Genomic DNA, 55,059 nt, shown 5'->3' with positions numbered 1-55,059 from the left:
TCGGTGGACACGGCGTAGCCGTTCTTCGCCATGACCAGGCCGGCGGTGCTCGCGACGGCCTTGTCGGTGCGCGGGTCCTCCTTCGAGGCGCCGCCGTAGACCTGGGAGTCCTGGGTGTCGTTGTACGTGTCGCCGCGCTTGGCGCCCTCGGCGAGCGCGTAGGACCGGGCGGCGATGGCCTGGGCGCGCAGGGCCTCGTAGCCGCCCTGATCCGCCCACTCGACCTTGCTCTCGACCGGGACCACACCGCGCAGGTAGTCCTCGATGTTGACGACGTTGAAGACCTTGCCGTCCTTCGCGGCGACCGCGCCGCGGTAGGTGGCGTTGGTGCCGCAGAACTTCAGGAGCTCGGCCGTCGGGCGGTTCGCGGCCGCGTTCAACGGGTTGATCGTGGCGTCCCCGGCCGGGACGGTCTTGACGACGGGGCCGCCGCAGCCGGTCGTGATGACGGCCTTGTCGCCGTCGATGCGCACGGCCTGGCCGGGCGCGACCTGCTGATCGCCGATCTTGGCGCCTGCCGGGGCGAGGACGTTCGCGGTCTTCTGCGTGGTGAGCTGCACGCGCACGGGCAGGTTCGTGTCCGCACGGGAGAGCTGGGAGCCGCCGTAGTAGTGCGCGACGATCTGCTCGGCCGTCCATCCGGACTTCGCGTAGCCGAAGGCGCCCCACTGGCCGAGTCCCCGGCCGTGGCCGTTGCCCTGACCGGTGAAGGTGACCTCGCTCCCCGCCGTGAGCTGCGGGTCGCGGACGATGTTCGTGGTGCTGAGCAGTGCCGCCGCGCCGCCCACGGCCAGTGCCGGGAGCATCGCCAGGGCGACGGTACGCCGTACGCGGCGGCGACGCGGGCCACCGTCGATCCATACGGGCATGGTTTCTCCTTAGCTCGACGCAGGTGAGCCGTGCCCGGACGGGACAAAGCTCAACGTGAGGTCGAGACTAACACCATCAACAACATTCGTCACGTAAGCAACATAAGTCACACAAGTCACACCAGGAGAGCAGACGGCTGGGGCGAATCGGGTGCGGGAGCCGATTGCTAGCGGTTTCGGCGGAAGGATCGCACGTCGCGATCACAGAAACGACTAGCAATCATCGGCGGCCGCGCCGGCGCCCCCAACCGGCCCGGCCGGACTTCGCACCGTCGGACTCCTTAGAACCAGCGCTCCAGGACCCGGGCCACCCCGTCGTCGAGGTTGGTGGCGGTGACGAGGTTCGCGGCGTCGAGGGCGACGGGGTGCGCGTTCGCCATCGCGACGCCGACCCCGGCCCAGCGGAGCATCTCCGAGTCGTTCGGCATGTCGCCGAAAGCGGCGGTGCGGACGTCGGCGGCGAGACCGAGGTGCTCCATCGCGGCGCGGATGCCCGTGGCCTTGGTGACCCCCGGCACGTGGAACTCGATGAGGCCGTTGTTGGTGGCGTAGGTGACATCGGCGACACCGTCGAGGTGCGGGACGATCCGGGCGGACATCTCGTCGGAGGTCATCCCCGGCTGCCGGACCAGGAGCTTCACGGCCGGGTGCGCGAGCACCTCCGCGTCGGCCGCGGCGACCGTGTCCGGCTCGAGCCAGGCGTGCTGGTACCCGGTGGACGCCGCGAACCGCGGGGTCGCGGAGTCGTGCTCGCCGCGGGCCACACGCTCGGCGGCGAAACCCGCGCCGGGGAGGTAGCGGCGGATCAGCTCTGCGACGGTGTCCAGCAGCTCCGGCGACATCAGCGACGCCGAGACGACCTGCGAGGTCGCGGTGTCGTAGAGCACCGCACCGTTCGCGCACACCGCGAGCGGCGCGAAGTCGAGCTGCGCGGCGATCGGGTCGACGGCGCGCGGCGGCCGCCCGGTGGCCAGCACGAAGTGCCCGCCCGACGCCTGCACGGCGTTCAGTGCGACGTGCGTGCGCAGGCTGATCCGCTCGTCGTCGTCGACCAGGGTCCCGTCGACGTCGCTCGCGACCAGAAGCGGGGCCGGGCCGAGGACGTCCAGCCCCGGCGCCTCGGGCACGGGCACGCCCGGCACCGTCGGGCGGACCGTCGAATCCCGGACGCCGAACTCGCTCCGGGCGCCGTCAGGCACCGTCGGCCTGCCGGTCCTCCCGGAGACGGCGACGCTCGTCGAGGTCGGCGGCGTCCATCGCGTCGGCCTCCTCCAACGTCGGCGCGGTGCCGCCGAGGCGCGCGGGCACCCAGGGCTCACCCTGCGGATGCGGGCCGTACAGGTCCTGCAACTGCAGCAGCATGGCCTGCATCGACTCCTTGAGCCGCGCGGTCAGCTCCTCGGGCGGCCCGACGGGGTCGAGCGGATCGCACACGCCGATGACGATGCGGAACTTGTTGCGACCGAGCTTCTTGGGCAGGCCCTTGGTCCAGATCTGCTGGGCTCCCCAGACCACGACGGGGATGACCGGCACGCCGGCCTCGATCGCCATCCGGGCCGCGCCGGACTTGAAGCCCTTGAGCTCGAAGCTGCGACTGTGGGTGGCCTCGGGGTACACGCCGACGAGCTCGCCGGACTTCAGCGCCGCGACCGCCGCGGCGTACGCGTCGGCACCGGCCTCGCGGTCGACGGGGATGTGGCGCAGCGCCCGCATGATCGGCCCCGACGTGGAGTTGTCGAAGACCTCCTTCTTCGCCATGAACCGCACCTTGCGCCGGCCGGCGGCGTAGGCGGGCTTCCCGGCGAAGGGGAAGTCGAGGTAGCCGGTGTGATTGATGGCGACCACAGCCCCGCCCGTGCGGGGGAACTTATGGAAGTCCACCTCGGTGAACTTGATGCCTTGGAAGGCCCACATACCGCGGGCAACTTCGAGAATCGTTCCGTAGACGGGTTCCACACGGCAAGAGTAACCGTGGCCACGTCTGCGCGGTGCCGCAGCCGAGGAGTCGGCGCTCCCATTACGCTGTACTGGTCAGTGAAACAGGCGAAAGGCTTCACCGTGCAGGTCACCAGCGTCGGGCACGCGGGTTTCCACATCTCCACCGCCGCAGGCACCATCCTGTGTGACCCGTGGGTGAACCCCGCGTACTTCGGGTCGTGGTTCCCGTTCCCGGACAACACGCAGCTGGACTGGAAGACACTCGGCGACGTCGACTACCTCTACGTCTCCCACCTGCACCGCGACCACTTCGACGCGAAGAACCTGGCCGAGAACGTCAGCAAGGACGCCACCGTCCTGCTACCGGACTACCCCGTGCCGGACCTGCGGCGCGAGCTGGAGAAGCTGGGCTTCACGAAGTTCTTCGAGACGCAGGACTCGGTGAAGCACACGATCAGCGGGCCCAAGGGCGACCTGGACGTGATGATCATCGCGCTGCGAGCACCCGCGGACGGCCCCATCGGCGACTCCGGCCTCGTCGTCTCCGACGGCGAGACGGTGCTGTTCAACATGAACGACGCCCGCCCCGTCGACATGGAGGTGCTCGACGAGTTCGGCGGCATCGACGTGCACCTGCTGCAGTACTCGGGTGCCATCTGGTACCCGATGGTCTACGACATGCCCAAGGGCTCCAAGCGCCGCTTCGCCGAGCAGAAGCGCCAGCGCGGCATGGACCGCGCCCGCAGCTACGTCGACCAGGTGGCCGGCACCTGGGTCGTGCCCTCGGCCGGCCCGCCCGCCTTCCTCGACCCGGAGCTGCGCTACCTCAACGACGAGGGCCGGGTGGACCGCGAGAGCATCGGCGGCGACCCGTCGAACATCTTCCCGGACCAGATCACCTTCCTCGAGCAGATGAAGAGCAACGGGAACGATGGCGGACTGCTGTTCATCCCCGGTACCGTCGGCGAGTTCCGCGGCAAGGAACTCGTTGCACTGACCCACCCGGTCTCCGAGGCCGAGGTGATGGACATCTTCGAGAACAAGACGGCCTACCTCGACGCCTTCGCGGCGCGCCAGGCCCCGGTCCTGGAGGCCGAGAAGGCCACCTGGGCACCCGACGACGGGGTGCCGCTGCTGGGCGCGCTCAAAGCCAAGTTCGAGCCGATCATGCAGGCGTCGGCGCTGATCAGCGACGGGATCGGCTACGCGGTCGGGCTGGAGATGGCCTCGCCCGACGGTGCCGTTGAGACCGTGGTGCTCGACTTCCCGACGCGCACCGTCCGGGCCCCGCAGGAGGGCGACGGCAAGTACCGCTACGGCTTCCGCATCGCCGCCGAGCTGGTGCGCACCGTGCTCCGCGACGACGAGCCGGACTGGGTGAACACGATCTTCCTGTCGACGCGGTTCACCACGTGGCGCATCGGCGGCTACAACGAGTTCCTCTACACCTTCTTCAAGTGCCTCACCGACGAGCGGATCGCCTACGCCGACGGCTGGTTCTCCGAGGCGCACGACGACACCGCGTCGACCGAGCTGGACGGCTGGGAGGTGCAGCGCCGCTGCCCGCACCTCAAAGCGGACCTGTCGACCTTCGGTGTGGTCGACGGCGGCAAGCTCACCTGCAACCTGCACGGCTGGCAGTGGGACCTCGAGTCGGGCCGCTGCCTGACCTCCAGCGGCCACGAGATCCGCGCGAAGAAGCTGACATGAGCGGGCAGAATCCGAACCGGCGGCCGCCGAGCAACCGGCAGCGCGTCGAGGACTACTACGGCGTCCACGACACGGGCATGGGCTCGCGCCCGGCACCCCCTCCCGCTCCGAGTGGCCCGACGGTCCCGCCCACTCCCCCGACGGTGCCGCCCCGCCCGTCCGGCACACCCCCGCAGGGCCAGGTCCCGCCGGCGCCGCGGCGTCCGCGGGTGATCCCGCCGCCGGAGGTCCAGGTCGCCGCGCAGGAGGCTGCGCGCGCCGCGGCGGGCGCACCGCCGCAGGCACCGGGTTCGCCGTCGGTCCCGCCCACGGGGGCGCCGTCGGCCCCGCAGCCCGGCGGTCAGGCGCCCGAGGCGAGAGCCGGCAAGCCCGACCCACTGACGGACCCGCTGACCTCCGAAACCTTCCAGGGCGTGCAGCAGGCGTCGGACACCTTCGACACGGGTGTCGTGGGCGGCTTCGGCTACAGCGCCACCACCGGCCCGCAGACGGCGTCGAACACCTCCGCGACCGCCTTCGACGGGGGCTTCGATCAGTTCGCGCCGCCCCGGTTCGAGCCGCGCGCCGAGGGCCGCACGGAGGACCTCTGGGCCGAGCCCGTCGCGTCCTCGCCCGACGGTGCCGACCAGACCTTCGAGGCCACGTTCGCCCCGCACGACGAGCCTGTGGCCGAGACTCTCGACGAGCCGGACGATTCGTACATCGACGTCGAGGTGGTCGACGTGGAAGTGCACGCGCACGAGGCGCCGGAATCTGCTGCGGATGTGGCGGCGGACGTACCTGCGGATGCTGCGGCTGATCTCGACGAGGACGCCGTGGCCGACATCGACGAGGAGCCGGTCCCGGCGTACGAGTCGGAGATCCGGGACGGCGAGGTGCCCGAAGCGGAGGTGCAGCACGCGGAGTTCGTGGATCATGAGCACGACGCGGACGAGTCCGACGCGGACGACACGGGGGACGCGGACGCCGACGAGGAGTCCGTCGCGGCCGAGGCTGCGGCTGCGGCTGAGGAGGCTGCAACTGCCGAGGAGCCGGCGCAGCCGGTGTTCCGCGAGCCGCTCGCGATCGATCCGTTCCCGTACACCCAGATCGATGAGACCTACGTCGACGCCGAAACCCTGCACACGCTGCAGGCCCAGCACGAGCCGAAGGAACCCGGTGACATGACCGAATTCAACGAGTCCCTGACCGAAGCGATGAACATCGACGGCGCGCTGGGCGTCGCGCTGGTCGACGCGCAGAGCGGCATGGCGCTGGCCACGGCGGGCGAACCGTCGAGTTTCAATCTCGAGGTGGCTGCTGCGGGCAACTCCGCGCTGGTCCAGGCCATGGGTCGCACGCTCGGCGACATGGACCTCGACGATCACATCGAGGACATCCTCATCACGCTCGGCACGCAGTACCAGATCGTTCGCCCTATCAACCAGGGCTCCGACGACCTGTTCCTCTACCTGGTGCTGGACCGCTCGCGCGCGAACCTCGCGATGGCCCGCTTCCGCCTGACCAAGCTCGCGGAGCAGATCGAGGTCTGATCCGGCGCGGCCCGTCGGTCCGTGGGTCGGGCGCGGCCCCCAAGGGCCTGCCGGTCAGGCCGCGCGGGCGTCGTCGAGGCGGGTCGTGCCGAGCGGGTTACGCCCCAGCGCCACCCGTGCCCGCAGGTCGACGAGGTAGGCGCGGTAGAGCAGGCTGCCCGGGAACACCCGATCCGCCACGCCGACGAGGCGCATGAGCCGCTCGAGTCGGCGCTGCTCGGCGTCGCTCCACGACCAGCCCATCGCCTCCCGGATGCGGGGGTGGACGGTGCCGCGGGTGAAGAAGTTGTACGGCCGGCCGAGCAGCGCGGCGAGCGCGACGCCGATCGGGCCCCACGGCTCGCGGACGAACCGCAGCGTGGCGAGGTCGTCGAGGTAGTCGCGGACCTCGGGGGCGATCTCGACGTCGTCGAGCGACTTCTCCCAGTAGGCGGTGAAATCCACCCAGGTCTGCGGCCACTCCTCGGCGGTCACGTTCACGCCCGTCGCGAGCACGGAGGCCTCGACGGTGAGCCGGTCCAACACGGGCTCGTCGAGCGGGCCGTGCACCAGCTCGTACTGGTCGACGTAGTAGTAGAACAGGCACGCCGCGACCCAGAGCTGCAGTTTCCGGGAGTTGCCGCTGTAGCGGACGGGGCTGTCGTCCGTGGAGTAGACGTGCGAATGCACCTCCGCGATGGCCCGGCGATACACCGACCGATCCCGCTCCGAGCCGTACAGCGCGACGGCCAGGTACTGCGTCGTCGTCCGGGCCCGCTTGAGCGGCCGGTCGACCACCCGGCCCGACGCCACTCGACTCTCCTCGACCCCGTGCCCGACTCCCGGGATCGCGAGCTGCATCACGACATTGGCCGCGTTGTTCGACAGCCCCGCCAGGGTCACGAGATCGTCCAGGGTCTCCGGCGTCCGCCGCCGCATGCGATAGATCTTCGTCATGAACCTATCGTGAACCACATCACACGCGATAGCAAGAGTTTGAGAACATTCATTTATATCAAGGTGATCGGGATGACCCAGCGTCGCTTGTCATCAACCCTTTCCAGCGACACTCGGATCCTGTCCACAATGGACACCACGTCCGAATCGGACAGGAATCGAGAGTCGACAGCGCGAGCCGACCCACATGACGCGCCGGCATTCGCGATCTAACATTCAAGAGTGACGTACACGTACAACGCCCTGCCGCACCCGGATCTCCCGCCCGCGTCGCCGATACCCCCGGCGCCACCGGCCTCCATCGTCCGCCACCGGCTGTGGGGTCTTGATCTGGCGATCGCGATCGCGACGATCGTGGGTCAGATCGCGATCTGGGTACCACTACTCACTGCGCAGGACATGAACCGACTGTCGATGAGCGCCGGACTGTTCATGACGGTCGGCCTCGCGCTGGGCGGTTCGACGTTCGGCGCGTGGCTCGTCCGCTGCGTCGTGCTCCTCGCCCAACGGACTGTGAGCGTCTGGTACGTCGTCGCCCCGACCGTGGTCGTCGTCCTCGGCGTGCTCGCGATGGCAGTCGGAGTGGCACAGCAGATCTAGCCACCCACGAAGGCACTACGGGCGCAGCACGTCCGTCCCGATGAACGGCTGCAGCGCTGCGGGGACGCGCACCGAACCGTCGGGCTGCTGGTGGTTCTCCCAGATCGCGACGAGCCAGCGCGTGGTGGCCAGAGTGCCGTTCAACGTGGCCGCGATCTGCGGCCTACCGTCGGAATCGCGGTACCGAATGCCCAGGCGACGGGCCTGGAAGGTGGTGCAGTTCGACGTCGACGTGAGCTCGCGGTAGCGGCCCTGCGACGGCACCCAGGCCTCGCTGTCGAACTTCCGCGCCGCCGACGAGCCCAGGTCGCCCGCGGCCACGTCGATCACCCGGTAGGGCACCTCGACGGCCGCGAGCATCTCCTTCTCCCAGTTCAGCAGGCGCTGGTGCTCGGCCTCCGCGTCCTCCGGCTTGCAATAGACGAACATCTCGATCTTGTCGAACTGGTGCACACGGATGATGCCGCGCGTGTCCTTGCCGTACGAGCCGGCCTCGCGCCGGAAGCAGCTCGACTGCGCGGCGTAGCGGACGGGACCGTCGGACAGGTCGAGGATCTCGTCCATGTGGTACCCGGCCAGGGGCACCTCCGAGGTGCCGACCAGGTACAGGTCGTCGGCCTCGAGGCGGTAGATCTCGTCGGCGTGCGCGCCGAGGAAGCCGGTGCCGGCCATGACCTCGGGCTTGACCAGCACGGGCGGGATCATCAGCGTGAAGCCGTTCGCCACGGCCTTCTGCACCGCGAGCTGCAGCAGCGCCATCTGGAACAGCGCGCCGTGGCCCTTCATGAAGTAGAACCGTGAGCCCGAGACCTTGGCGCCGCGCTCCATGTCGAGCAGGCCCAGCCCCTCGGCGAGCTCGAGGTGGTCCTTCGGGTTCTCGATCTCCGGGATCTCGCCCACGTGCTCGAGCACCACGAAGTCGTCCTCGCCGCCGGCGGGCACGCCGTCGATGATGATGTTGCCGATCTTGCGCGCAACCTCGTCGAAGGCCTCGTCCGCGCGGGTCTGCTCGGCCTCGGCCTCCTTGACGCGCGCGGCGAGCTCGCCGGCCGCGGCGACGAGGGCCTTGCGATCCTCGGGGGCCGCCTTGCCGATCGATTTCGACGAGGCCTTGTGCTCGGCCCGCAGGGTGTCGGCCGCCAGCACCGCGGCCCGACGGTCCGCGTCCGCGGACAGCAGGGCGTCGACCAGCGCCGGATCCTCTCCACGGGCGCGCTGCGAGGCGCGTACACGGTCGGGGTTCTCGCGTACCAGCTTGACGTCGATCACGAGGGCCAGCCTATTACGGCACCGTCGCCCCACCCCAATTGATATCCGCGCGCCCGGCCCGGCCCGGGCCAGGCATGATGGGAGGTGATGGCCGACGACACCGATCCCCAGCCCGAGACCGCCCCTGCGCAGAAGAGCCGTGCGGGCGCGTGGACCGTGCGCGCCGTTCTGGCCGCGCTGATCGTGGGCGCCGTCGCGATCGGCGGCGTGCTGTTCCTCACCGGCGCATTCGAACCGAAGAACGAGGAGAAGGCGCCGCGGCTCGCGGCGAGCGGTACGGTCCTCGCCCGGTCGAAGCCGGGTACGTGCCTGACCTGGGACAAGGACCCGACGACGATGGCGCCCGTCGACTGCCTCGAGTCGCACAAGTTCGAGGTCGCGGGTGAGCCCGCGCGCACGCTGCCCGAGAATGCGCCGTATCCCACGGAATCGGCGATTGCGGCGCAGCGCGACCAGCTCTGCCCGCCCGTGGTCACCGAGTACCTGGGCAAGCGGCTCGACCCGATGGGCCGGTTCCAGACGAATCTGCTCACCGCCGGCCAGAAGGCGTGGGAGTCGGGCGATCGCACGATGCGCTGCGGCATCCAGGTGGCCGACGGTGCCGGTAACGCGCTCGAGACCAAGGGCAAGGTGGTCAACCAGGACCAGTCGCTGACCTGGCCGCCCGGCACGTGCATCGGCCTGAGCGATCGCGGAAAGCCGACCGGCCCCGTCGAGTGCACGAAGCCGCACGCCCTCGAGGTCACGTCCGTGATCGACCTGCGGCAGGCCTTCCCGGACGCGTCGTGGCCCACGAAGCAGCAGCAGGAGGACTACCTGGGCCGGATCTGCCCGTCGCGCACGACGGGGTGGTTCGGGTCGCAGGACGGGCTGCGCAAGTCCGGGCTGCAGCTGGCGTGGAACACGCTGTCGCAGCCGTCGTGGACCGCGGGTTCCCGCTCGGTGATCTGCTTCCTGGCGTCGTCGAAGGACACCGTGACGTACACGCCGATCACCGGCTCGGCGAAGTCCCCCGGCCTGCTCATCGACGGCAAGCCGCCCGTCATGCCGACCTTCCCCGGCGCGAAGCCGGCCGAGCCCTCGACCGGACCGAGGTAGCCGTGCACGTCTCGCGCCGTGCGTTCCAGGAGTGGGTGTCCGACGCCCTCGACGACGTTCCGCCCGAGCTCGCGACGGCGATGGACAACGTGGTGGTGCTGGTCCGCGACCGCAACGAGGACGAGCCGACGCTGCTCGGCCTGTACGAGGGCATCGCGCTCACCGAGCGGGACTGGAATTACGTCGGCACCCTGCCGGACACCATCACGATCTACCGTGAGGCACTGATGGACATCTGCGACACCGAGGAGCAGCTCCGGCGCGAGATCCGCGTGACGGTACTGCACGAGATCGGCCATCATTTCGGTATCGACGACCACCGACTCCACGAGCTGGGCTGGGCCTGACATGCCGACCCCGCACAACTCCGCCGCCCCGGGCGACTACGCCTCCGCCGTCCTCATGCCCGGCGACCCGCGCCGCGCCCGCCGGATCGCGGAGACCCTCTTCGACGACGCCCGCCTCGTCAACGAGGTCCGCGGTATGGAGGCCTACACGGGAACCGTGGGCGGGCGGCCGATCTCGGTGATGGGCTCGGGCATGGGCCTGCCCACCATGACGATCTACGCGACGGAGTTGTACCGCGAGTACGGCGTGCGGCGCATCATCCGGGTGGGAACCTCCGGCGGCTACCAGGACGACATATCGCTCGGCGACGTGATCATCGCGACTGCTGCGCACACGGATTCGGCGATCAACGACCCTCGCATCCCCGGCGTGCGCTTCGCGCCCGCGGCGTCGTACCCGCTGCTCCGCGCCGCCGCGGACGCCGCCGAACGCGCCGGCACGACGGTGCGCGTGGGCCCGGTCTACTCCTCGGACCACTTCTACCTGGCTCGCCCGGGCCTGCATGAGGGCCTGCGCGATCACGGTGTGCTCGGCGTCGACATGGAGACGGCCGCGTTGTACGCCGTCGCCGCCGCGGAGGGCCGCGAGGCGCTGACCGTCCTGACGGTGACCGATCACATGTTCCGCGACGAGGCGCTGCCGCCCGAGGACCGCGAGAACGGCTTCGCCGCCGCAGCAGCCATCGCGATCGAGGCCGCGTTCAGCTGATGGGCTCTAGCCCATCGGGTCCAGATGCGACGGTGCGTCGGCCCAGCTGACGAGCTCCCAAGCGCCGTCGTCGACCGGCCGGAGCACGATCTCGCCGGTGTTCGGCAGGTGGTGCTTGTGCGCGTAGGCACCGTCGACCCCGGACAGGCGGAAGCCGACGAGCCGGATGGCGGCGCCGTGGCTGACCAGGTAGGCGTCGCCGTGCGGAAGATGCTCGGTGCGGATGGCGTCCACGGCGGGCAGGTAGCGGGCGAGCAGATCGTCGGCGGACTCGCCGCCGGGCATCGCCGCCGTGGATTCGCCCGTGTACCAGCGCTTCACGACGTCCTGGAAGACCGCGATCGAGTCCTCGTCGTTGAACCCCTCCAGGTCGCCGGCCTGCACCTCGTGCACCCCGTCGACCACTGCCGTCGGCACGCCCCACGCCTCGGCGATGTGCCCGGCGGTCTGCTGCGCGCGCCGTGCGACGGAGCTCAGCAGAACGGGCCGCGCGCCTGTGCCGCGCGCGCTCGGCCGCGCGGCGCCGAACGCCCGCGCCTGGTCCACACCCTCGGGCGTCAGCGGGGCGCCCGGCGGGCGGGTGTCGAGGATCCGTGCCACGTTCGCGGTGGTCTGGCCGTGCCGGACCAGGTGCAACAACCCCGTCATCGCTCACCCCTGCGCAGCCCGTCGAACCAGACCTCGGAGTCGCCCGGGTCGACGGGGGCCGTCCCCGGCCCGCCCGGCCGGGGCCAGGACCCCAGGAATCGGAGCTCGTCGCACACCCGGTGCAGGGCGCGCAGCGCCTCCCCCACCGCGGGGTCGTCGATGTGGCCGACGCAGTCGAAGTGGAAGACGTAGCTACCGAACACGGTCCGCTTCGGTCTCGACTCGATGCGGGTGAGATCGACACCGCGCAGGGCGAACTCGGCCATCGCGAGCGCGAGCGAACCGGGCCTGCTGGGCACGTCGATCACCACGGCCGTGCAGTCGCTCCCGGTGCGCGCCGGCGCCGGACCGGGCTTGCCGCACAACACGAACCGGGTGCGGGCGTCCGCCACGTCCGCCACGCCCGTCGCGACCTCGGGTACGTCGTACATCCGCGCGGCGAGCGCGGTGGTCACGCCCGCGTCGACGCGATCCTCGGCGACGTCGAGAGCGGCGGCGGCGTTGGAGGCGGCCGGAACCACCTGCGCCTGCGGCATGTTCACCGCCAGCCAGGCCCGGACCTGCGCGGCGGCCACGGGGTAGGCGCCCACCGTGCGCGCCTGCGCGAGCGGCACCCGCGAGGCGATCGAGAAGGCGACCGCGAGGTCGGTCTCGGCGAAGATCTGTAGCGGCGCACCGAAGCCCAGCGCGTCCAGCGTGGGCGTCACGGGTCCCTCGACGGACGACTCGATGGGCACGCAGGCGAGGTCGGCGGCACCGTCGGAAACCATCTGGAGGGCGGCCACCTGACTGGGGGCACTGATCCGCTCGGCCCCCACGAGATCGAACCCGGGCACCGACATCGCCCCCCGCGCTGCGAGGTCCTGGCACTGGAGCAGCGCCATCTCGGTGAAGGTTCCCTCGGGTCCGAAGTAGGCGATGCGGGTCACGCCACGAGCCTAGCCGAGAGCGTCCACCGTCCGCGGTGGTCGACCCGTCCACGATTCAGTATAGTCATTCCGTTCTTGCAGAAATGGGGGCGAGATGTCGCACGACGAGAACCCGCTGGACCGGATCAGTTCCGGGCCGGCGCCGACGGGACCGAGCCCGTGGCGGTCGAACCGGCTGCCGACCGGGAGCCCGTACGCGAACGGGCTGTACGGCACGGGCGAGGTCCGGAGCCCGCGGCGCCTCGGCCGTTCCGGGTGGATCACCCTCATCGTCGCGGTCGCTCTCATCGCCGGCGCCGTGGCCTGGGCCGCCGTGTCGAAGCCGGACCGGTCTGATTTCGCCTCGCCGATCGGCACGGCGACGTCCCCACCCCGGCCCCCGAGCGTCGGCCAGGTGACCGGTAGCGCCGTTTTCACGACCGCGCTCGTCTCGCCGCCCGGGTGCGCGCTCCCGCCGCTCGCCGCGACCCGCGAGTCGGTGGAGGCGTTCGCGCGGTCCGGCACCGTCTGCCTCGAGGCGGTGTGGGGCCTGCGGGCCGCGACGGTCCGCCCGTTCAGCTCCCCCGACGATGTACCGCCCGGCCCCGGCTGCTTCGCCGGCGAGCCGATCACCACCTTCGGGACCTGCAACGACGACATCTACCTCAACGTCGATGCCGCGATCGAGGGCGCCGGCAACCAGGCGCCGCACCTGCTGCAGTGGCTCTCCATGGCCGTCGCCGACCGCGCCGAGAACCGGGCCGGAGCCGCGGCCGACGCCGCCGCGCTGATCCGCTCCGTGGACGGCGCGAGCCCGCTCGGCATCGAGTACCGCAAGCGCAGCCACGCGCAGACACTGTGCCTCGCCGGCGCGACGATGCAGCGCCTGGTGGACCACGGCATCACCCGGGCGGACATCGGCCAGGCATCGGCCCAGTCCCGGACCTGGACCCTGCTCGGCGACGGCACGGGCGGCCCGAAGGTCCAGGCCGCGACCGCGCAGCAGTGGTTCGACCGCGGCAGCCTGTCGCCGACGCAGGAGGTCTGCCGGACCGCGTGGACGGTCCCCGTCGACCAGATCTCCTAGCGCAACCCCAGCCCGTGCAGGCGGTCGGTCACGGCCTGCGAGTCGGGCGCGACGATGTGCCGCAGCCGCTCGCGGACGGCGTCCTGCGCCATCGGGTTGAGGGCGGCCAGTCGCGCCTCGTCCGGAGTGGTCGCGGCGGCCTCGATGTCGGCACCCGTCAGCGCCGCGACCGTGGCGCACAGCACCGCGATCGCCTGCTCCGCGTCGGCCACGGCGATCTCGAATCCCGGCCCGTCGTCGTGCACGCCCCACACCAGGAACTCCGCGAGCGCAGTGGGGTCCTCGGGCACGTAGGCGCAGCTCTGCAGGCCCGACGGTGCCGCCACGGCCAGCCCGTCGACCAGGGACATCGGCTCGCGCGGGGGCGCCAGCAACTCCAGTTCGATTGCCATCTCCTCGACCCTAACCCTTGCCCGGGGTTGCTCCACGCATTAGGTTAGGGTTACCTTCATGGACACCACCGAGCGAGAGGAGCCGTCATGAGTGCCCCCACCATCATCGAGCCGACCCCGGCTGAGCGCGTCCGCACCGTCGCGGCCGTCCCCCACGCCGCCGTCCTCGTCGCCGACGGCTACGAGCCGATCACGCTGGCCCTGCACCACGTGCTCGGCGATCGGCTCGTCGTGTCCGTCCCCGACGACGCGCCCTGGCTCGAGGGCGCCCGCGCCATGGTCGAGATCAACGACATCTCGCCGCTGGCGCTGCGCGAGCGCACCCGCTCCCTCGTCTGGCTCTCCGGCCGGCTGTCCGAGGTGGCCGACGGCGCCGCCCTCGCCGCGCGGGTCGCTGTCGAGAACCCGCTCGAGGCACTGCTCGACGTGGGCAACGGCGCCCGCCTACTGGTCATGCCGATCGAGTCGGCCGTACTCGCCGACACGGCCGGCGCGGCGTCCGTGTCGGGCTCGGAACTGGCGGAGGCGCAGCCGGATCCGTTCGCGGGCTACGAGTCCGCGTGGCTGGCGCACGTCGAGTCCGGGCACCCCGAGATGGTCGGGCAGCTCGCGCGCCGACTGCCTGGCAAGCTCCGCAACCACCGGGTCCGCCTGCTCGGTATCGACCGGTTCGGCATCCGCTTGCGCGCCGAGCACCACGAGCTCTCCGATGTGGACGTGCGCCTGAACTTCCAGCAGCCCGCCGGCGACATGGCCGCGTTGCAGCGCGGCATCCGCATCCTGCTCGGCTGCCCGTTCCTCAACGGCCTGCGCGCCGGCTGACTTCTCCTCACAATGTGGAGTTCCGCGGCATCGTGAGCGTTCTCAGGTACCTGACAGTGCCGCAGAACTCGATTCTGTGAACAACCGCGGGCAGCGAAAGTTTCATACGCTTACTGGGGATGAACCTCCTCCGCTCCGGGGCAGGCCTCGGCGCCTACGGTCACGCTGAGCGACATGGACCTCGTGACGCTGATCGCCGAGAACGCCGACGCCGGCGTCATCTCCCGGGCGCGGCTCATCGCGCTCGGAGCGGAACCGCGCGAGATCAGCAAGCTCCGCCACGCCGGAGTCCTGCTCGTGATCCGCCGCGGGTGGTACGCGATCGCCGGTGCGGATCCTGCGGTGATCACTGCCGTCCGCGCAGGCGGAACGGTGACCTGCGTGTCGGCGCTCGCCTTCCACCCCGAGGTGTGGGTCCCGCCCGGAGTGCAGCGCACTCACATTCGTTGGCCGGTGCATCGCGCCGAGCTGAGGGGCTCCGGCAAAGTCGCCCAGCAGCGGACTGCGCGCGCGGCCATGGCCGCGCGGCGCCAGCGGGACGGCGGGCGGAACCCACGGCGTGCCGGCACGGACGACATCGGCTGCGCAGACGGGGCACGTCGCGCGAGACGGACACGGGACGGGCCGTGGTCGAAGATGCGCGCGTGGTCGAAGAGTTCTCCTGGCTCGACGGCCCTCTCCGCCTATTGTCACTCGCACCGACCGCCGAGTACGTCCGACCGCGCCGTGGACCCGCTACCGATCGCCCTGCAGTGCGCGGCGAACCGCCTCTCGCCCGACTACCTGGTCGCGGTCTTGGATTCGACGCTGCGAAGGCAGCCGGCCTACACGCAGGAGGATCTGCGCGTGATCTTCGCCGGCGCGCCGCATCGGGTGCTGCGTCTGCTCGATCGCCTCGATGCGGAGGCCGGCTCCGGCACCGAATCCGTGGCGCGGTTCCGACTCCAGAACGCGCGCTTCGCGGTGCGCAGTCAGGTCGAGATCGAGGACGTCGGACATGTCGACCTGCTGGTCGGCGAACGGTTGATCGTCGAGTGCGACAGCAGGGCTCACCACAACGACGAACAGCGCAGGGAGGACAACCGCCGAGACCGCCGGGCCACCGTCAGCGGCTACAGCGTGCTCCGTATCGAGTACGAGGACGTGATGTTCTCGTGGAACACCGTGCTCGCGGACGTCGTCGCGATCATCCGTGGACGGCCCCGCGTGCCCGGGCGGCACTAGTTCACGTATTCGAGTTCTGCGGCACCGAAGGTCATCTCGTGACGTCTCCAGTGCCGCCGAACTCGAATTCCTGAAGCGACCGTCGTCAGTGCGCCTGCACCGTGATGTCGGTGCCCTTCGGGGTCAGTACGTATGCGCCGACCGCGACGGCGAGCAGGATCACCCCGCCGACCAGGCCCGTGGTCTGCAGTGACGCGGTGAATCCCTCCGCCGCGTGCCGCGCGATCTCGGGGTTGCCGACCTGCTCCGCGATGGCCATCGCGGCGCCGAGGGATTCACCCGCGGCGTCGGCCGTCGCCCCGTCGACACCGGGGATCGCTCCGAAGGCGGCGTCGGCGGTGTAGAGCATCGCGGCGACACTGCCGAGGATCGCGACGCCCAACACGTTGCCCAGGTCGTACGAGGTCTCCTCGAGCGCGGCTGCGTTGCCCGCTTTGTCCTCCGGCGTCCCCGACATGATCATCGCCGAGGCCACCGTCATCGCGCCCATCCCGACGCCGACCAGGATCAGCGGGGCCACCAGTCGCGCGTAGTCCAGGTGTGCGGGAGCCGCGAGGAGAACCATGCCGACCGATGCCGCCACCAGGCCACCGGCCAGGACGACGCGGGCGCCCAGGACGTTCGCGAGCCACGGGGCAGCGAGCGAGGCCACCACCGCGGCGACGGCGACGGGGAGCAGCCGGACACCGGTCTCGATCGGCCCGTAGCCCGCCACCAGCTGCATCCACTGCGCGAGCAGCAGCAGCGCGGCGGCCATGGCGAACATGACACCCAGCGCCGCGATGATCCCGGCCGAGAACTGGCGCCGACCGAAGAGCCGCACGTCGAGCAGCGGGTACTCGCGACCCAGCGAGCGCCGGACGAACGAGCCGAGCACCACCACGGCGATCAGCAGCGCGACGAGCGCCGGCCCCGACAGCAGCGTGTGGTCCTTCGCGAACCGCTTGATCGACCAGACCAGAGCCACCATGCCGGTGATCGACATGAGCGCACCGAGCCAATCCCAGGCGCCGCGGGCGGGCACTGTCGACTCGGGCAGCAGGAAGAACCCGATGACGAGCACGATCGCCATCACCGGGACGTTCACCATGAACGCCGCGCGCCACGAGAAGTTCTCCAGCAGAACACCGCCCACGATCGGCCCGATCGCCGCGCCCACGCCGGACACCGCGGCCCACAGGCCGAGGGCCTTCGCCCGCTCCGCGGGGTCGGTGAAGATCACGCGCAGCATGGTCAGCGTGGTGGGCATGATCATCGCGCCGCCCACGCCGAGCGCCGCCCGCAGGGCGATCACCTGGCCGGGAGTCTCCGCCCACAGGACGAGCGCCGAGGCGACGCCGAAGACGACGTAGCCGAGGAGCAGCATGCGCTTGCGGCCGAACCGGTCCCCCAGAGAGCTGGTGGAGACCAGGAGCCCGGCCAGCACGAGCGAGTAGACGTCGATGATCCAGAGTTGTTGCGCGGCACTGGGTCGCAGGTCGGCCGCCAGGTCCGGGACGGCGATGTTGAGGATCGTCATGTCCACGGTGATCACGAGCAGGCTCGCCGAGAGCAGCAGGGCCGCGGCCCAGCGCCGCGTCGCGGACATCGCGGGCGCGGTCGAGAGGTCGGTCATGGCGTCGTCTCCTGTCGAGGGGTCCAGAGCGCAGCGATCGCGCGGTCGAGGAGCGTTCGCTCCGAGGGTTTTTCGGAGAGCGCCGTCTGCATGATCGCGCCGTCCGTGAGCATCGACACGGCCGCCGCGCTCTCGGTGGTGATGTAGCGCTCCAGCATCGTGAGGAAGTCCGCTTCCCACCGGACGGCGAGCATCCGGAGGTCCGGATGCAGGGGCGCCGAACAGGTCACGGCGAAGTCGGCACCGACGAGACGCGTGTCCTCGAGGTAGCGGTGCAGCGACGCCGTGTAGGCGGCGGGCGATGCCCCCTCCCGGACGAACTCGGCCTCCAACTCGCCGAGCCAGCGCTCCGCGTCCACCACCAGCGACGTCAGGGCGGCCGCGCGCAGGTCGTCGAGCGTGGCGAAGTACTGCGTGGTCGAGCCGAGGGGTACGCCCGCCCGGGCCGCGACCTTCCGGTGGGTCAGCGCGTCGGGCCCGTCTTCGAGGACGATCTCCGCGGCGGCGGCGATGATCTCGCGGCGGCGGCGCTCGGGGTCGCGGCGACGGGGGATGTCGGTCATTGCTTCAGCTCCTCATGTACGTCTGTACATGTACAAATGTACATCAGATGGAACGGGACGAAAGGGACTAGATTGTGATCATGACGACACCCGAACCCGTACCGGCGTCCGCGGAGAAGAAGCCGGTCGGCGAACGCGCAGGTGAGATGGCTAAGAAGGGCGCGCAGCAGGTCGCGATCTGGGTCGGCGTCGCCGTCGTCGCGGTGATCGTCTATTCGATCGCCGCAGCGGTCATCCCGCGGTGGTGGGCCCAGCGGGTCGGCGAATGGGTGAACAAGAGCATGCTCACCGGCACCGGACTCGGCCTCACGTTCGGCATCCTCTGCACCCTGATCCCGCTCCTGCTGCTCGTGTTCGCGGTCAAGCGGATCCGCCGGTCACCGAAACTGGCGACGGCGGCCGCCGTCCTCGCGGTGGTCGTCGCCGTTCCGAACCTCATGACGGCGAGCATCGCCGCCGGCATCAGCAACGCCGCGAAGGCCGGGCGGGACGTGATGAACGTGGACGCACCGATGTTCCGTGGCGCCACGTTGTGGGGCGCGATCATCGGCCTGGTACTCGCGATCGCCATCCCGATCGCCGTCAGGATCTACGGGAAGCGTCGGGAGGCGCGCAAGCTCCAGAAGGCGGCCGACAAGGCCGCGGTGAAGCAGGCCAAGATCGCCGCCAAGGAAGAGGCACGGGCCGAGAAGGCCGCCGCGCGGACCGATCACGAGTCCGGCGACCTCTGACTCTCCGCCGCGTGACGGTGCCCGATCCGGCGCCGTCCGCTACGCCGGCGTCGTCCCGCCCACCAGGGCGGCGATCCGGTCCGCACTCGCGATCAACCTCTCGCGCGGGTAGCGATCGTCCTCCGCGAGCAGCAACCTGCCCGACTCGACGATCACCGCGAACACCATCCGCGCCGCCAGCGACGGATCTTCGACGTCCGCATCCGGATGCTCGGTCAGCATGCGCTCGATCCGCCCCGCCGCCGCGGCGCGGCCGCGTTCGAGCCGAGCCCGAAACACCGTCGTCGTGCTGTCGGAGAGCTCGAACACGGCGCGCCACAGGTCGGGCGATCGCTCGAAGGTGAGCAGCAGGCCCGCGTAGAGCTCCGCGACCAGCTCGGGGAGCGCACGCCCGGCGGCGGCCGACGGGAACGCTGCGAGGTACTGCTCCGTCGCCCTGCGCTCCTCCCGCACGAGGGATGCGCGCAATAGGGCGTTCGAGTCGTCGAACAGCTTGTAGACGACGGGCCGGGTGACGCCCGCCTCCTTGGCGACGGCGTCGATCGACACCTTGCCGACGCCGCGCGTCGCGATCACCCGGAGCACAGCGTCCAGGAGCTGTTCCCGACGGTCCGCGGGCGTCATACGGGCGGCGTAGGGACGTTTGGCGGGGCGGCGGCGGCCCGTAGCCTCCGCCGTCACATCGTCGATCACCGTCTTGACTCTCCCAGCCATATCGGGAATGTTACATCGACTGAAGCTACAGTGGATGTAACAATTGAGGAGGCGCCATGATCGACGACCACCGTGGGCGCGTGTGCGTCATCGGTGCGGGCTACGCCGGAATCGGGCTCGCGCGGGCACTGCGGGGCGCCGGCATCCCCTACGACCACCTGGAGGCCACCGATCGGATCGGGGGCAACTGGTCGCACGGCGTCTACGACTCCACGCATCTCATCAGCTCCAAGAAGTCCACGCAGTACGCGGACTTCCCGATGCCGGAGCACTACCCCACGTTCCCGAGCGCCGCGCAGATGCTCGAGTACCTCCAGTCGTACGTCGACCGTTCCGGCCTCGCGGAGAACCTCGAGTTCGACACGGAGGTCCGTTCGGTCCGGCCCGTCGACGCGAACGGCACCGCCGGATGGCTCGTCGAGCTCGCCTCCGGCGAGGTCCGCCACTACCGCGCAGTGGTCGTCGCGAACGGTCACTACTGGGAGCGCAACCTCCCGTGGTACCCCGGTGAGTTCACCGGCACCCAACTGCATTCCAAGGACTACAAGAATCCGGCGGACCTCTCCGGCCGCCGGGTCCTCGTCGTGGGCGCGGGCAACTCCGCGAGCGACATCGCGGTCGAGGCCTCGGCCGCGGTCGGCACGGCGGACGTCTCGATGCGCCGCGGCTACTGGTTCATCCCCAAGACCCTGTTCGGCGTCCCGTCCTCCGAATGGGACCGGATCTGGTGGCCGATACCGTTGCAGCGCACCGTCTTCAAACAGGCGCTTCGACTGAGCTACGGCGACTACCGCCGATACGGCTTGCAGCGACCCGACCACCGGCTCTTCACCCGCGATGTCACGGTCAACACGTCCCTCATGTACGCGCTCCAACACGGCAAGGTCTCCGTCCGACCCGAGATCGAGCGGTTCGACGGTGCCCGGGTCCGTTTCACGGACGGCACGAGCGCCGAGTACGACACGATCGTCTGGGCCACCGGGTTCCACACCCGGTTCCCCATGCTCGACGAGTCGATGTTCGTCTGGGAGAACGGCGATCCGCTCCTCGTCGAGCACGTCCTGGTGCCGAGGTACGCGAACCTCTACCTGTGGGGACTCGTCGCGCCGCGGTCCGGCGCCGGACGCATCATCTCCTTCGGCGCCGACTTCCTCGCCGAGGCCATCCCGGCCCAGGACGGGGTCACCGAACCGCTGTCGGACATGCTGGCCCGACGGTTCCCCGCACGATCCTCGATGCTCGCGGGATCCGCCGAGATCCTCTGCCGGATCAGGTTGCTGCGCAGCGCACTCCGCCTCCAGCGCGCCCGCGCCGTCCTCCGCCCCCGGAACAACCTCTCGAAGGAGCCGATCGGATCATGAGTATCCCGTCCCCCACCCCCGATGCCCGTGTCCTCATCACGGGCGCCTCCAGCGGCATCGGCGCCGCCCTCGCCGAATCCTTCGCGCGCCGCGGACATTCGCTGATCCTCGTCGCTCGGCGGGAGGATCGGCTGCACACGCTCGCGGCCCGGCTACGTGCCGACCACGTCGTCGATGCCGATGTCCTCGCCTGCGATCTCGCCGACGGCGCCGCCCGGGCGCAGCTGCTGACGCGTCTCGAGACGGTCGAGCTCGCCGCGGTGGGCCTCAACGCCGGCTTCGCGACCTACGGCTCCGTGCTGGAACTGGACCCGGCACGGGAACGGGAGCAGGTCGTGCTCAACGCCGTCGCGGTCCACGACCTCGCCCTCGCACTCCTGCCGTCGATGGTCGCCCGCGGACGGGGCGGCGTTCTCATCACCGGTTCCACCGCGGGAAACCAGCCCAGCCCCAACAACGCGACCTACGCGGCCACCAAGGCCTTCGCGAACACGCTCGCCGAGTCGCTGCACGGCGAGCTCGCCGGCACCGGGGTCACGTGCACGCTGCTCGCGCCGGGACCCGTTCGCACCGAGTTCGCGTCCGTGTCGGACCTCGGCGCGATCGAGCACCGCCTCCCCGGCATCGCCTGGGTCACTGCGGAACGCGCCGCCGAGGCCGCCGTCCGCGGACTCGTGACCGGCCGGCGGCGCGTCGTGCCCGGCCCGATCGCCAAGCTCCAGGGCTTCGGCGGAATGCACACGCCGCGGAGCATCCTCAACCCCGTCCTGCGCCGCGTCTACGGGGACCTGCGATGAGTGAGTACGGACTCCTCGGCGGGATCCGCGAGACACTGCGGCTCGCACCGCCGCGCGGCCTGCTCTACTGCGACGCCCACTACTTCACCGCGACCGTCGAACTCGATCCGGCCGCGATGCGGCCGTGGCTGCCCACCGGCGTCCGGCTCGCGCAGCCGTACCGCGCCGAGGTCTTCACAGCATGGTTCCCGCACTGCACGTACGGATCGGTCTACCACGAGGCCGGGATCTTCGTGCACATCAGAACCCTCGGCGGGCGCACCGGGATCCACTGCCCGTGGATGATCCTCGACGACGACACCGCGCTCATCCTCGGCCGCGAGCTCCTCGGCTACCCGAAGAAGATGGGCGAGATCGGCTGGAACCTCGACGGAACCGCGATCAGCGCGAGCGCCTCCCGCCGCGGCCACGACCTCATCGCGATGCGCGGGGAGCTCGGTGCGACGGTGCCCGACGCACCTCCGATCCTCGGCCGCCCGCACCGCAACGTGACCGGCACGCTCGGCCTCGCGCTGCCCCGGATCATCGGCTTCACCCCGGGCGAGCATCCCATCGAGACCCGACGGGTGCACCTCGACGAGTTCACGGTGTCGGGTTCCGAGCGGGATCCACTCCACCTCATGGGAATCGGGCGCGTCGTCGACGCCCGTCTGCACCGCGTGAACCTGTCCGCCGGCAGCCCGCCGATCCCGCTGCGCCCACTCACCCCCCTCCATTCGATCGCCCACCTCCGACCGAGAGTGCTCTGACATGACCGCCACCCTCCTGTCCGAACCGTTCCGCCTGCCGTGCGGCAGTGTCCTGTCGAACCGGATCGCCAAGGCCGCGATGAGTGAACAGCTCGCGCACCGCGACGGCGTACCCGGCGACGGCCTCCGCCGGCTGTACGCCGTGTGGGCCCGGGGCGGCGCGGGACTCCTGTTGTCCGGCAACATCATGATCGACCGTGCCGCGCTCACCGAGCCGGGCAACGTGATCCTCGACGACAGCCGCTGCCTCGACGCCGTCCGCAGTTGGACCGACGCGACCGGGGGACCGACGCGGCGATCTGGGCCCAGATCAACCACCCCGGCAGAGTCGCGGTCTCGCCCTTCAACCGGCGGCCGGTGGCACCGTCGGCGTCCCGGAGCACCGTTCCCGGATACAACTTGCGCCGGCCCCATACGCTCTCGAACGCCGAGATCCACACGGTGATCGCGCGATTCGCCCGCACCGCACAGCTCGCCGTGGCCGGCGGCTTCCACGGCGTCCAGGTGCACGCCGCGCACGGCTACCTGCTCTCCCAGTTCCTCTCGCCCCTGGCGAACACCCGCACCGACGAGTGGGGTGGAGACCCCAGGTGCCGGAGCCGGATCCTTCTCGAGACCGTCGCCGCCGTGCGCGCGGCGGTGGGCGAGTCGATCCCCGTCTCGGTGAAGCTCAACTCCGCCGACTTCGTGCACGGCGGCTTCACCGGCGAGGAGGCGCTCGCCGTGGCGGTCGCGCTGGGCGAGGCCGGAATCGACCTGCTGGAGATCAGTGGGGGCGGGTACGAGCAGCCGGCGATGACGGGCGTCGCAGCGGGCCAGGAGACGAGCGGAGAGGGCTACTTCGTCGACTTCGCCCGCCGGATCCGCGCGGCCTCCACCGTTCCCATCATGCTGACCGGCGGCCTCCGCGACACCTCCGCGATGGAATCACTGATCGGCGACGGTGTCGTCGACGTCGTCGGACTCGGACGGCCGCTCGCCTTCGTCCCCGACTACCCCCGCCGAATCCTCGCCGGTGACACCCCCACGCTCCCGCCGGGCGCCCCGCGGCTCGGCTATCGACCGGCCGACGGCTACCTCGAACTGGCCTGGCACAACGACCAGTTGCACCGCATCGCGGCCGGCAGGACCCCGCAGAAGCATCCGGGAGCGCTCACTCTCGCGCGGGCGATCGGCCGGATCGCCGGCGGCGCCGCGAAACAGGCGGTGATCCCCCGCTAGACCGACCGCACCGTCGAACAGCGTTCCGGGAGATCAGATCCCGAACAGGGTCTCGATCGGCGTCTTCGCGAAGTACAGCAGGAACAGTGCGGCCACGATCCACAGCAGCGGGTGGATCGTCCGCCACTTGCCGCGTGCCACGGCCATGATCACCCAGGTGATGAAGCCGATGCCGATGCCGTTCGCGATGGAGTAGGTGAAGGGCATCGAGACCACGGTGAGGAACACCGGCAGGGCGATGTCGAACCGCGACCAGTCGATGTCGCGCAGCTGGCCGATCATCATGGCGCCCACGATCACCAGCGCCGGCGCGGCGGCCTCGGACGGCACCACCTCGTAGAGCGGGGTGAAGAACATGGCGAGCAGGAACAGCACGCCGGTCACGATGTTCGCCAGGCCCGTCCGCGCGCCCTCGGCGATGCCGGACGCCGACTCCACGAACACGGTGTTCGACGACGCCGAGGCCCCACCACCGACGATCGCGCCCGCGCCCTCGACCGCCAGGGCCTTGCCGATGTTCGGGACGGATCCGTCGTCCTTCATCAGCCCGGCCTCCTTGGTCAGGCCGGTGATGGTGCCCATGGCGTCGAAGAAGTTCGACAGCACCAGCGCGAACACCAGCACCGACGCCGCGAGCACGCCGATCCGGGTGAACGCACCGAACAGGTCCACCTCGCCGACCAGTGACAGGTCCGGCGCGCCGCCCAACGAGGACGGGAGCTCGGGGATGTTCAGGCTCCAGCCGTGCGGGTCCTTGAACGACGGTCCCAGGCCCGCCACCTTCTGCACGATCAGGGCGACGATCGTGGTGACGACGATGCCCAGCAGGATCGCGCCCGGCACCTTGCGGACCACGAGGATCCCGATGAGCAGGACGCCGAAGACGAACACGGCCGTCGGCCACGCGGCCACGGAGTTGCCGATGCCGAGGCCGACGGGCACCGTCGTCCCGGCGGCGTCGGGGATGCGCCGGACGAACCCTGCGTCGACCAGGCCGATGAACGCGATGAAGCAGCCGATGCCGGCGGCGATGGCCGCCTTGAGCTCGGCGGGAATGGCGCGGAACACCGCGGTGCGGAAGCCCGTGACACCGAGGATGACGATGATGACGCCGTCGATCACCACCAGGCCCATCGCCTCGGGCCAGGTGACCTGCGGCGCGATGGTCACCGCGAGCAGGCTGTTGACGCCCAGGCCCGCGGCGATGCCGAAGGGGTAGTTGACGATCAGGCCGAAGGCGATGCTCATGACGCCCGCGGCGAGGGCGGTCACGGCGGCGACCTGCGCGGTCGGCAGCACGTGGCCGAGCACGTCGACGTTCTTCGTCTGCCCGACGACGCCGCCGATGATGATCGGGTTGAGCACCACGATGTAGGCCATCGTGAAGAACGTGACGAGGCCGCCGCGGAGCTCGCGGGGCACCGTCGAACCGCGCTCGGAGATGCGGAAGAACCGGTCGAGCGGTCCCAGGCGGGACTCGGTGGGAGCGGACACGCGTGTTCCCCTTCGGGCGGTGGGCTTCGATCGCGCGAATCGTACAACGCCCCCGCTAGGGTGGCCCCGTGACCGTCCCCGAAGCCGCGCCGCGCGAGCGCCGCCTGCTGCGCGCCGAGGTCGCGATCGTCCTGACGGTGACCTTCGCCTGGTCGGGGCTGTATTCGCTGGTCCGGTTGATCGGTTACCAGCTCGGGGCCGGGGTCGGATCGACGACGGTGACCCTCAACCCCGTCCGCAGCCCGCACGCGGTCATCGACTTCCTCCTGCAGGTCCTGGGCGCGGTCCAGTTGTTCGGATGGGCCGCACTGGCGCTCTACCTGCTGATCCGGTCGGGCATCGGGTTCGCGGACATCGGCCTCGCGCTGCGCGGCCCGCGCGCCGCGCTCATGCGCAACATCGGGTTGGGCACGGGCCTGGCCGCGCTCATCGGGATCCCCGGCCTGGCGCTCTACGCCGCCGGGCGGGCGTTGAGCGTGACCGCGAGCGTGGTGCCCGCGTCGGGCGACGTGCAGTGGTGGCGGATCCTCACCTACGTCCTGCTCGCGGCCGGCAACGCCGTGGCCGAGGAGGTCGTGGTGGTGGGCTACCTCATGACGCGGCTGCGGCAGCTCGGGATGGGTCGCGCGGGCACCCTCGCGTCGTCCGCGGTGCTCCGCGGCAGCTACCACCTCTACCAGGGCTTCGGCGCCGGCCTCGGGAACCTGGTGATGGGCCTGGTCTTCGGCGCCGCCTACGACCGCTGGCGCAGGCTGTGGCCGCTGGTCATCGCGCACTTCCTGCTCGATGTGGTCGCCTTCGTCGGGTACGCGCTCCTGCGGCCGCACCTCGGCTTCCTACGCTGAATTCTCAGTCACGGCCCGTACAGTCGGACGACGTGAACGACGAACGACCGCGCGGCCGGGACCGGCACCAGCCGAACCTCGCCTGGTCGCAGGTGCCCGAGGGCGACCCGCGCTCCCGCGCGCCCCGGCACCCCCAGGGCATCCCCCGCCCACCGCAGGGCGGACGGCCCGTACCGCCGCCGCAACAGGGTCAGCAGCCGCACAGTCGCCCCGGGCAGGGCGCACCGTCGGCCCAACCCCGCGCCACCCGCGTCGAGCGACCGGCTCCGCAGCCCCGACAGGACTGGGCGCCCCGCCAGGCCCCCGAGCCGCTCCCCGCGGACGAGGTCCAGCGCACCGTCGGGGCCCGGGGCAGCAGTGGCGGACGCGTCCCGCCGCCCCCGCGCCCACCCCGCAACAAGGACCGGGGCCGACGGTCCGCCGCCGCCCCCGAACCGCAGGCACCGGCGCCCAAGAAGGTGCGCCGCAAGCGCAAGCTGCACCCCTTCCGCTGGCTCGTGGTGATCGTCGTGCTCCTCCTCGTCGGCACGGTCGCGGGCACGTTCTACTTCGACGGCAAGCTCAAGCGGATCGACGCGCTCGCCGCCTACTCCGGGCGGATCGCCGACACACCGGGCACCAACTGGCTGCTCGTCGGCACCGATGCGCGCGAGGGGCTCACGCCCGCGCAGCAGAAGGCGCTGGCCACGGGCGGCGACCTCGGCGGCGCGCGCACCGACACGATCATGCTGGTGCACATCCCGGAGTCGGGCGATGCGACGCTGATCTCGATCCCCCGCGACCTGTACGTGCAGATCCCCGGCCAGGGCGGCCACAAGATCAACGCCGCGTACTTCCTCGGGAGCACGTCCGGTGCGGGCGATGCGGGCGGCGCGCAGCTGCTGGTCCAGACCTTCGAGAAGGCCGCCGGCGTCCACATCGACCACTACGCGGAGATCGGCTTCGGCGGCTTCGCGAACATGGTCGACGCGGTCGGCGGCGTCGAGATGTGCCCGAAGTACCCGATCAACGACCCGAAGGCCGGGATCCGGCTCAAGGCGGGCTGCCAGGAGCTCGACGGCGCGCAGGCGCTCGGCTACGTCCGCACCCGCGCGACCCCCAACGCCGACCTCGACCGGGTGGTGCACCAGCGCGAGTTCATGTCAGCGCTGTTCAAGGAGACGACCTCGCCCACCACGCTGCTCAACCAGTTCGAGCTGTGGGGCCTGTCGAACGCGGTCGCCGACGCGCTCACCGTCGACTCCGATACGCACCTGTGGGACCTGGGCCGACTCGCGTGGGCACTGCGCGGCGGCACCGTCACGACGACCACCCCGACCGCCGGCAGCGAGTACACCAGCGACGGCGACTCGCTCGCGTGGGGGAAGAACACCACCGAGTTCTTCGGCCTGATCGCCGCCGACCAGCCCATTCCCGCACGTCTCCTCAGTGGGACCCCCGGAACCGGATAAGGTGACGTCATGACTGAACGCGGCCGCATCGGCCGTCCGCCGAAGGTGAATCGCGAGCAGGTGGTGGCCGCTGCCGCGGACATCCTCACCAACGACGGGCCGCTGAAGTTCTCGATGCGGACCCTCGCCGCGCGCCTCGACATCAGCGCGATGGGCATCTACCACTACTTCGACTCGAAGAACGACCTCCTGGGCGCCGTCCTCGAGCACCAGTCGTGGAACACGCCGATCCCCGACCTGTCCGACGACCCGCGCGAGCGCCTGATCCAACTGCCGCTCGCGGTCATCGAGCACCTCACCCAGCACCCGTGGGTGATCGACGTCCTCGCCGGCGACGAGATCATCGACGCCTACTCGGCGTGGTCCTTCGACGAGTTCCTGCAGACCACCGACCGCCTCGACATCCCCGAGGACGAGTCACTGCACCTGCTGCTGGGCCTGTGGCGCATCGTGATCGGCGAGGTGACCGTCCGGACGAACCACGCGCTGCGGGACGCCCGCCCGACGTCCAGCGCCTGGTACGAGCGCGAGATCCCGCAGCACGTGATCGACCGGCCGCGGCTCGCCCGCACGCTCGGCGCCCTCGATCCGAGCACGGCGACCTACGACATCCGCGGCACGATCACCGCGTACCTCCACGGCGCCCTCGGCGACCGCTTCCCGGGCTGAGCCCTACAGCGACACCTGACGGCCGCGCAGGCCGTCGCGGGAGCGCCGCTGCGCGGCGGTGAGCTCGCTGTCGTCGGCCAGGGCCTCGGCCAGCCGCTTGGCCAGTTCGACGGTGCCCGGCACCCACTCGTCGGGGTGCGACTCGCGGTCGAGGTCGAAGACGGGGACCAGCAGGCCGTCGGACCGGAACGAGCCGGCGAACCGGGAGCCCTCGCCCACTGTCAGGCCGCCGGCGGCGTGCACGCGGGCCAGCGCGGCCATGAGCTCGTCCTCGGGCGCGGGGTGCACCCAGCGCAGGTGCGCCTTCGACCCCGTGTCGGCCCACCACGGCGCACCGATCCCGTCGGCGCCCAGGTCCAGGCGGGCGGCGGGCGTGATCAGGGAGTTGGCGTGCTCGACGAGCTGCTGGGTCTGCGCGTCCGTTCCGGCGGTCCCCGCGAGCCACCAGTCGAAGTCCTTGTGCACGGTGATCTCGAGCGGCGCGGCTGCGTCGAGGACCTCGAGCAGCGCACCGTCGGGCGTCTCGGACAGCGCCTCGCCGACGGACGCGTCCGCGGCGAACCGGGCGGCACCCGCGAGCGCGGCGCCGGGCGCCTCGGGGCGGGTGGCGGTCTGCAGCGCGGCGTAGCCGACGACACCGTCGGCCTCCTCGCGGACCAGCGCGTACGCGGCGCCCGGGAGCACCGTCGCGAGGCGGACCTCGCGGTTCGCGCCCGCGACCTTCAGTGGCGCCGTGGCGCTGGGGACGAACTGGCGCAGCGCGACGATGTCGCACTCGGCGGCCAGGCCCTCGAACGGGCGGGCCGTGACGGCCTCGGCGGCCTCGGTGCGGGCGCGCTGCGCGGCCAGCTTCTCGGCACGGTTGGATCCCTCGCGGGGAGTGGCATTGCGTTCGCGTCTACCCATGCGGGAAGCCTATCCGCGCAGCCAGGAGCGCGTACGCGCCGGGTGGTTGGTCGCGATCCACTCGACGCCGAGTCCGTTGCACAGCGCGACGTCGACCTCGGAGTCCACGGTCCAGCAGTAGGTGAAGCGGCCGGCGGCCCGTGCCTTGGCGACGGTGTCCGGACGCTCGCGCAGGGATTCCACCGACGGGCCGATGCCCTGCGCCCGGACCGCTGTGGCCGCGCCGCCGCCCAGCAGCCGCGAGGCCTCGCCGAGCAGAACCGCGGGCACCCCGGGGGCGTTGCGCCGCACGCGCCAGACCGCGGAGCCGGAGAACGAGATGACGGTGACCGGCGCGTCCCGCAGGTCGGCGGGCTTGGCCAATCCGTGCCGCTGCAGTGCGGCGACGAGCTTCTGCTCGACCATGCCGCCGAACCGCACGGGGTGCTTGGTCTCCACGAACAGCTTCCGCTCGGACGTGCGGGCCAGCTCGATCAACTCGTCGAGGGTGACGACGGGCTCGGGGTGCCCGGGCCGCTTCCAGGAGCCGAAGTCCATGGCCTTGAGGTCGGCCAGGTCGAGCTCGGAGACGGCGCCCGTGCCGTCGGAGGTGCGCTCGACGGTGCGGTCGTGCAGGCAGACGAGGTGCTGGTCCTTGGTGAGCCGCACGTCGCACTCGATGGCGTCGGCGCCCTCGGCGACGGCCGCCTCGAACGCGCTCATCGTGTGCTCGGGGTACTCGCCGCTCGCTCCCCGGTGCGCCACGACCCCCGCTACGCCGCCAGCCATCGCGTCTCCTCCCGTTCGCGGGCCGTCGGCCCCCCGTCGATCATGCGCACCGATCGCACCGTCACCAGCAGGAACGCGCCGGACAGCAGATAGGTCAGCGCGGTGTACACCATCGCGTCGGCGCCGTGCTGCAGGCCGCCTGCCGCGAACGAGTACGCCATGCACGCCACGGTGACGATAGTCAGCGCGATCCACGCAGCCCACCAGCGCCGGATGAACATCGCGCGACGATCCGTCCGCGCGCCGTCCGCGCGCCGCTGCGCGTCGACCAGCTCGAGGACCAGCACCGGCGCCGCCACCAGGTTCACCACCGGGACGAGGCAGTACACCCAGAGCTGCCAGACGGGCCGTGGCTCACGGGTGCCCAGCTCGGCGAAGGCGCGGGCGCGGGCCGCCTGCAGCCACAGCGCGAGCACCGCGATCAGCGCGAGTACCGCGAGCACGGCGAGCCATCCCGTCGCGAACACGGCGACCGTCGCCACGATCGCGAGCCAGCCGGGCACCGGGCCCGCCCGGTTGATCACCAGCAGCAGGTAGGCCAGCGCCTCGGCCGCGGCGGCGACGAAGACGATCACCGTGGTCAGGCGGAGCACGAAGGGCGTCACGTCCGCCGCGGCCTCCGCCGCGCTCAGCGGCGCGGCCGGCACGGGCGTGAAGTCCTGCCGCAGCCCCCAGCGCGGGACGGCCGGGTAGCGCGGGGTCGGCTTCGGGCCCGACGGTGCCCGCCTCGGCACCGGGAGCGTCTCGGGCGGGCGGCGCGCCAGCCAGCGGATGCGCCGGCGCGGGGCCTCGGTGCGCGCCGAGGTCGGGTGCATCAGACGGCCCCCGGGGTGCCGTCCGGGCGCACGACGGGCCGTTCGGACGACGCCCACGCGATCATCCCGCCGTCCACGACCACCGCCTCGACACCCACGGTCTCGAGATAGCGCACGGCCTGCTCCGAGCGGCCACCGCCGCGGCAGATCACCAGTACCTCGGAGTCGAGGTCGAGCTCCTCGAACCGGACCGGCAGCTCGGCCAGCGGGATGTGCAGCGCGCCGGGCGCGTGGCCCAAGTCCCATTCGTCCTGCTCACGGACGTCGAGCAGGGTGATCGCCGCGGCGGCCGCCACATCGGCCGGCAGCGCGTCGACGGGGATCGGGCCGTCGCCGGAGTAGTCCGTCATAGCACCAGTCTTCCACGCGCGGGGGTGGATTCCCCGGAGATATCAGCGCGAAGGCGATGCCTCCGAGCGGCTTCATCCACAGTTTCCACAGGCTCATCCACAGGTTGAGGGTTGTGTTGTGCACGCTTCACCAGCGCGGATCCTTCGCCCTGTGGATCGATCACGTCAGGATCCGTAATTCGCCCACAGGCCGCGGCGCTGGAGACCGGACAGCGCACCGTCGAGCACCCCGGCGGTGAGCGACGCGGCGAGCCCGGCACCGTCGATCGCGGTGCTGCCGCCGAGCAGCCGGGCGAGCAGCGGCTTCGGAGTGTGCATCGCCTCGATCTCCGCGTCGGGGAAGCGGTCGGCGAGGACGCCGCGCAGGGTGCCGATGCCGTCGGCGAGGCCCAGGTCGACGGCCTTGCGGCCGATCCACACCTCGCCCGTGAACAGGGCGGGATCCTCGCCCAGGCGATCGCCGCGGCGGGACCGGACCCACTCGCGGAAGGCGGTGTGGATGTCGCCCTGAATGCCGTGCAGCCACTCGAGATCGCCCTCGCGGACGTCCTCGAACATGTCGAGGCGATGCTTGGCGTCCCCCTCGGTGAACACGCGCCGCTCGAGGCCGATCTTGCCGATGAGCTCCTTCGCGCCGAAGCTCGCGGAGATGACGCCGATCGATCCGACGATGGACGTGCTGGTCACGAAGATCTCGTCGGCGGCGCAGGCCAGCCAGTAGCCACCCGACGCGGCGACGTCCTCGCAGAACGCCAGCACCGGCAGGTCGTGCTTCTCCGCGAGCTGCCGGATGCGGGTGCCGATGAGCTCGGACTGGGCGGGCGAGCCGCCGGGACTGTTCAGCGCGAGCGCGACGGCGACGGCGTCGTCGGTCTCGAAGGCGCGGCGCAGCACCGGCTCGACACCGGCCAGGTTGAGCGCGCCGCGGCCGAGCCCGCCGGACATCGCGGGCGCGGCGATCGGGCCCTCCAGGCGGACGACGGGGACGACTCCGCCGGCCTGGCCCAGGGCGGCGCGTACGCGGTGGCTCGCGGCCTTGGCCGCGTCCTGCAGATCGGTCACGAGAGGACTCATGGCCCCGACGGTAGCGGGCCACCCCGACATCTCGGCGTCGGCGCAGGTCAGGGCGCCAGTGGTGAGCCCGGGAGGTTGCGGGCGACGGTCCACACCGCGATCAGGACGCCGACGGTGACCCACAGGTAGGTGTTCGTCGGTAGGGACGGGACCCGGAAGCCGACCTTCCTGCCGAGCCAGCCGATCCACAGCCACACCACGATCGCCGCGGCGGGGTAGACGAGCGCGTTCGACCCGAGAGCGGCGCCGAACGAACCGTTGGTGATGTCGTTGATCGCGCGGAGGCCGCCACAGCCCGGGCAGTACAGGCCGGTCACCGCGTACAGCGGGCAGACGCCCCAGCTGCCCTGTTGGTGTGGGTCGCGCAGGTGCAGGGCGAGAGCGGTCGCGCCCACCGCCGCCGCCGTGGCGAGGGGACCGGCCGCGGCGCGCAGGCTCCACCGGGCGGGTGAGGTGGTGGCCGTCATGGGGTCCAGGCTAGCGTCCCGCGGTCGACGAGGCCCGGGCCGATCAGGCTGCGGCGATCCAGGCCAGGCCGCCGAACAGGCAACCCACCGAGACGAGCGCGTCCAGCGCCGCGTAGCCCCAGGCGTTGCGGCGGTTGAGCAGGTTGAGCACCGCGTGGGCGCCGAAGGTGGTGCCGAGCAGCATCGAGGTCAGGAACGTGATCGCCAGGACGTCGAGGTCGCCGCCGTAGCTGCAGGCCATCGCCGCGCAGTCGCGGAACGAGGGCAGCGCGCGCACCGCGAGCACGAGGTTCGCGATGGTCGCGGTGAACGAGGCGACGAGCAGTGTCATCGACACGACGATGTCGGCGCGGGTCTGGCGGCCGCCGACGAGGGTGCGAATGCGGCCGGCCCGACCAGCGTGCGGGTGCTGGGTGCGCACCCCGATGCTGAATCCGGTCATGACAACCATGATCCGTCCGCGCACGGCGGATTCCAAGCGTTTGCGATAGGAACTGCGACCGATTCTATCGACCGCGTCGGTCGCGACGCAGGTGAGCGCCGTAAAGCAATCCGGCGGTCTAATAGGTCACATTCACTCGCGTGAACAACAAACATCGGACAATCCGGCGACGCGGACTTCGGGTGCGGATTATCGGGGCGCGATATCAGATCCGATTTCCTACGTCCGTGTAGGTCGGCTATGGTGGTCCACACCACAGCTGTGACAGAATTCACAGTTGCAATCACGGGAGGGCGCGATGGCGGTCAAGCACACTCGATCCATCGCGACGGGCGCCGATGCGGCGGCCCGCAGCTCGTGCACCGTGCACTTCTCGCGTTCGCTGACCCGCACCGGCCTGACCGTCGCCGCGCTCGCGCTCGCACTCGTGCTCATCATCGCCCTGGGCTGAAGCCCCGGCGGGCGGCTGAAGCCCCGCACGAACCTCAACAGCACTTCATGCGCATTCGGCCGTCCTTATTGCGGAACCATTCCAGATAAGAAAAGCTGGACGAGTACGTAGGACCAATCAGAGGACGATCGTCCTCGCAATCGAAGGGAAAGACGTGGCCGTCTACACTCTGCCGGACCTCGACTACGACTACAGCGCTCTCGAGCCCTACATCTCGGCCGAGATCATGGAGCTGCACCACAGCAAGCACCACGCCGCGTACGTCGCCGGCGCCAACCAGGCCCTCGAGCAGCTCGCCGAGGCCCGCGAGGACGGCTCGATCGCCACCAAGGCGCCGCTGCTCTCGAAGAACCTCGCCTTCCACCTGGGTGGCCACACCAACCACTCCATCTTCTGGAAGAACATGTCGCCCAACGGCGGCGACAAGCCGGTCGGCGACCTGGCCGCGGCCATCGACGACCAGTTCGGCGGCTTCGACAAGTTCCAGGCGCACTTCAACGCCGTCGCGATGACGCTGCAGGGCTCCGGCTGGTCCGTGCTCGCGTACGACCACATCGGGCAGCGCCTCGTCATCCAGCAGTTGACCGACCAGCAGGGCAACATCTCGGAGGCCCTCACCCCGCTGCTGCAGCTCGACATGTGGGAGCACGCCTTCTACCTGCAGTACAAGAACGTCAAGGGCGATTACGTGAAGGCCTGGTGGAACGTCGTGAACTGGGACGACGTCGCCGCGCGCTACGCCGCCGCCACCGCCTGAGTCCTCATCCCCTCAGCCTCGGAACCCCGTCCAGCGCACTGCGCCGGCGGGGTTTCGTCGTCGGGGCACCTCCCGCGCGACAGGAGTACCGTTTTTCGTTATCGTGATTACGGTATTCACGTCATCGGAAGGATCTCCATGATCTCGCGCGGCTCCGCAGCAGTGCTCATGTCCACCGTCCCCCTCGCCGCCCTCGGCCCCGCCGTCGCACACGCCGCGCCGGCCCCCGGCGACGAGGCCACTGCCCGTCGGATCGCCTGCGAGCAGTACGCGGTCGGCGCCGCCACCGTCGACTACCGCGAGTTCGGCCAGTGGCGCGCGAGGCTGACCCGAGGCACCACACCCGAACTCGCCCGGACACTGACCGACGCCTCCGTCGGTATGGAGTCCCTCTACCGGGATCTCCAGTGGGTCTCGACCGCCGGCCTCGCGGGTGCGGAGATCACGTCGCTGGGCAATGACACGTGGCGCGCGACGTGCTTCGTACGGATCCGCACGACCTCTGTGAAGGCGCCGGCCGGGGCGTCCACGGTCTCGGTCTACAACGTCACCCTCGACAAGAAGCGCAACTGGCAGATCACGGACATCGAGGGGGATCCCGCCGCGCGCTGAGATGTCGGTGCCCCGTGCCACAGTGATCGCATGACGCAGCCGGGGTACGACGCGATGGCCGATCTCTACGCGGAGACCTTTCCGGACCCGTACGAGTTCCCGATCGAGGCGCACGCCGCTGCTGCGTTCGCGGAGGCGGCCGCGGGTCGGCCCGGTCGCACCGTGGACGTCGGGTGCGGTGTCGGGCACGTCGCCGCCGATCTGACCGCGCGGGGCCTCGACGTGATCGGTGTCGATCCGAGCCCCGGCATGCTCGCCCACGCCCGCAGGCTGCACCTCCACGTTCCCTTCGTCGACGGTGACGCCTCCCTCAGCGCCCTGCCCGACGGCCCGATCGCCGCGATCCTCGCCCGGTTCAGCCTGATTCACGTGGAACCGTCCAAGGTCCGCCGGGCGTTGGGGGCTTGGGCCGCGCTCCTGTCCCCCGGCTCGCCGGTGCTCGTCGCGTTCCAAGCGGCCGACGAGCCGGGCCCGCCGATCCCCTTCGATCACGCCGTCGCGCCGGCCTGGCGATGGCACCCGGACGGGTTCGGCGAGGTCCTCGCCGAGGCAGGTTTCGACGAGGCCTGGCGGATCGTGTACCGCGACAAGGGCTACCGCTTCCCGATGGCGCAGTTGCTGGCCCACCGGCGTTGAACGGGGCACCGGCACCGTCGGATACGGGGAGCCGAAACCCTCGCACAGGACGCCTGAAGAACTGCGACCGGTCGTTAAAACTCTTGCGTTACTTGCGATTCCGCTGAGGCGTGACTACGCTGGACTATGCACGAAGGGGAGTAGCCCCCAATCGCGCGGTCGACACACTGGCACCCCGATGGCGCCCGGCCCCGCGAACCGCACGTCGCGGTGGGCGAGACCTTTGTGCCACTTGCGCGGTCTGCGAACGCGGATCCGTGTGGCACAGGTCTTTTCGGAGGTTCCACCGTGTTCAACGCCTTGATCGTCGGCTTCCTGGTCGTCTTCCTCGCCGAGCTGGGGGACAAGTCCCAGCTGATGGCGCTCACGTTCGCCATGAAGCACCACTGGGCCACCGTCCTCGCCGGCATCACCGTGGCCACCGTCGCGATCCAGGCCGCATCGGTGGTCATCGGGGCGACGGTCGGCGCGGCACTCCCGACGCACGTCCTGGCGGTCGGCGCGGCGCTCACGATGCTCGCGTTCGCGTTCTGGACCTGGCGTGGCGAGGGCCCCGACGACGAGGAGCAGCCCGACACCGCGGCGTCCGCGCGCTCCAACTGGGCGGTGTTCCTGGCCGTGACCTCGGCGTTCGTCCTCGCCGAGCTCGGCGACCGCACCATGCTCGCCACGATCACCCTCTCCACCGGCCACAACGCGCTGGGTATCTGGATCGGCTCGACGATCGGCATGATCCTGGCCGGCGGCATGGCGATCGCGGTCGGCGCACTGTTCGGGCACCGCATCCCCGAGCGCGCGGTGCACGTCATCGCGACGGTGCTGTTCTTCGGCTTCGCCGGGTGGATGCTCGTCGACGCGATCGTCGGGCTGACCAGCGGTACCGCGGTGGCCGTGACCCTCGCGCTGACGACGGCCGTCACCGCCCTGGGCCTGTACGCGGTCCGGCGCGCGCATGTGGCCCGACGGTCCGCCCTCGCCCCGGCCGATGAGCTGTCCGGCACCCCCGCGCCCTGAAGAACGGCCGCTCACTACTGTGAGACGGGTCGCCCCGCCCACCGGCGAGGGCGCATGTCACCACAGAAGGGAAACAGCCATGGACGTGTCCGGCTCCTCCGTCATCGTCACCGGCGCCGCCTCCGGCCTCGGCGCCGCCACCGCCAAGCGCTTCGCCGAGGCGGGCGCCACCGTCTTCGGGCTCGACCTGCAGCCGTCGATCGACAAGGCCACCCCCGTCGAGAACGTGCACCTCATCGCCACCGATGTGACCAAGGAGGACGAGGTCCTCGCCGCGATCGCCGAGGCCGTCAAGGCCGGCCCGCTGCACGTGGCCGTCAACTGCGCCGGCGTCGGCTGGGCCGGCCGCATCCTCTCCAAGAACGGCCCGCACGCCCTGGACCTGTTCCAGACCGTCATCAACATCAACCTGGTCGGCACGTTCAACGTCATGCGCCTGGCCGCCGACCAGATGAGCAAGCAGGAGACGGCCGACGCGCAGGGCTCCCGCGGCCTCATCGTCAACACCGCGTCCGTCGCCGCCTTCGAGGGCCAGATCGGCCAGATCGCCTACACCGCCTCCAAGGGCGGCGTGCACGCGATGACCATCACCGCGGCGCGCGACCTGGCGCAGTTCGGCATCCGCGTCAACACCATCGCCCCCGGCATCATCAACACCCCGATGCTCGCCGGCGTGACCCCCGAGTTCAAGCAGACCCTCGAGGCGGGCGTGCCCTTCCCGCAGCGCCTCGGCGAGCCGTCCGAGTACGCGGACCTCGCGTACTTCATGTCGCAGCACGACTACCTCAACGGCGAGACGGTGCGCATGGATGGGGCCATTCGGATGGCTCCGCGCTAGATCTGCAGTTCCTCCGCCGGCGTCGCCCCGACCGCGTCCGACAGGACGAGGAGCGGGGCGGCGTCGTCGTCTATCGAGGTGCCCTCGGGCGGCAGCACCATGCTCGACGGTGCCGGGGCCGCCCCGGCCTCGTTGCGCAGGTCGATCGCGACGAGCAGGTTGTGCACGTTCTCCTCGGGAACCCCGTCGCCGAAGTCGTCCGGCAGGTAGGGGCTGAGCTGGACCAGTACGTCCCGGATCTCGACGACACGTCGCTGGAACCGCAGGTGCGGGTCCTTGCCGGCCGATTTCGCGTCGAGCACGACCTCGGGCACCGCGGTGGTCAGGAGCTGCCACAGCGGCTCCAGCCGCTTGTAGTCCCGGCGGTGCCGCTTGCGGTAGTCGAGCTGCACGAAGAAGCCCCGCGCACCGGGGTAGCTGAGCCCGATGACGAACAGCACGATCCCCACCGCGGTACACCCGCGCGAGACCGTGAGCAGGACCGGCCAGGACACGGCGTGCACGATGCTGGTGAGCACGAAGACGACCTGCGTGAGGGAGCCGATCGCCGTCAGCGCGAGGCCGGCGGCCATGAGCCGCAGCGAGGTCACCAGGTAGCCGTCCGCGAAGGGCATGAGTCGCGTGAGGGACAGGACGCAGTCCGCGAGGCCGTACATGAGGTAGCCGCCCGCGATCGCGAAGAACACGGCGAAGCCGAGCTCCTGCACGGTGAGCGTGTCCAGGGTGGCATCGCGCAGCGACGGCGGCATCACCGTCATCGCGACGGACAGGCCGATGACGGACGCGAGGAGCGGGACCGCCTCCATGCCGGCGCGACGCTGCCGCGCGGACTCGGTGGGGCCGTAGAAGAAGGCGACGGCGAGCGCGGCCACGCCCAGCGCCAGCGCCGCGTAGCCGCCGAGGCGGCTGGAGCCGCGCCACAGCGCACCGTCGATGCTCGAGGCGAGGGGCGAGTTCAGCAGGAGCACCGCCAGGGTGAGCGCCGCGATGGCGACGGTCACGGCCACGGCCTGGATGCCGGCCTTGGCGCGGTAGAGCCGGTCGACGCGGTAGCACAACACCAGGGTGAAGAACGCGACGCCGAGTACGTTCACGATCTTCACAGCCACCGGGAATGTCCTCCCAACGCGCGTTGGATGCCGCGCAGGCTGTCGTGTTTCGCGGTGCGGCCGGCGAGGGCACCGGCCTCGGACGCCCAGCCGAGGATGATGGAGGCGATCATCTCCGCCTCCCACTCGTTCGCGTCGTCGTAACAGGTCCGGTGCAGGGCGGCGTCGGCCTCCTCGGCGGGCATCTGCTCCGCGTGCACCGAGGGGCCGGCGTTCTGATGACCGGCGATGAGGTGGCCGAACTCATGGATGATGATCTGGTCGCGATGGGTGCGCGACGTGTTCGCCTGGTAGAAGAAGTAGTCCGCGTCGTCACCGACGAGCCACAGCCCGTTCGGCATTCCGACGGGAAGCGGCTGCGAGATCACCAGGATGTCCCGACCGCGGCGCTTGCCGTACTTCTCGCACAGCTGCACCGCGTCGAAGGGCAGGTCGAGGTCGAGACTGCGCACCTCGTTCTCACAGAGGCGGCGAAGGGCCTTGACGGAACGCACGCACGCCCCTCCTTCGACGGATCCAGGAGGGACGGCGCGGACCGGCAGGCGCGCGCTCGCGGCCCGTACTACGGGCCGCTGAGCGGCGAGGTCAACCGGAGAAGGTTACAGTCCCTCAGTTTCGCGCGAGTCTACGGGAAGTTCCGGCGGATCGGCGGGGAGGCCCTGCTGCACCCGGAGCACCTTGATGAGCTCGTTGACCATGTTCACCGAGTCCGGCGAGAGGCCTGCCAGGCGGAACGCGGCCATCTGCACCTTGGTGTCGGCCTGGAGCCGCATGAGGTGGATCTGGTCACGCGTGCGCTGCGCCGCCTCGTCCTCGAGGAAGTAGTGCACGTCCACACCGAATGCCGCGGAGATGCCCTCGACGGTGCGGAACGACGGCGACTTCGCCTTGCCCGAGCGCAGCTGGCTCAGGTAGGACTCGCCCAGGCGGAAGCCCAGGGCCGTCGACCGCTGGGCGATCGCCTTCGCGGTGAATGCGCGACCGTTGGGGCCGGGCACCGTGCGGAACAGCTCCTCGAGCCGACTCGCGAACAGACCCTGACCCACCAGGGCGTCGCTGTCGTACTTATTACCTGTGTCCACTTTGTGCCATCCCTCTCTATCACCGGCACGACCTGCCGCCTGTGGCCCCACCTCGTCTGTTGCGAGTCCACCAAGCTTGATCACACTATAGCGCACTTTGCCATCGGCCACGACCTCTTCGTGATCGCCTATCGAATCAGTGCATCCATGCTGTATTCTTACTCATAACTGTGCGACAACTGCGGAAGGGGTGCGTTGTGTCTCGCCCTGCGCATCTTTCCCGCCGCATTCGGGCCGTCGTCGTAACGGCCCTGGCAGTCGGTGCAATCGCATCCGCGCCGGCGTGGGCCGACCCCGATTCCGACACCTCCTCCGGCTCCTCCGATGGAGGCCAGTCGACCTCGCAGAGCGAGAGTTCGTCCTCGTCGAGCAACGACGACAGCAACTCCAACGACGGCAACTCCGGCGGCGGTGTCCGCGGCGGCGACAGCTCGGCGTCCGGCTCGGGCGGTAGCTACGGGCGGGGCGTCAACCCCTCGAACTCCGGCAACGAGGGCAACGAGGGCAACGAGGGCAACGGCGGCAACGGCAACGGCGGCACTGGAACCGGCACCACCGGCACCGGCACCGAGGGTGGTGGAACCGGCGGCACGACCGGGACCGGCGGCACGACCGGAACGGGCGGCACCGGCGGCAGCCACCACGGGGGCAGCCACCACGGGGGCGGCATCATCGGCGGAATCCTGGGTGGCATTTTCGGCGGCTCGGGCAGCGGCTCGTCCGGCGGCGCCACGGCACCGTCGATCCCCTCCGGCTCGACCGGCGGAGCCACCGGCCCGGCGCAGATCGAGACCCCCGGCACCGGCTCGGGCGGCGCACCGTCCTCCGGCATCGGCGTCCGAACCGGCAGTCCGGCCCCGCAGGGCCCGGCCGGAAACGAGCGCGAAACCTCCCCGTCGGCCGACGAGCCCAGCGCTCCGGCCGCCGCTCCCGCGGCGCCCGCCGCCGCAGCGCCCGCACCGGTCGTGGTCCCTCCCCTCGTGGTGGGTCCCGTCGCCGCTGCGCCGGCACCGGCCGTCCCGAAGCCGGTTCCCGCACCGGCTCCGGCCGCGCCGAAGCCGGCACCGTCGGACACGGACCGCCCGACGAGCAACCAGAGCACCCGCCCCCAGGAGACCACGGTGTTCGCATCGGCGGTCACGTCCGCGCAGCGCGTGGCGCCGGTCGCCGCGGAGACGGCGCGCCAGCTCTCCCCCGCCATGATCGCGATCCTCGGCGGCATCGCACTGCTCGGCAGCGGCAGCTTCGCTGACGCATTGCGGCGCGCGCACCTCCGCCAGGCGCAGGCCTAAGCGCCCACCACCGGCAGCGCGAGTACGCGGTCGCTCGACATGAACGCGCGGAGCGCGGCCGTGGCCTTCACGTCGTCCTCGTTGTACTCGAGGATCCGCTGCCGCTGCACCGCGCGCTCGGCGTCGCCGAATCCCCCGTCGATCCCGACGCCCACGCGATACCAGAGCATCGAGGCCTCGCCGCCGGCTTCGGCGTCGCGCCAGTGGAATCCGGCGACGGGCGCGACCTTCTTCAGGCCCCGGCCCTCCAGTGAGAGGAAGGAATCGCCGACCGCGTCGAACATGTCGACCCATTCCGGTGACGCGATGAACTCCTCGACCGCGCGCCGCACCGGGACGCCGGGCTCGCCCACGAACCTGTCCGCCGACGCCAGGAGCCACTTGTTCTCGGCGTTCTGCGAGTAGCAGTACGCCGCGAAGGTCCTGCCCGTGGCGTGCGCCTCCGCGCGACGGTCCATGAGGAAGGCCCAGAACTCCGCGAAGGAGCGCGCCTCGTCACGCGTGGGCACCGGGTCCCAGGTGACGAAGGGCCGGTAGCCCAGCTCGACGCCGTCGCGCCGCAGCCACGTGCCCCAGAGGTACGCGCCGTACTCCTGGTAGCTCTCCATGTCGACGTCCACCTCGACATCGGCCCGGCGCACCGTCACCTCCGGGCGCCGCCGCACGAGCACCTGCCCGTCGCGCCAGGCGCGCGCCATCGCGCGCAGGTCGGCGATCGGGACGGGCACGTCCTCGGGCTGGGGCCCCTCGTACTCGGCCAGCTGGTCGACGGTGACGATGCCCGCCTCGCGCAAGCCGGGTGCGGAGCGGCCGTCGGCCACCAGGCTCACGTCCCGGGCCAGGGTCAGGGTCTGCGCGCACTGGGGCCACCAGGGGCACCTCCGGCATTCGGCCACGCGCACGGGCTCCGTCTCCACGACGCCCGCGAGCACGGCCCGACGGTCCGCGAACCGCTCGTCGTAGGCGGCCAGGAGCGGGCCTACCTCGTGCACGACGATCCGCGCACCGTCGACCCCGATGCTCCCGCCGAGCAGCGTGCGCGACGCGAACCCCGTGTCCTGCAGCATGCGAGTGATGTGGGCGAGGCGCATCTGGTCGCCGCGGTGCTGGCGGACCCGCACCGTCTGGTCCTCGCGGGGCTCCCAGCGCTCCAGCGGCGAGGCCACGGGCCCGCGGGGCGCGCCGTCCGGTCCGGGGGCCGGGCGCGAACCGGAGACGGGATCGCAGGTCTTGTGGTTGACGACGATGACGGGGATGTAGCCGTCGCCGAGCCGGACCAGGAGTTCGCTGTGACCGCGGCGGTCGTGCGCGGTGGGCAGCACGGCGTTCCAGATCCGATCGGCGCCCGCCTCCATCGCCGCGAGGGTGCGGCGGACCGCTCCCTCACCCGGCGCGATGACGGTGAGTCCCGGCAGACCGTCCCGGACCGACGCGCGGAACACGGCGGCCGCCTCGACCCGCAACTCCATGCCCGGGTCCGGCTCGCCCTGCGGGGCGCGGGCCTCGAGAGCCAGACGGTGCCGGCAACCGGTGAGCGACCGTGCGCTCACCGGATTCGTCGTGGTTGCCTCGTTGATGTTCACTTCCCTAGCAGTATGGCGGGCGGCACCGACAACTCGCGGAGCCGCGCTGTGCAATGCTGTACCGGACGGCAGTACTGACCTACAAGGACGTGCACTGATGGGTTTGTTCGGCAAGAAGAAGAAGTCCTCCCGCGCGGAGCGCCGCGCGCAGGCCAAGGCGCTCAAGTCCAAGGCGCGCCTCGAGGCGAAGCTCGCCGCCAAGAACGCCGATCGCGACGCCAAGCGCGTCGTCAAGAGTGCGTCGAAGAGTGAGCGCAAGGCCCTCAAAGCAGACCTGCAGCGCTCGAAGATCGTGGCGAAGGCGCAGGGCAAGGCGGACGCGGCGAACCTCAAGATCGCGGAGACCAATGCTCGCGCGGCGGTCGAGGGCAAGCTGCTCTCCGAGGCGCGGCTCAAGCGGTACATCTCCACCGCGCGCCTGCTGGCGCCCGTCGTGGTGCCGATCGCGTACCGGGCGGCGCAGGCCGGCCGGAACCAGTTGGACGCGGCGAAGGCCTCGCGCCTGGGCGTGCCCGTCGACGAGGTCGCGGCGTTCGCCGGCTACGGCGGCGGGCTCTCCGCCCGCGTCGCGGCGGCGCGGCGCTCGCTGGACCAGCTCGCGGCCACGCATCCCGACGCGGAGACCAAGTCCTTCACGGCCTCCGTGGCGCAGCGCCTCGACGACCTGGGCACCGCGGTCACCGCGTCCGAGTCGATGCCGCCGGCTCGGCGTCGCCCGGCGCACCAGGCCATCGCCCGCGAGCTCGACGGCATCGACGCCGACCTGCTCAACCGCCTGGGCGTCAGCTCGTAGTTCACCGCTGCCGCTCCGAGGCGTCGGCGACCAGGTCCGGGCACATGCGCCCGGACCTGCGTTCGTAGTGCCAGATCTCGTTCTCGTAGATCCGGCACAGCCCGTACCGCTCGCCGTTGCGACTCATCCATCGGGCGGCCTCGTCGGGTCCGATGTCGACGGCGTCACCCGTCACGTGCTCCGAGTCCGTCGGGCTCGCGACGAGCCGCGCCGCCTCCTGCGCGCCGTCGCGCCGCACGGCCTCGTCGTAGAGGAACCGCTGGTAGCGCTGCGAGCGCCAGCCCGACGTGAGATAGGTGCTCACCCCCTCGCGCTCGGCGGCGAGCGCCGCCTTCCGCACCGCCTGCCGCAGGCGCGGATCGAGGTTCGTCACCGCGGGCACGTCGGCATCGACGGCCACGTGGTCCGCAACGACGCCGTCCGCCTCCCCCAGCGGCCCGACGGTGCCGGCGCCCGTCCCGCCCGGTATCCCCGGAAGCGTCTCCGAGCACGCGGCGACCGTCATCACGATCACCAGTGCCGCAGTGGATTTCGTGAACACATGAGCCATGTGCCCACGGTGGGCCGCTCACGTCCCGGTACCGTCGCCGACGGTCCGCCGTCCCGTCCCGGTCGTGCCCCGATCCGGTCTCACCACCGCAGTACGAGTTCACCGCCGTCCGGAAGGGCGGCCCAGCGCGGTGCGATGTCGTCGTAGCGGGCGAAGATCCGCTCCCGCAGGGCGGGCTCGACATCAGCGTCCTCGAGCGCGCCGGGCCAGGCGGGCTCCGGCTTCCGGTGCCCGCGCTCGACCTCCCACAGCGCCGCGGTCAGCGACGCCAGGTACTCAGACCGCGCCATGTCCGCGGACTGCGCCGGGGTCGGCTGCCGATTGCGCCGGGAGGCCTTTCGGCGCTCCGTCGGATCGGCCGGCCAGAACAGCCCGTCGAGGCCGTTGGCGTCGGCGAGCCGCCCGAACACACCGCCGCGCAGGCCCGCCTCGGCCTCCACGATGAGATGCGCGATATCGTGCGGCACCGGCGGGCGGCCGCCCGGGCCGCCGCGCGGCGCGAGCTCCGGGCCCTTCGCACGAGTGATCCGCACGTCGTACCCGTTCCGGCGCTTGACGAACGTGACCTCCATGCCTCCAGGTTCCAGCATCCGGCTCCGCGCCGCAACGGGATTTCGACGGGCTGCGGCCGTCGACCGCGCGCAATACAGTGACGGCATGTCGATGCGCACCCGCCCGTCCCTGTCCCTGCTCGACGCGGCGGTTCTCGTCACGACGGCGGTGCTCGGCGCCGCACCGGCGGCGGCGGCCCCGCCCGCGCCGGCCTATGTCGCGCTCGGAGATTCCTACTCGTCGCTGCCCGCCGACGCCACCGTCGGCACTTCGCAACAGGAGCGTTCGTGCGGGCGATCCACGCAGAACTACCCGAAGCTCGTCGCCGCCTCGCTGGGCCTCGCGCCGAACGCACTGCGGGACAACACCTGCGGCGGCGCGAAGACCGACGACGCCTTCACCCGCCAGCGGGCCGGATCGCCGAAGCTCGGGTACTACTCCGCCGCACCGCAATTGACCGGCATCGGCGCGGAGACGAAGCTGGTGACGATCTCCCTCGGCGGCAACGACGGCGATCTGTTCGCGAACATCCTCGAGGCGTGCGCGGCACCGTCGGCCTCGAAGACGGTGCGCTGCACCGCGGACGAGCGCACCCGCCCCGCCCGCCTGTCCGACGGGGCCGTCACCGCCCGGCTCGCCCGGATCACCGCGGCGAACGAGCGCATCGTCCGCGCGGTCCGCGAGCGGGCGCCGCGGGCGCGGATCCTGGTGGTGGGCTATCCGTCCGTGCTCGACGGTGACCGCTCCTGCGCGGCCATCCGGTTCTTCCGCACCGCGTCGATCCCGTGGATGCGGAGCATCCTCACAGAGCGGCTCAACCGCGCCGTCCGGCAGGCCGCTGCGAGCACTCAGGCGGAGTACATCGACATGGAACCCGCGTCGAAGGGCCACGAATTGTGCAGCGCCCGACCGTGGATCAACGGCGTCGACGACGATCCCCGCGCCGCGGAGATGCACCCGTTCCCCGAGGAGGGGCGCGCCGTCGCGGCGGCGATCACCGCCGCGCTGCGGGCGTCAGGGCCGCGCCTGTAGCCGTTCCCGGGTCGCCTCGTCGGCGGGCAGGAAGGTTTCGAGATGCAGCTCGTCGACGGTGGCGTCGTGGGGCGTGAGCACAGCGCTGACCACGCTGAACAGCCGCAGGTGCGGCGCACCGTCGGGCATGCGGAGCACGAGCTCGACGACGGGGCCCGAGGGCTCCGGCGCCGGTGCGCCGGCCGGGTACTCCCGGCACTCCGCGAGCAGCGCCGCCAGTCGCGGGTCGGCGGTCCGGTCGGCGCGCGCGGACAGTTGGTGCAGCACGTGCGCACGCCACGCCCCGAGCTCGACGATGCGCGGCGCGAGCCCGTCGGGGTGCAGGCTCAGCCGGACGACGTTGATCGGCGGCTCCAGCAGGTGCGCCGCGCAGCCGTCGAGGAGCGGCGGCACCGCGTCGTTGGCGTCCACGAGATCCCAGTACCGGTCGAGCAGCACCGCGGGATAGGGCGCGTGCGCGTCCAGAAGCGTGCGGAACGACGCGAGTACCCCCGCCGCGTCGACGGGGCTGTCGTGGCGCGGCGCGAAACCGCCGGCGACGAGGAGCGCATCGCGTTCGCGCGGCGGCACGTCGAGGTGTTCGGCGAGCCGCAGGATCATCTCCGCGCTCGGGTGCGAACGTCCGGTCTCCACGAAGCTCAGGTGCCGCCCGCTGACCTCGGCGCGGCTCGCGAGCTCGAGCTGACTGAGCCGTCGGCGCTGCCGCCAGGTGCGCAGGAGCGGGCCGACCTCGATCGTCGTCATGGACGCGAATCTAGTCGCGCGGGGGAAGCGCCACCATGACCTCGGAGGTAATCGTCACCGGATCCCGCCGCCGGCAGACTCGGCGTCGAACGATCAGCAGGATCCGAAAAACACTGGAGGACATCATGAACGACATCGTCACCGCCTACCTGAGCACGTGGAACGCGGTCGATCCGGAGACCCGTCGCGCGCTGCTCGACGCGCACTGGACCCCCGACGCCACCTACGTGGACCCGATGGCCGCAGTCGCCGGGACCGAGGCCATCGGTGCCGTCGTCGAGGGCGTGCACGAGCAGTTCCCCGGCTTCGAGTTCACGCTCGTCGGGGAGCCGGACGCGCACCACGACCAGGTGCGCTTCCAGTGGGGCCTCGGCCCCGCGGGCAGCGAGCCGCCCGTGATCGGTTTCGACGTGGTGACCGTCGACGCGGACCGGCGGATCGTCACCGTCGCCGGGTTCCTGGACCGCGTACCCGCCTGACCGTGAAGACGGCGATGGCCCCCTCCGCGCGGGAGAGGGCCATCGCATGCGCCACCTACCGGCCGATCAGCTTGAGCGCCTTGATCGCCGACGGAACGACATTGAGGAAGACGTTGCGCGGAACACCCTTGATGCCGCCGATGCCGATGATCCGCTGCTGCGCAATGGTCTTCGACTCGCAGTACTTGAGCAGGCCCTCCGTACCGTGGCGACGGCCCACACCCGATATGCCCATGCCGCCCATCGGCGCCGCAGTGGAACCCCATGCGGCGGCGTAGCCCTCGTTGATGTTGACGGTGCCGGCGTTGATCCGCTCGGCGATCTGCTGCGCCTGCTTCGTGGTGCCGGCGAAGACGCTGGCGTTGAGGCCGTACTCGGTGTCGTTGGCCTTCTCGATCGCCTCGTCCACCGAGTCCACCGGGTAGATGGACACGAGCGGGCCGAAGGTCTCCGACTTGAAGCAGACGGCCTCCTCCGGCACGTCCTTGAGCACCGTCGGCTCGTAGAAGTACGGGCCGAGGTCCGGGCGGGCCTTGCCGCCGGCGAGCACCGTCGCGCCCTTGGCGACCGCATCGTCGACGTGCGCGGCCACGGTGTCGATCTGCGACTTCGACGCCAGCGAGCCCATCTCGTTGGCGAAGTCGTAACCGGCGCCCAGCGCGAGCGTCGCGGTGCGCTCGGCGAAGGCGCGGGCGAACTCGTCGGCGATCTCCCGCTCGACGTAGATCCGCTCGATCGAGATGCACAGCTGGCCCGAGTTCGAGAACGCGGCGCGGGCGGCACCGTCGGCCGTGTGGGCGATGTCGGCGTCCTTGGTGACCACCATGGGGTTCTTGCCGCCCAGCTCGGCGGAGAAGCCGATGAGCCGCTTGCCGCACTGCTCGGCGAGCGTGGCCCCGGTGGCGGAGGAGCCGGTGAACATGAGGTAGTCCGCGGCCTCGACGATCGCGGTGCCGACGACGCCGCCGGGGCCCGGCACCACGGCGAACAGGTCGCGCGGCAGGCCGGCCTTGTACAGCAGCTCGACGGCGGCGAGCGCACAGTACGGGGTCTGCGAATCCGGCTTGAGCACCACGGCGTTGCCCGCGGCCAGCGCGGCGATGCCGTCCGATACGGCCAGGGTGATGGGGTAGTTCCACGGCGCGATCACACCGACGACACCCTTGGGCTGGTACCGCACGCGGGTCTTGGTGAACACCGGCAGCATGCCGTCGGTGCTCTTCTCCGCCAGGATCTTCGGCGCGTTCTTGCCGTACCAGCGGGCCGTCATCGCGACGTCCAGCGCCTCCTCCTGCGCATACTGGCGGGCCTTGCCCGTCTCCAGCTGCACCATGTCCATGAGCTCGGCGCGGTTCTCCCCCACCAGCTCCGCGAACTTCAGCAGCACCTTCGCGCGGTCCTGCGGGGTGCGCGCCGCCCACTGCTTCTGGGCGAGGCGGGCGCGCTCGAAGGCCTTGGTCACGTCCTCGGCGGTGCCGACGGGGATCGTGGTGACCTTCTCACCGGAGAACGCCTCGAGGACGTCGCGCGAGGTGCGCTCCTCGGGGTGGTCGATCGCGGACAGAGCGCGCAGACGGTCGAACGTGGCCTGGGTGGGTGCTGGCATGACCCCAGATTACCCGCTTGTTGATGGTCACTCAATAGACGGTGGCAACCGGCCCGGCCGCGGCCTCGGAGATTCGGCCGGATCCCCCGCGGAACTGGATATATGCGCTCTGAGCAGGAAATCTGCGGATTCCCCAACCGCCTCTCTCCACAGATGAGGTTATGAAACTTCGTTCCTCCACAGCTGGCACATCATCGGGCGATCCGGCGGCCGAGCCCCGAGAGGATGCTCTCATGGACACGATCGAGATCCTCGAGACTCTCGCCGGGCCCGACGGAGGAGTTTTCTCACGCCGAGCGGCACTGACGGCAGGAGCCGATGCTGCTGGAATCGAGCGGCTGCGCCACAGCGGAGACATCGTGGCAGTACGTCGGGGCTGGTACCGACTCGGCGGCGCCGACGCGCTCGTGGTCGCCGCAGTCAAAGGCGGAGCGGTTCTGGCCTGCGTGTCCGCTCTGCGGTATCACCCCGGCGTGTGGATCCCGCCGGATCGGAGCAAGACCCACCTGCGACGGGCCCGGCATCGACGCAAGCCGGCGCACCAGGACTGCGACGCCGGACACCCCATGAGCTCTCCTGTTCGCGCGGTCGACTCGCTCCCGGATGCTCTCCGGTGCGCAGCGAACTGTCTGGCCGCCGACGAGTTCGTCGCAGTCCTCGATTCGACGCTCCGCCTCGACCATGACCGTTACTCGGTCGCCGATCTCCGCGAGATCTTCGACGGTGCCTCGCAGCACATCACTCGGCTACTGGACTTCCTCGATCCGGTGGCAGGTTCCGGAACCGAGTCGCTCGTCCGATTCCGCCTGCAGTACGCGCGGATCAGGGTGCGGAGCCAGCAATCCATCCCCGGCATCGGACGTGTCGATCTGCTCGTCGGCGACCGGCTCATCATCGAGTGCGACAGCACTGAGTACCACAGCGGCGCGCAGCGTCTGGAGGACAACCGGCGAGACCGGGTCGCGACTCGCGGCGATTACCGTGTGATGCGCATCGCGCTACTCCGAGGTGATCGGCGCGTGGCCGCGGATCCTCGCCGACATTCTCGACATCGTTCGCACCGGTCGCCACCGCGGACCCGTCCGGATCGTGGAATCCGACGATTTCGACGCGGGGGCGGATATGCCGAGCGCCACCTAGAAATCCTCCGATTCCTCGAGCCGGATACCCTGGCGAACATGAGCAACGTGCAGTTCACCCCCACCGCGGACCTGGTCGACGAGATCGGCCCCGACGTGCGCAGCTGCGACACGCAGTTCCGCCAGTTCGGCGGCCGCAAGCAGTTCGCCGGCGAGGTCGTCACGGTGAAGTGCTTCCAGGACAACGCGCTGCTCAAGTCCGTCCTCGGCGAGCCCGGCGAGGGCCGCGTGCTGGTCATCGACGGCTCCGACTCCAGCGGCGTGCCCTCGCTGCACACCGCCCTGGTCGGCGACCTCATCGCCGAGCTCGGCCGCTCCAACGGCTGGGCCGGCATCGTCGCGTACGGCGCCGTGCGCGACGCCGCCGTGATCGGCACTCTCGACATCGGCGTCAAGGCCCTGGGCACCAACCCCCGCAAGTCGACGAAGACCGCGGAGGGGCAGCGCGACGTGCCGCTCACCTTCGGCGGCGTCACCTTCACGCCGGGAGACACCTTGTTCAGCGACGAGGACGGCATCGTCCTCCGGTAGGGCCCCCACCCCGGTGCCACCCTCTTCCAGCGCCGGGACGGCATCGTCCTCCGGTAGGGCCCCCACCCCGGTGCCACCCTCTTCCAGCGCCGGGACGGCATCGTCCTCCGGTAGGGCCCCACCCCGGTGCCACCCTCTTCCAGCGCCGGGACGGCATCGTCCTCCGGTAGGGCGCCTCACCCGGCGAGCCGGGTCAGCGCGCGACGCGCGCCGACCGCCCGAACACCTCGACCACGTCGCCGACCGCGAGCTGTCGGCCGCGGCGCGTGTCGACCTCGCCGTTCACGGTCACCTCACCGTCCGCGATCACTCCCTTCGCCTCCGCCCCGGAGTCGATGAGGCCCGCCAGCTTGAGGAACTGCCCGAGCCGAATCACGTCGTCGGAGATGGTCACGTCGATCGCGTTGTTCACGCCGACCATCATGCCGCACGACGTGCCCGCTCCAACGTGGTGACGAGCAGCCGGTCCAGCAGTGCGGGATCCGCGACGCCGTCCGCCTCGACGACGACCACCACCGACCGCACCCGCGCCAGCAGGATCCGCCGCTCCTTCGCGAGCTTCGACAGTGCCGGCTTCGACGCCGATTCGTCATCGAGGTCCACGGACGTCGAGGTGTAGACGTAGGACGGGAGTCCGGAGACCGCCGCGCCCGGCCCGAAGGTGTCGGTCACCCCGCGGTTGCGGGTCGACGGCGCCGCGAAGTCGGGGAAGGCCCGCTCGTAGGTCCCGCATCCGGCGATCCATGAGGTGGTCAGGGCGAAGACATCGGCGCCCTCGCGTTCCCGCTCGATCGTGACGCTGACCCAGCCGGCGTCGCCCTGCGATGTCGTGGACGCCGCGTAGTAGAGGTTCCAGTCGGACCCGTCGGGGTTGCGGGAGAAGCTCTTGCCGAACGGCGTGTAGAGGCACTGCGCGGGCCGCGTCTGTCCGTCGGTCTGCCCGTGCAGGCCGAGACCCGAACCGTCCTCGTCCGCGATGTTCGTCGACGGTGCCGCGCCGCCCGGGAAGTCCCCGGCACCGGGGAGCAACGCCGCCAGTTCGGCGTTGCTCCGCGCGCCGAGGCCCGCGTGGTTCGGATGGAACCGCCCCTGGTATTCGGCGAACAGGCCCGGATAGCTGCGCGCCGACGACGGTGCCGCCGCACCACTGGACGCGGCGGAACCGTCGCCGTCCGACCCCGGGTCGCACGCCGCCACCGCCAGAAGCGCGACGAGCGCGAGGGCGCGTCCGTACCTCATGTTCCCTCCCCCGGCCGGAATTCCCCGACGGTACTACTCTCGCCGGTGTGCTGCTCGAACTCGCGGGTACCCGCACCCACGTGGTGGTCGACGGTCCGCGCGGCCCAGCCTCCGGGCCGCCCGTCGTGCTCAACTCCGGCCTGGCCGGCAACTGGTTCGACTGGGACGCCGTCACCGAGCTCCTGACGGTGGGCCGCACCGTCGTCCGCCTGGACCGGCCCGGTTACGGCCTCTCCGATCCCTGGCCCGACGGTGCCGTGCCCACCCTGGGCTCCGAGGTCGCGCGGCTGCGGGACCTGCTGGACGCGCTGGAGCTGGAGTCCGCGGTCATGGTGGGGCACTCGATGGCGAGCTTCTACGTGGAGGCCTTCGCGCGCGAACACCCCGCGCGCACGGCGGGCGCGGTGATCCTCGACGGCAGCGTCGAGTCCTCGCCGCGGTGGGTCCTGCCGGGCGACCTGCGCGACGAACTGCTGCTGCGATCGGCCGACGTGGGGGCCGCGGTGGGCATGAACCGCGTGGGCCCGGCGGCGCACCGGATGCTCGGCGGCGCGACCCCTCCGCCGGAGTACGCGGACATCCTGAAGTCGGACGCCTACTTCAAGGCCGCGTTCCTGGAGAACGGGCGGTACCCGGTGCTGGCGCGCGAGCTGGCGGCGCTGCGCGGACGCCGGGAGCTGCCGCCGGGGATCCCGACCACGGTAGCGGCGGCGTACGGGGGGCACCGCACTCCCCTGTCGGCGTCGTGGCTGAAGGAACAGCGGGGTCTCGCGGACCTGCTGCGCGCCCGCTACGCGGTGATCTCGCCCAGCGGACACCAGGCGATGGTCGACCAGCCCGCCCAGGTGGCGGCGCTGGTGCTCGACACGGTCAGCTGACGCGGAGGCTCCGCAGATCGGACGCGGTGACGAGGCGTTCGCCGTCCTCCGTGAGCAGGAGCGCGAGGCGCCGGTTCCGCAGGCGGGTGAGGGTGCGTGAGCCCAGGATGGCGGGGCGGCGGGTCAGCTTCACGGGGATCTCCGAGGGTGCGATCTCGATGCGGAACGGTTGGTTACAGATACTGTATTGCTTCCTGAGGGCGGGGTCCAGCGCTCGGACCGCGAGCGTGTCCCTCCTCACAGCCGGGTTCGGCGAAGACCTTCCCGACCGCGCCGCTAATCTGTCATTGTTCGACCGCAGTTTTGCGTCCCCACACATCCTCCAAGGAGAACCGTGTCCGATCTCGACGACCTGCTCAAGTCCATCCCGCTCGCCGACATCGCGGCCCAGCTCGGCGTCTCGGAGGACGTCGCCTCGGAGGCCGTGAACCAGACCGTTCCGACCCTCCTCGCCGGTCTCCAGGCGCAGGACACCACCGAGGCCCCCGCCCAGCTCATCGACGCCGCCGACAACGGCGACGGCCAGGAGATCGTGGCCAGCCTGTTCGGTGACAAGACCGACGACGTGGCGGCCGCCGCGGCCGCTCCGCTGTCGTCGGGCGTGACCGACGGCCTGGTCAAGCAGCTGCTCCCGATCCTCGCGCCGATCGTGATCAGCTTCGTCATGAAGAAGCTCACCAGCGGCGGTGCAGCGGCCCCCGAGCAGCCGCAGGCCCCGGCCCCGCAGCAGGGCGGCGGCGACCTGCTCGGCAGCATCCTGGGCAACATGCTCGGCGGCGGCAACTCGGGCGCGGGCGCCGGCGGCAACGCCGCGGGCAACGTGCTCGGGAGCATCCTCGGCGGCCTGCTCAAGGGCAAGTAGCCGCACCGCGACACCACGCAGAAGGCCGGGCTCCCCAGGGAGCCCGGCCTTTCCGTTCGCGGGGCCCGACGGTGCGCGCGGCACCGTCGGGCGTGCGACTACCGCTGCGGGGCGGCGGTGGGCACGATCGGCGCGGGAAGCGCCGTGTCGCCCATGAGGAAGCGGTCGACGGCGGCCGCGGCGCTGCGGCCCTCCGCGATCGCCCACACGATCAGCGACTGGCCGCGGCCCGCGTCGCCGGCCACGAACACGCCCGGCACGGTGGACTGGAAGTCGTCGCCGCGCGCGACATTGCCGCGCTCGTTGTACTCGACGCCCAGCTTGTCGAGCAGGTCGTCGCGCTGCGGGCCGACGAAGCCCATCGCGAGGAGGACGAGGTCGGCCTCGAGGGTGAAGTCGGTGCCCTCGACCTTCTCGAACCGGCCGCCCTCCATCTTGACCTCGTAAGCCTTGAGGCCGGTGACCTTGCCGTCCTCGCCGACGAACTCCTCGGTGCTGACGGAGAACTTCCGCTCGCCGCCCTCCTCGTGCGCCGAGCTGATGCGGTACATGAGCGGGTAGGTCGGCCACGGGGTCGACTCGGCGCGCTCGCGCGGCGGGGTCGGCATGATCTCGAACTGGTGCACGATCTCCGCGCCCTGGCGCAGCGACGTGCCCAGGCAGTCGGCGCCGGTGTCGCCGCCGCCGATGATGACGACCTTCTTGTCCTTGGCGTGCAGCGGCGGCAGGCCGTTCTCGTCGAGGACGTCATCGCCGACCGCGGCGCGGTTGGCCCACGGCAGGAACTCCATCGCCTGGTGGATGCCGTCCAGCTCACGGCCGGGGATCGGCAGGTCGCGCCAGACGGTGGCGCCGTTGGCGAGCACGACCGCGTCGAAGTCCTCGCGGAGCTGCTCGACGGTGACGTCCACGCCCACGTTGACCCCGGTCTTGAAAACTGTTCCCTCGGCGTTCATCTGGGCGAGGCGACGGTCGATGTGCCGCTTCTCCATCTTGAACTCGGGGATGCCGTAGCGCAGGAGGCCGCCGATGCGGTCGGCGCGCTCGAACACGGTCACGGTGTGCCCGCCGCGAGTGAGCTGCTGCGCGGTGGCCAGACCCGCGGGGCCCGAGCCGACGACGGCGATCTTCTTGCCGGTCAGCTTGGTCGGGTGCTGCGGGGAGACCCAGCCCTCGTCGAAGGCCTTGTCGATGAGCTCGACCTCGACCTGCTTGATGGTGACGGGATCCTGGTTGATGCCGAGCACGCACGACGCCTCGCAGGGCGCCGGGCACAGCCGCCCGGTGAACTCCGGGAAGTTGTTCGTGGCGTGCAGCCGCTCGATGCCGTCGTGCCAGCGGTCCTTGTACGCCAACGTGTTCCACTCGGGGATCAGGTTCCCCAGCGGGCAGCCGTTGTGGCAGAACGGGATACCGCAGTCCATGCACCGGGACGCCTGCTTGCGCAGGGTGGCACCGTCGAAGGGCTTGTAGACCTCGTTCCAGTCCAGCAGACGGAGCGGGACCGGCCGGCGGACCGGCAGTTCACGGGAGTTGTGCTTGAGAAAGCCTTGCGGATCAGCCACGAGCGGCCTCCATCACTGCGTCGTCGATGTCGCGGCCGTCCAGTTCGGCACGCTTGATGGCGGTGAGCACGCGCTTGTAGTCACGCGGCATCACCTTGGCGAAGAGCTGGCGCTCCCGGCCCCAGTTGGCCAGGATCCGTTCCGCGATGGCGGAGTCGGTGTACTCGTAGTGCTTGGTCACGGCCTCGAGGACGAACTCGATGTCGTCCTCGCCCAGCGACTCCAGCTCCACCAGCTCGGTGTTGAGGTCGCGCTCGAACTGGCCGTCGGCGTTGTAGACGTACGCGACGCCGCCGGACATGCCGGCGCCGAAGTTGCGTCCCGTGTCGCCGAGGACCACCACGCGGCCACCGGTCATGTACTCGCAGCCGTGGTCGCCCACGCCCTCGACCACCGCGACGGCGCCCGAGTTGCGCACGGCGAAGCGCTCGCCGGCCTTGCCGCTGAGGTACGCCTCGCCGCCGGTCGCGCCGAACAGGATCACGTTGCCCGCAATGATGTTCTCCGCGGCGACGAAGCCCTCGGGGGCGTTGCGCGCCGGCCGGACGATGATCTTGCCGCCGGAGAGACCCTTGCCCACGAAGTCGTTGGCGT

At 70.8% G+C, this 55,059-nt stretch carries 62 protein-coding genes (2 of these 62 running past the window's edge); 30 read left to right on the top strand and 32 right to left on the bottom strand.

The genetic code is table 11. The features are described from left to right. The 3 genes from AXK60_RS27845 to AXK60_RS19275 form a co-directional block, all read right to left on the bottom strand. Window positions 1-869 carry the 5' end (the start) of a SpoIID/LytB domain-containing protein gene (locus AXK60_RS27845; protein WP_082778129.1) on the bottom strand. The gene continues 1,255 nt to the left of window position 1, outside the view, so 869 of the gene's 2,124 nt are visible here — the first part of the coding sequence; the start codon lies at window positions 867-869; its stop codon lies beyond the left edge, outside the window. A gap of 281 nt (window positions 870-1,150) precedes the next feature. Next, window positions 1,151-1,978 (bottom strand): HAD family hydrolase, encoded by an 828-nt coding sequence (locus tag AXK60_RS19280; protein ID WP_068575239.1) that lies wholly within the window; start codon window positions 1,976-1,978, stop codon window positions 1,151-1,153. A gap of 82 nt (window positions 1,979-2,060) precedes the next feature. Next, window positions 2,061-2,825 carry a lysophospholipid acyltransferase family protein gene (locus AXK60_RS19275; protein ID WP_068573614.1) on the bottom strand — a complete coding sequence of 255 codons (765 nt, stop codon included), beginning with the start codon at window positions 2,823-2,825 and terminating at the stop codon, window positions 2,061-2,063. A 102-nt stretch (window positions 2,826-2,927) separates the two neighbouring features. Between AXK60_RS19275 and AXK60_RS19270 the strand changes: the two genes are divergently transcribed. Next, window positions 2,928-4,517, top strand: coding sequence for a Rieske 2Fe-2S domain-containing protein (locus AXK60_RS19270; RefSeq protein WP_068575238.1), 1,590 nt, complete (start codon window positions 2,928-2,930; stop codon window positions 4,515-4,517). Then, window positions 4,514-6,049, top strand: a complete 1,536-nt coding sequence (locus AXK60_RS27685) for a roadblock/LC7 domain-containing protein (RefSeq protein WP_231855517.1) — start codon at window positions 4,514-4,516, stop codon at window positions 6,047-6,049. Before AXK60_RS19270 ends, AXK60_RS27685 begins: the two co-directional genes overlap by 4 nt. A gap of 54 nt (window positions 6,050-6,103) precedes the next feature. On the opposite strand, the gene AXK60_RS19260 is transcribed toward AXK60_RS27685, so the two are convergent. Further along, window positions 6,104-6,985 (bottom strand): oxygenase MpaB family protein, encoded by an 882-nt coding sequence (locus tag AXK60_RS19260; RefSeq protein WP_068573613.1) that lies wholly within the window; start codon window positions 6,983-6,985, stop codon window positions 6,104-6,106. Between the two features lie 222 nt (window positions 6,986-7,207). Here AXK60_RS19260 and AXK60_RS19255 point away from each other — a divergent pair, with 222 nt between their 5' ends. Then, window positions 7,208-7,585, top strand: a complete 378-nt coding sequence (locus tag AXK60_RS19255) for a hypothetical protein (RefSeq protein ID WP_068573612.1) — start codon at window positions 7,208-7,210, stop codon at window positions 7,583-7,585. Window positions 7,586-7,600: 15 nt separating this feature from the next. Here the strand turns inward: AXK60_RS19255 and serS are convergent, their stop codons facing one another. Further along, window positions 7,601-8,854, bottom strand: coding sequence for a serine--tRNA ligase (gene serS, locus AXK60_RS19250; protein ID WP_068573611.1), 1,254 nt, complete (start codon window positions 8,852-8,854; stop codon window positions 7,601-7,603). Window positions 8,855-8,941: 87 nt separating this feature from the next. Here serS and AXK60_RS19245 point away from each other — a divergent pair, with 87 nt between their 5' ends. Genes AXK60_RS19245 through deoD form a run of 3 tightly spaced genes read left to right on the top strand, consistent with a single transcriptional unit; the run spans window position 8,942 to window position 11,008 of the window. Beyond that, window positions 8,942-9,952: a septum formation family protein gene (locus tag AXK60_RS19245; protein ID WP_068573610.1), complete on the top strand. Its 1,011-nt coding sequence runs from the start codon at window positions 8,942-8,944 to the stop codon at window positions 9,950-9,952. Window positions 9,953-9,954: 2 nt separating this feature from the next. Then, window positions 9,955-10,299, top strand: coding sequence for a metallopeptidase family protein (locus AXK60_RS19240; RefSeq protein ID WP_068573609.1), 345 nt, complete (start codon window positions 9,955-9,957; stop codon window positions 10,297-10,299). 1 nt (window position 10,300) lies between these two features. Next, window positions 10,301-11,008, top strand: a complete 708-nt coding sequence (gene deoD, locus AXK60_RS19235) for a purine-nucleoside phosphorylase (protein WP_068573608.1) — start codon at window positions 10,301-10,303, stop codon at window positions 11,006-11,008. 6 nt (window positions 11,009-11,014) lie between these two features. On the opposite strand, the gene AXK60_RS19230 is transcribed toward deoD, so the two are convergent. After that, on the bottom strand, window positions 11,015-11,656 hold the full coding sequence (locus AXK60_RS19230; protein ID WP_068573607.1) for a histidine phosphatase family protein: 642 nt from the start codon (window positions 11,654-11,656) through the stop codon (window positions 11,015-11,017). After that, the gene (gene pheA, locus AXK60_RS19225; protein ID WP_068573606.1) at window positions 11,653-12,585 is read right to left on the bottom strand and encodes a prephenate dehydratase; all 933 of its coding nucleotides are present in this window, start codon (window positions 12,583-12,585) and stop codon (window positions 11,653-11,655) included. The genes AXK60_RS19230 and pheA overlap by 4 nt, the downstream gene beginning before the upstream one ends. Before the next feature lie 94 nt (window positions 12,586-12,679). On the opposite strand from pheA, the gene AXK60_RS19220 reads away from it, so the two are divergent. Beyond that, a complete protein-coding gene (locus AXK60_RS19220; protein ID WP_068573605.1) occupies window positions 12,680-13,651 on the top strand; it encodes a hypothetical protein in 972 nt (323 codons plus the stop codon). On the opposite strand, the gene AXK60_RS19215 is transcribed toward AXK60_RS19220, so the two are convergent. Further along, a complete protein-coding gene (locus AXK60_RS19215) occupies window positions 13,648-14,043 on the bottom strand; it encodes a hypothetical protein (RefSeq protein ID WP_068573604.1) in 396 nt (131 codons plus the stop codon). The two genes, AXK60_RS19220 and AXK60_RS19215, sit on opposite strands and share 4 nt — an antisense overlap. An 87-nt stretch (window positions 14,044-14,130) precedes the next feature. Between AXK60_RS19215 and AXK60_RS19210 the strand changes: the two genes are divergently transcribed. Both AXK60_RS19210 and AXK60_RS19205 read left to right on the top strand, forming a co-directional pair. Beyond that, window positions 14,131-14,865 (top strand): DUF2470 domain-containing protein, encoded by a 735-nt coding sequence (locus AXK60_RS19210; RefSeq protein ID WP_068573603.1) that lies wholly within the window; start codon window positions 14,131-14,133, stop codon window positions 14,863-14,865. 174 nt (window positions 14,866-15,039) lie between these two features. Beyond that, on the top strand, window positions 15,040-16,089 hold the full coding sequence (locus tag AXK60_RS19205) for a type IV toxin-antitoxin system AbiEi family antitoxin domain-containing protein (protein ID WP_068573602.1): 1,050 nt from the start codon (window positions 15,040-15,042) through the stop codon (window positions 16,087-16,089). An 85-nt stretch (window positions 16,090-16,174) separates the two neighbouring features. Here AXK60_RS19205 and AXK60_RS19200 read toward each other — a convergent pair whose 3' ends face one another. Both AXK60_RS19200 and AXK60_RS19195 read right to left on the bottom strand, forming a co-directional pair. Next, entirely contained in the window at window positions 16,175-17,704 is a 1,530-nt protein-coding gene (locus AXK60_RS19200) for an MFS transporter (protein ID WP_068573601.1), read from the bottom strand. Further along, entirely contained in the window at window positions 17,701-18,267 is a 567-nt protein-coding gene (locus tag AXK60_RS19195) for a TetR/AcrR family transcriptional regulator (protein ID WP_068573600.1), read from the bottom strand. Before AXK60_RS19195 ends, AXK60_RS19200 begins: the two co-directional genes overlap by 4 nt. An 80-nt stretch (window positions 18,268-18,347) precedes the next feature. On the opposite strand from AXK60_RS19195, the gene AXK60_RS19190 reads away from it, so the two are divergent. Continuing rightward, complete coding sequence (locus tag AXK60_RS19190; RefSeq protein ID WP_139058047.1) at window positions 18,348-18,998, top strand: hypothetical protein; 651 nt, start codon at window positions 18,348-18,350, stop codon at window positions 18,996-18,998. A 39-nt stretch (window positions 18,999-19,037) separates the two neighbouring features. Here AXK60_RS19190 and AXK60_RS19185 read toward each other — a convergent pair whose 3' ends face one another. Then, window positions 19,038-19,712, bottom strand: a complete 675-nt coding sequence (locus AXK60_RS19185) for a TetR/AcrR family transcriptional regulator (RefSeq protein ID WP_068745393.1) — start codon at window positions 19,710-19,712, stop codon at window positions 19,038-19,040. Window positions 19,713-19,768: 56 nt separating this feature from the next. Between AXK60_RS19185 and AXK60_RS19180 the strand changes: the two genes are divergently transcribed. The 4 genes from AXK60_RS19180 to AXK60_RS19165 all read left to right on the top strand — a co-directional run bounded on the left by AXK60_RS19180 (window position 19,769) and on the right by AXK60_RS19165 (window position 23,840). After that, complete coding sequence (locus AXK60_RS19180) at window positions 19,769-21,073, top strand: flavin-containing monooxygenase (RefSeq protein ID WP_244881134.1); 1,305 nt, start codon at window positions 19,769-19,771, stop codon at window positions 21,071-21,073. After that, window positions 21,070-21,870 carry an SDR family NAD(P)-dependent oxidoreductase gene (locus tag AXK60_RS19175; RefSeq protein WP_068573597.1) on the top strand — a complete coding sequence of 267 codons (801 nt, stop codon included), beginning with the start codon at window positions 21,070-21,072 and terminating at the stop codon, window positions 21,868-21,870. Before AXK60_RS19180 ends, AXK60_RS19175 begins: the two co-directional genes overlap by 4 nt. Next, window positions 21,867-22,619 (top strand): acetoacetate decarboxylase family protein, encoded by a 753-nt coding sequence (locus tag AXK60_RS19170; protein WP_068573596.1) that lies wholly within the window; start codon window positions 21,867-21,869, stop codon window positions 22,617-22,619. Before AXK60_RS19175 ends, AXK60_RS19170 begins: the two co-directional genes overlap by 4 nt. Window positions 22,620-22,883: 264 nt before the next feature. Beyond that, entirely contained in the window at window positions 22,884-23,840 is a 957-nt protein-coding gene (locus AXK60_RS19165; RefSeq protein ID WP_244881133.1) for an oxidoreductase, read from the top strand. A gap of 33 nt (window positions 23,841-23,873) precedes the next feature. Here AXK60_RS19165 and AXK60_RS19160 read toward each other — a convergent pair whose 3' ends face one another. Next, window positions 23,874-25,334, bottom strand: coding sequence for an NCS2 family permease (locus AXK60_RS19160; RefSeq protein WP_068573595.1), 1,461 nt, complete (start codon window positions 25,332-25,334; stop codon window positions 23,874-23,876). Between the two features lie 68 nt (window positions 25,335-25,402). Between AXK60_RS19160 and AXK60_RS19155 the strand changes: the two genes are divergently transcribed. Genes AXK60_RS19155 through AXK60_RS19140 form a run of 3 tightly spaced genes read left to right on the top strand, consistent with a single transcriptional unit; the run spans window position 25,403 to window position 28,299 of the window. After that, window positions 25,403-26,179 carry a CPBP family intramembrane glutamic endopeptidase gene (locus AXK60_RS19155; protein ID WP_068573594.1) on the top strand — a complete coding sequence of 259 codons (777 nt, stop codon included), beginning with the start codon at window positions 25,403-25,405 and terminating at the stop codon, window positions 26,177-26,179. A 32-nt stretch (window positions 26,180-26,211) separates the two neighbouring features. Further along, window positions 26,212-27,630, top strand: a complete 1,419-nt coding sequence (locus tag AXK60_RS19145; protein WP_244881132.1) for an LCP family protein — start codon at window positions 26,212-26,214, stop codon at window positions 27,628-27,630. Window positions 27,631-27,639: 9 nt separating this feature from the next. Then, on the top strand, window positions 27,640-28,299 hold the full coding sequence (locus tag AXK60_RS19140) for a TetR/AcrR family transcriptional regulator (protein ID WP_068573592.1): 660 nt from the start codon (window positions 27,640-27,642) through the stop codon (window positions 28,297-28,299). A gap of 3 nt (window positions 28,300-28,302) precedes the next feature. Here the strand turns inward: AXK60_RS19140 and AXK60_RS19135 are convergent, their stop codons facing one another. From AXK60_RS19135 to AXK60_RS19105, 7 genes are all read right to left on the bottom strand, one after another. Then, entirely contained in the window at window positions 28,303-29,205 is a 903-nt protein-coding gene (locus tag AXK60_RS19135; protein WP_068573591.1) for a DUF5926 family protein, read from the bottom strand. Between the two features lie 9 nt (window positions 29,206-29,214). Next, entirely contained in the window at window positions 29,215-29,973 is a 759-nt protein-coding gene (locus AXK60_RS19130; RefSeq protein WP_068573590.1) for a glycerophosphodiester phosphodiesterase, read from the bottom strand. Then, entirely contained in the window at window positions 29,958-30,788 is an 831-nt protein-coding gene (locus AXK60_RS19125; RefSeq protein ID WP_068573589.1) for a DUF4328 domain-containing protein, read from the bottom strand. Before AXK60_RS19125 ends, AXK60_RS19130 begins: the two co-directional genes overlap by 16 nt. Further along, on the bottom strand, window positions 30,788-31,138 hold the full coding sequence (locus AXK60_RS19120; protein ID WP_082778128.1) for a rhodanese-like domain-containing protein: 351 nt from the start codon (window positions 31,136-31,138) through the stop codon (window positions 30,788-30,790). Before AXK60_RS19120 ends, AXK60_RS19125 begins: the two co-directional genes overlap by 1 nt. 165 nt (window positions 31,139-31,303) lie before the next feature. Next, complete coding sequence (locus AXK60_RS19115) at window positions 31,304-32,212, bottom strand: S49 family peptidase (protein ID WP_068573588.1); 909 nt, start codon at window positions 32,210-32,212, stop codon at window positions 31,304-31,306. 47 nt (window positions 32,213-32,259) lie between these two features. Then, window positions 32,260-32,679, bottom strand: a complete 420-nt coding sequence (locus AXK60_RS19110) for a DUF2752 domain-containing protein (RefSeq protein WP_068573587.1) — start codon at window positions 32,677-32,679, stop codon at window positions 32,260-32,262. Between the two features lie 43 nt (window positions 32,680-32,722). Next, the gene (locus AXK60_RS19105) at window positions 32,723-33,121 is read right to left on the bottom strand and encodes a hypothetical protein (protein WP_068745401.1); all 399 of its coding nucleotides are present in this window, start codon (window positions 33,119-33,121) and stop codon (window positions 32,723-32,725) included. Window positions 33,122-33,398: 277 nt separating this feature from the next. Between AXK60_RS19105 and AXK60_RS27155 the strand changes: the two genes are divergently transcribed. From AXK60_RS27155 to AXK60_RS19080, 6 genes are all read left to right on the top strand, one after another. Further along, window positions 33,399-33,572 carry a hypothetical protein gene (locus AXK60_RS27155; RefSeq protein WP_156485639.1) on the top strand — a complete coding sequence of 58 codons (174 nt, stop codon included), beginning with the start codon at window positions 33,399-33,401 and terminating at the stop codon, window positions 33,570-33,572. 154 nt (window positions 33,573-33,726) lie between these two features. Continuing rightward, a complete protein-coding gene (locus AXK60_RS19100) occupies window positions 33,727-34,329 on the top strand; it encodes a superoxide dismutase (RefSeq protein WP_068573585.1) in 603 nt (200 codons plus the stop codon). Window positions 34,330-34,467: 138 nt separating this feature from the next. Beyond that, the gene (locus AXK60_RS19095) at window positions 34,468-34,941 is read left to right on the top strand and encodes a hypothetical protein (protein WP_068573584.1); all 474 of its coding nucleotides are present in this window, start codon (window positions 34,468-34,470) and stop codon (window positions 34,939-34,941) included. A 30-nt stretch (window positions 34,942-34,971) separates the two neighbouring features. Beyond that, window positions 34,972-35,577, top strand: a complete 606-nt coding sequence (locus tag AXK60_RS19090; protein ID WP_068573583.1) for a class I SAM-dependent methyltransferase — start codon at window positions 34,972-34,974, stop codon at window positions 35,575-35,577. Window positions 35,578-35,865: 288 nt separating this feature from the next. Further along, window positions 35,866-36,591, top strand: a complete 726-nt coding sequence (locus AXK60_RS19085; protein ID WP_068573582.1) for a TMEM165/GDT1 family protein — start codon at window positions 35,866-35,868, stop codon at window positions 36,589-36,591. Between the two features lie 79 nt (window positions 36,592-36,670). Then, entirely contained in the window at window positions 36,671-37,429 is a 759-nt protein-coding gene (locus AXK60_RS19080; RefSeq protein ID WP_068573581.1) for an SDR family NAD(P)-dependent oxidoreductase, read from the top strand. On the opposite strand, the gene AXK60_RS19075 is transcribed toward AXK60_RS19080, so the two are convergent. The 3 genes from AXK60_RS19075 to AXK60_RS19065 form a co-directional block, all read right to left on the bottom strand. Next, window positions 37,426-38,538 carry an MAB_1171c family putative transporter gene (locus tag AXK60_RS19075; RefSeq protein ID WP_068982553.1) on the bottom strand — a complete coding sequence of 371 codons (1,113 nt, stop codon included), beginning with the start codon at window positions 38,536-38,538 and terminating at the stop codon, window positions 37,426-37,428. The genes AXK60_RS19080 and AXK60_RS19075 overlap by 4 nt on opposite strands. Further along, window positions 38,529-39,032, bottom strand: coding sequence for a hypothetical protein (locus tag AXK60_RS19070; protein WP_068573579.1), 504 nt, complete (start codon window positions 39,030-39,032; stop codon window positions 38,529-38,531). The genes AXK60_RS19075 and AXK60_RS19070 overlap by 10 nt, the downstream gene beginning before the upstream one ends. Before the next feature lie 105 nt (window positions 39,033-39,137). Beyond that, on the bottom strand, window positions 39,138-39,620 hold the full coding sequence (locus tag AXK60_RS19065; RefSeq protein ID WP_068573578.1) for a helix-turn-helix transcriptional regulator: 483 nt from the start codon (window positions 39,618-39,620) through the stop codon (window positions 39,138-39,140). 197 nt (window positions 39,621-39,817) lie between these two features. Between AXK60_RS19065 and AXK60_RS19060 the strand changes: the two genes are divergently transcribed. Beyond that, window positions 39,818-40,912: a hypothetical protein gene (locus AXK60_RS19060; protein WP_068573577.1), complete on the top strand. Its 1,095-nt coding sequence runs from the start codon at window positions 39,818-39,820 to the stop codon at window positions 40,910-40,912. On the opposite strand, the gene AXK60_RS19055 is transcribed toward AXK60_RS19060, so the two are convergent. Next, window positions 40,909-42,495 (bottom strand): TM0106 family RecB-like putative nuclease, encoded by a 1,587-nt coding sequence (locus AXK60_RS19055; RefSeq protein ID WP_082778127.1) that lies wholly within the window; start codon window positions 42,493-42,495, stop codon window positions 40,909-40,911. The two genes, AXK60_RS19060 and AXK60_RS19055, sit on opposite strands and share 4 nt — an antisense overlap. A 97-nt stretch (window positions 42,496-42,592) precedes the next feature. Between AXK60_RS19055 and AXK60_RS19050 the strand changes: the two genes are divergently transcribed. Beyond that, window positions 42,593-43,288: a DUF6474 family protein gene (locus AXK60_RS19050; RefSeq protein ID WP_068573576.1), complete on the top strand. Its 696-nt coding sequence runs from the start codon at window positions 42,593-42,595 to the stop codon at window positions 43,286-43,288. A gap of 1 nt (window position 43,289) precedes the next feature. Here the strand turns inward: AXK60_RS19050 and AXK60_RS19045 are convergent, their stop codons facing one another. Further along, window positions 43,290-43,838 carry a M15 family metallopeptidase gene (locus tag AXK60_RS19045; RefSeq protein WP_068982552.1) on the bottom strand — a complete coding sequence of 183 codons (549 nt, stop codon included), beginning with the start codon at window positions 43,836-43,838 and terminating at the stop codon, window positions 43,290-43,292. 80 nt (window positions 43,839-43,918) lie between these two features. Then, entirely contained in the window at window positions 43,919-44,410 is a 492-nt protein-coding gene (locus tag AXK60_RS19040) for a hypothetical protein (protein WP_139058045.1), read from the bottom strand. 85 nt (window positions 44,411-44,495) lie between these two features. Here AXK60_RS19040 and AXK60_RS19035 point away from each other — a divergent pair, with 85 nt between their 5' ends. Next, entirely contained in the window at window positions 44,496-45,422 is a 927-nt protein-coding gene (locus AXK60_RS19035; RefSeq protein ID WP_068573575.1) for an SGNH/GDSL hydrolase family protein, read from the top strand. Here AXK60_RS19035 and AXK60_RS19030 read toward each other — a convergent pair. Continuing rightward, window positions 45,405-46,166 carry a helix-turn-helix domain-containing protein gene (locus tag AXK60_RS19030; RefSeq protein ID WP_068573574.1) on the bottom strand — a complete coding sequence of 254 codons (762 nt, stop codon included), beginning with the start codon at window positions 46,164-46,166 and terminating at the stop codon, window positions 45,405-45,407. The two genes, AXK60_RS19035 and AXK60_RS19030, sit on opposite strands and share 18 nt — an antisense overlap. Window positions 46,167-46,291: 125 nt before the next feature. Between AXK60_RS19030 and AXK60_RS19025 the strand changes: the two genes are divergently transcribed. Beyond that, window positions 46,292-46,645 (top strand): nuclear transport factor 2 family protein, encoded by a 354-nt coding sequence (locus tag AXK60_RS19025; RefSeq protein WP_068573573.1) that lies wholly within the window; start codon window positions 46,292-46,294, stop codon window positions 46,643-46,645. A gap of 55 nt (window positions 46,646-46,700) precedes the next feature. On the opposite strand, the gene AXK60_RS19020 is transcribed toward AXK60_RS19025, so the two are convergent. Continuing rightward, on the bottom strand, window positions 46,701-48,251 hold the full coding sequence (locus AXK60_RS19020) for a succinic semialdehyde dehydrogenase (RefSeq protein WP_068573572.1): 1,551 nt from the start codon (window positions 48,249-48,251) through the stop codon (window positions 46,701-46,703). 1,178 nt (window positions 48,252-49,429) lie between these two features. Between AXK60_RS19020 and rraA the strand changes: the two genes are divergently transcribed. Next, entirely contained in the window at window positions 49,430-49,921 is a 492-nt protein-coding gene (gene rraA, locus AXK60_RS19015) for a ribonuclease E activity regulator RraA (protein ID WP_068575230.1), read from the top strand. Between the two features lie 193 nt (window positions 49,922-50,114). Here the strand turns inward: rraA and AXK60_RS19010 are convergent, their stop codons facing one another. Then, complete coding sequence (locus AXK60_RS19010; RefSeq protein WP_414929997.1) at window positions 50,115-50,333, bottom strand: RNA-binding S4 domain-containing protein; 219 nt, start codon at window positions 50,331-50,333, stop codon at window positions 50,115-50,117. Between the two features lie 8 nt (window positions 50,334-50,341). Then, entirely contained in the window at window positions 50,342-51,160 is an 819-nt protein-coding gene (locus AXK60_RS27150; RefSeq protein WP_068573570.1) for a hypothetical protein, read from the bottom strand. A gap of 47 nt (window positions 51,161-51,207) precedes the next feature. On the opposite strand from AXK60_RS27150, the gene AXK60_RS27145 reads away from it, so the two are divergent. Beyond that, window positions 51,208-52,038 carry an alpha/beta fold hydrolase gene (locus tag AXK60_RS27145; RefSeq protein ID WP_068573569.1) on the top strand — a complete coding sequence of 277 codons (831 nt, stop codon included), beginning with the start codon at window positions 51,208-51,210 and terminating at the stop codon, window positions 52,036-52,038. Here the strand turns inward: AXK60_RS27145 and AXK60_RS27140 are convergent. Next, on the bottom strand, window positions 52,031-52,171 hold the full coding sequence (locus tag AXK60_RS27140; RefSeq protein WP_156485641.1) for a hypothetical protein: 141 nt from the start codon (window positions 52,169-52,171) through the stop codon (window positions 52,031-52,033). The two genes, AXK60_RS27145 and AXK60_RS27140, sit on opposite strands and share 8 nt — an antisense overlap. Window positions 52,172-52,372: 201 nt before the next feature. Here AXK60_RS27140 and AXK60_RS18990 point away from each other — a divergent pair, with 201 nt between their 5' ends. Continuing rightward, the gene (locus tag AXK60_RS18990) at window positions 52,373-52,900 is read left to right on the top strand and encodes a DUF937 domain-containing protein (protein ID WP_068573567.1); all 528 of its coding nucleotides are present in this window, start codon (window positions 52,373-52,375) and stop codon (window positions 52,898-52,900) included. A gap of 98 nt (window positions 52,901-52,998) precedes the next feature. On the opposite strand, the gene AXK60_RS18985 is transcribed toward AXK60_RS18990, so the two are convergent. Continuing rightward, window positions 52,999-54,465, bottom strand: coding sequence for a glutamate synthase subunit beta (locus tag AXK60_RS18985; protein ID WP_068573566.1), 1,467 nt, complete (start codon window positions 54,463-54,465; stop codon window positions 52,999-53,001). Then, a protein-coding gene (gene gltB, locus AXK60_RS18980) for a glutamate synthase large subunit (protein ID WP_068573565.1) crosses the window boundary here: on the bottom strand, window positions 54,458-55,059 show its 3' portion. It continues 4,006 nt past the right edge of the window; the window shows 602 of its 4,608 coding nt (coding positions 4,007-4,608); the start codon falls outside the window, past its right edge; it ends in the stop codon at window positions 54,458-54,460. Before gltB ends, AXK60_RS18985 begins: the two co-directional genes overlap by 8 nt.

The organism is Tsukamurella pseudospumae (assembly GCF_001575195.1).
In the GTDB taxonomy this organism is placed as follows: Bacteria; Actinomycetota; Actinomycetes; order Mycobacteriales; family Mycobacteriaceae; genus Tsukamurella; species Tsukamurella pseudospumae.
The sequence above is the reverse complement of the archived record's forward strand: the minus strand, read 5'-3'. Positions and strand labels throughout refer to the sequence as shown.

Excerpts from the sequence above, each read along its gene's own strand:
- AXK60_RS19125 (WP_068573589.1), bottom strand. The coding sequence starts at position 30,788 with ATGCACCCGACCTCGGCGCGCACCGAGGCCCCGCGCCGGCGCATCCGC.
- AXK60_RS19025 (WP_068573573.1), top strand. The coding sequence starts at position 46,292 with ATGAACGACATCGTCACCGCCTACCTGAGCACGTGGAACGCGGTCGAT.
- AXK60_RS19195 (WP_068573600.1), bottom strand. The coding sequence starts at position 18,267 with ATGACCGACATCCCCCGTCGCCGCGACCCCGAGCGCCGCCGCCGCGAG.
- AXK60_RS19045 (WP_068982552.1), bottom strand. The coding sequence starts at position 43,838 with ATGGCTCATGTGTTCACGAAATCCACTGCGGCACTGGTGATCGTGATG.
- AXK60_RS19120 (WP_082778128.1), bottom strand. The coding sequence starts at position 31,138 with ATGACGGACTACTCCGGCGACGGCCCGATCCCCGTCGACGCGCTGCCG.
- AXK60_RS19245 (WP_068573610.1), top strand. The coding sequence starts at position 8,942 with ATGGCCGACGACACCGATCCCCAGCCCGAGACCGCCCCTGCGCAGAAG.
- AXK60_RS19035 (WP_068573575.1), top strand. The coding sequence starts at position 44,496 with ATGTCGATGCGCACCCGCCCGTCCCTGTCCCTGCTCGACGCGGCGGTT.
- AXK60_RS27685 (WP_231855517.1), top strand. The coding sequence starts at position 4,514 with ATGAGCGGGCAGAATCCGAACCGGCGGCCGCCGAGCAACCGGCAGCGC.
- AXK60_RS19135 (WP_068573591.1), bottom strand. The coding sequence starts at position 29,205 with ATGGGTAGACGCGAACGCAATGCCACTCCCCGCGAGGGATCCAACCGT.
- AXK60_RS19050 (WP_068573576.1), top strand. The coding sequence starts at position 42,593 with ATGGGTTTGTTCGGCAAGAAGAAGAAGTCCTCCCGCGCGGAGCGCCGC.
- AXK60_RS19220 (WP_068573605.1), top strand. The coding sequence starts at position 12,680 with ATGTCGCACGACGAGAACCCGCTGGACCGGATCAGTTCCGGGCCGGCG.
- AXK60_RS19105 (WP_068745401.1), bottom strand. The coding sequence starts at position 33,121 with ATGACCGGATTCAGCATCGGGGTGCGCACCCAGCACCCGCACGCTGGT.
- AXK60_RS19185 (WP_068745393.1), bottom strand. The coding sequence starts at position 19,712 with ATGGCTGGGAGAGTCAAGACGGTGATCGACGATGTGACGGCGGAGGCT.
- AXK60_RS19040 (WP_139058045.1), bottom strand. The coding sequence starts at position 44,410 with ATGGAGGTCACGTTCGTCAAGCGCCGGAACGGGTACGACGTGCGGATC.
- AXK60_RS19190 (WP_139058047.1), top strand. The coding sequence starts at position 18,348 with ATGACGACACCCGAACCCGTACCGGCGTCCGCGGAGAAGAAGCCGGTC.
- AXK60_RS19130 (WP_068573590.1), bottom strand. The coding sequence starts at position 29,973 with ATGGCTGGCGGCGTAGCGGGGGTCGTGGCGCACCGGGGAGCGAGCGGC.
- AXK60_RS19205 (WP_068573602.1), top strand. The coding sequence starts at position 15,040 with ATGGACCTCGTGACGCTGATCGCCGAGAACGCCGACGCCGGCGTCATC.
- AXK60_RS19180 (WP_244881134.1), top strand. The coding sequence starts at position 19,769 with ATGATCGACGACCACCGTGGGCGCGTGTGCGTCATCGGTGCGGGCTAC.
- AXK60_RS19110 (WP_068573587.1), bottom strand. The coding sequence starts at position 32,679 with ATGACGGCCACCACCTCACCCGCCCGGTGGAGCCTGCGCGCCGCGGCC.
- rraA (WP_068575230.1), top strand. The coding sequence starts at position 49,430 with ATGAGCAACGTGCAGTTCACCCCCACCGCGGACCTGGTCGACGAGATC.
- AXK60_RS19095 (WP_068573584.1), top strand. The coding sequence starts at position 34,468 with ATGATCTCGCGCGGCTCCGCAGCAGTGCTCATGTCCACCGTCCCCCTC.
- AXK60_RS19020 (WP_068573572.1), bottom strand. The coding sequence starts at position 48,251 with ATGCCAGCACCCACCCAGGCCACGTTCGACCGTCTGCGCGCTCTGTCC.
- AXK60_RS27150 (WP_068573570.1), bottom strand. The coding sequence starts at position 51,160 with ATGAGGTACGGACGCGCCCTCGCGCTCGTCGCGCTTCTGGCGGTGGCG.
- AXK60_RS19170 (WP_068573596.1), top strand. The coding sequence starts at position 21,867 with ATGAGTGAGTACGGACTCCTCGGCGGGATCCGCGAGACACTGCGGCTC.
- AXK60_RS19260 (WP_068573613.1), bottom strand. The coding sequence starts at position 6,985 with ATGACGAAGATCTATCGCATGCGGCGGCGGACGCCGGAGACCCTGGAC.
- AXK60_RS19200 (WP_068573601.1), bottom strand. The coding sequence starts at position 17,704 with ATGACCGACCTCTCGACCGCGCCCGCGATGTCCGCGACGCGGCGCTGG.
- AXK60_RS19210 (WP_068573603.1), top strand. The coding sequence starts at position 14,131 with ATGAGTGCCCCCACCATCATCGAGCCGACCCCGGCTGAGCGCGTCCGC.
- deoD (WP_068573608.1), top strand. The coding sequence starts at position 10,301 with ATGCCGACCCCGCACAACTCCGCCGCCCCGGGCGACTACGCCTCCGCC.
- AXK60_RS19090 (WP_068573583.1), top strand. The coding sequence starts at position 34,972 with ATGACGCAGCCGGGGTACGACGCGATGGCCGATCTCTACGCGGAGACC.
- AXK60_RS19140 (WP_068573592.1), top strand. The coding sequence starts at position 27,640 with ATGACTGAACGCGGCCGCATCGGCCGTCCGCCGAAGGTGAATCGCGAG.
- AXK60_RS19215 (WP_068573604.1), bottom strand. The coding sequence starts at position 14,043 with ATGGCAATCGAACTGGAGTTGCTGGCGCCCCCGCGCGAGCCGATGTCC.
- AXK60_RS19080 (WP_068573581.1), top strand. The coding sequence starts at position 36,671 with ATGGACGTGTCCGGCTCCTCCGTCATCGTCACCGGCGCCGCCTCCGGC.
- AXK60_RS19030 (WP_068573574.1), bottom strand. The coding sequence starts at position 46,166 with ATGACGACGATCGAGGTCGGCCCGCTCCTGCGCACCTGGCGGCAGCGC.
- AXK60_RS19175 (WP_068573597.1), top strand. The coding sequence starts at position 21,070 with ATGAGTATCCCGTCCCCCACCCCCGATGCCCGTGTCCTCATCACGGGC.
- AXK60_RS19230 (WP_068573607.1), bottom strand. The coding sequence starts at position 11,656 with ATGACGGGGTTGTTGCACCTGGTCCGGCACGGCCAGACCACCGCGAAC.
- AXK60_RS19115 (WP_068573588.1), bottom strand. The coding sequence starts at position 32,212 with ATGAGTCCTCTCGTGACCGATCTGCAGGACGCGGCCAAGGCCGCGAGC.